Origin of the sequence: Butyrivibrio sp. MB2005, assembly GCF_000424285.1 — a bacterium.
Classification (GTDB): Bacteria; Bacillota; Clostridia; order Lachnospirales; family Lachnospiraceae; genus Butyrivibrio.
Genome location: NZ_AUJP01000015.1, coordinates 115,190 through 157,894 on the forward strand (window position 1 = coordinate 115,190; position 42,705 = coordinate 157,894).

The following is a 42,705-nucleotide window of genomic DNA, read 5'->3' on the forward strand; positions in this document are numbered from 1 at the left end:
TGAAATAGAGGCGTGAGACAAGGAGTGACTAGAGAGATTTGGCTGTTCAAGCAGAGGAAATCGGGAAAAAGTCTGAAATAGAGGCGTGAGACAAGGGGAGACCAGAGAATTGAAGCAGATCAAGCAGAGAAAATCTAGAAAATGGGTGAAATAGAGGCGTGAGACAAGGAGTGACTAGAGAGATTTGGCTGTTCAAGCAGAGGAAATCGGGAAAAAGTCTGAAATAGAGGCGTGAGACAAGGGGAGACCAGAGAATTGAAGCAGATCAAGCAGAGAAAATCTAGAAAATGGGTGAAATAGAGGCGTGAGACAAGGAGTGACTAGAGAGATTTGGCTGTTCAAGCAGAGGAAATCGGGAAAAAGTCTGAAATAGAGGCGTGAGACAAGGGGAGACCAGAGAATTGAAGCAGATCAAGCAGAGAAAATCTAGAAAATGGGTGAAATAGAGGCGTGAGACAAGGAGTGACTAGAGAGATTTGGCTGTTCAAGCAGAGGAAATCGGGAAAAAGTCTGAAATAGAGGCGTGAAACAAGGGGAGACCAGAGAATTGAAGCGATTCAAGCAGAGGAAATTGGGAAAAGGGCTGAAATAGAGGCGTGAGACAAGGAGTGACTAGAGAAATTTGACTGTTCAAGCAGAGGAAATTGAGAAAAAGGTCGAAATAGAGGCGTGGAACAGGGCGAGACCAGAGAATTGAAGCAGCTCAAGCAGAGAAAATCGGGAAAATGGCTGAAATAGAGGCGTAGAGAGCAGAGAAGCCTCAAAACAAAAGAACCTTGCGCAGAGAAAAAACCAAAAGCCCGCCCACAAACAAAGCCTGCCCACCAGTAAAGCCCTCTCGCTTACAACAAAATAGTCCCAAGATACCCCCCACCCACCCATCACCCCTTCCATGCTTGACAACACAAGGGTTTAAGCCGTAACATTAAACAGACTATCGATAATAAGTGAAAGTATGTCCCGGGGCGAAGCCGGAAAACAGAGAATATAGGCGCTTTGCAACTACAAAGGGACAATAATAAGCAAGGAGAAAATATCATGGCACAGGATGGAAAGAAGCTTGTATCCGAGATCACATCAATGGATGAGGATTTCACACAGTGGTACACAGACGTTGTCACAAAGGCAGGACTTATCAGCTACTCTAACATTAAGGGATTTATGGTGATTAAGCCTGCGGGATATGCTATATGGGAGCTTATTCAGAAGCACCTTGATGAGCGTTTTAAGAAGACAGGTGTAACAAACGCATATCTGCCAATGCTGATACCTGAGTCTCTTCTTCAGAAGGAGAAGGACCACGTTGAAGGCTTCGCACCTGAAGTTGCATGGGTAACACATGGCGGTACAGAGCCTCTTACAGAGAGATATTGTGTTCGTCCCACTTCAGAGACATTATTCTGTGATTACTATAAGGGAGAGATTCATTCTTATAAGGATCTTCCTCAGGTACTTAACCAGTGGTGTAGCGTTGTTCGTTGGGAGAAGGAGACAAGACCTTTCCTTAGATCAAGAGAATTCCTCTGGCAGGAAGGACACACAGCACACGCTACATTTGAAGAAGCAGAAGAGCGTACACAGCAGATGCTTAATGTATACGCTGATTTCCTTGCAGAAGATATGGCTATTCCCGTTATCAAGGGACAGAAGACTGAGAAGGAGAAGTTCGCAGGTGCAGAAGCTACTTATACAGTAGAGGCTCTTATGCACGACGGAAGAGCTCTTCAGTCTGCAACAAGCCACAACTTCGGTGATGGCTTTGCTAAAGCATTCGAGATTCAGTATGCAGGAAAAGATAATAAGCTTCATCACGTATTCCAGACATCATGGGGCGCAACCACAAGACTTATCGGAGCTATGATCATGGTTCACGGTGACAATTCAGGTCTTGTACTTCCTCCCAGAATTGCTCCTACTCAGGTTATGATCATTCCTATCCAGCAGAAGAAGGAAGGCGTACTTGAGACAGCAGGCAAGATGCTTGAGGCACTCAAGGACTTTAGAGCTAAGCTTGATGATTCCGACAGAAGTCCCGGATACAAGTTCTCTGATCAGGAGATGCGTGGTATTCCGCTTCGTATCGAGATCGGACCTAAGGACATCGAAGCCGGCAAGTGCGTAATCGTAAGAAGAGATACAAGAGAAAAGATCGAGTGTGCTATTGATGAAGTAGCAGCTAAGGTTGGCGAGATTCTCCCTAAGATCCAGAACGATATGTATGAGAGAGCTAAGAACCACCTCGATACACATACATTTGCAGCAACCAATAAAGAAGAGTTTGAGGAAGCCTTCAAGGATACAAAGGGCTTCGTAAAAGCTATGTGGTGCGGCGACAGAGCATGTGAAGACAAGATCAAGGAAGACTATTCCGTAACCAGCAGATGTATTCCTTTCGAGCAGGAGAATCTGTCAGGCACATGCGTATGCTGTGGTAAACCTGCTACAAAGATGGTTTACTGGGGCAGAGCATATTAATACAAATAAAGCCCAAAGTATTATAAAATTAGATAGAGGCTTCGCTATGGGAGCGAGGCATTAGATTGGAAAAAGCTAAGAGAGATTTGAATAAGGAAAATATAAAAATCAGCATACCGCCGGCGGCAAGAGAGATATTAGACAGACTCCACAGTGCAGGTTTTGAAGCCTACGTTGTGGGAGGCTGTGTAAGAGACAGCATTCTTGGCAGAGTGCCCGGGGACTTTGATATTACCACCAGCGCTAAACCTCAGGAAGTAAAGGAACTTTTTGACAGGACCATCGATACAGGTATTGAGCATGGTACCGTTACCGTTATGATTGGCAAAGAGGGTTTTGAAGTTACCACCTACAGAATTGATGGCGAGTATGAAGATAGCAGACATCCCAAAGAAGTCATTTTCACCGCAAGTCTTATAGAGGACCTTAAAAGGCGCGATTTCACTATAAATGCCATGGCATACAGTGATGAAGACGGACTTATAGATGAATTTGACGGACTTTCGGATATTGAAAACAAAATAATCCGCTGCGTGGGCGAGCCTAAGGAACGCTTTACAGAAGATGCTCTTCGAATGATGAGAGCAGTAAGATTTGCAGCTCAGCTTGGATATGACATCGAGGAAAAGACAAGGGAAGCCATAAAAGAGCTTTCACCCACCCTTTCAAAGATAAGCGCAGAGAGAGTTCAGGTGGAGCTTGTAAAGCTTATTACTTCCGATAACCCGGGCAGAATAAGAGATTTGTATGAAACCGGCATTACAGCTGTGATAATGCCCGAGTTTGACAGATGCATGGACACTCCGCAGGACAATATTCACCACGCCTATACTGTGGGTGAGCATATCATCAAAACCGTGGAAGCTGTTCGAGCAGACAGATATTTAAGACTTACAATGCTTTTCCACGACATAGAAAAGCCCTCCTGCAGAACCACTGATGAAGAGGGAGTTGATCACTTCTACGGTCATGCTGAGAAAGGCGCTGCCACAGCGGTAGCTATTTTAAGACGCCTTAAGTTCGACAAGGATACCATGAACATGGTTGAAAAGCTGATCAAGTATCATGATTACAGATATCCTGCCGAAAAAAAGAATGTAAGAAAAATGGCAAGCAAGGTGGGAAGAGATATATTCCCTCTTCTCTTAGAAGTCAGAGATGCAGATACTGCCGCTCAAAGCGACTATTTAAGGGATGCGAAAAACGAGTGGACAGACGAAGTCAGAAGGCTGTTTGCCGAAATATTAAAGGATGATGAGTGCCTTGCAATATCCGATCTTGCCGTAAACGGTAAGGATCTTATGGATGCAGGCATTAAGCCCGGAAAAGAGATGGGCCTCATATTAAAAGCGATGCTTGCGGATGTTTTGGAAGATCCTTCTCATAACAACGCAGAGTATCTTATGAAAAAAGAGAATCTTGATAAGATATTGAAAAGTATTTCAGAAAATACATGACAGACACTTATCGGATAACACAGCGGAAAGAGGCGCATAATGCGGCGCCTGTTTTCCGAAAAGCGGGGGAAAACAGATGAAAAGGATAGTGCGTTTGTTATTATCTATAATAATAGCGGCATCGATTTTTTCTGTGCAATCTTACGCGGTATTTGCGCAGTCGCAGACGGGGGATAGCCAGGTAAGGATTTCACTTCTTGGCAAATATGATTCTGCGGATACGGCATCTATAAAGCAGATAAATACTGTTTCCAAGACAATTCAATTCAGAAATCATGACATTGGGAAAAATTACACCCTTAAATACGACAACACCTCGCAGATAACCAACATTCACGGCGAGCCTATTTCTGCGGCTCTTTTGGAAGTGGGACAGGTTGTTGATATAACCTTTCTTAAGGGATCAAAGCATCTTAATTCCCTGACTGTGTCCAAAAAGGCATGGCTTGAGGAAAATGTCACAGACTTTAGCCTTGTAAGCGATGATGAGACAGCCAAAATAAATGGTACGGTTTTCCATATCACCAGAAAGACCCTCATCATATCTGACGGACAGGCGGTTAATCCCGAGGATATCTTAGCAACAGACACTTTAAGAGTAAGCGGAATAGATAAAGAGCTTTACAGCATAGTTGTTACAAGAGGACATGGCTATGTGAGCCTGTCTTCAGATAAGGTAAATAACAGAACCCTTGTGGGCGCATGGATAGAGCTTGATAAAGAGGTCATTAGGAAAATCACACCAAATATGCTTATAAGTGCCCCTGAGGGTAGCTATAACGTAAGCATAGCGGGCAACGGCACCAAGTTTTCATCAGAGATTGTCGTTAACAGAAATGAAGAGACAGTTATTGATACCAGCGTCGTTGAAATAGAGAAAATTCAGGAAGGCAATGTGACCTTCGTAGTTACTCCCAAGCAGGCAAGAGTCTTTGTGGACGGAGACGAGGTGGTTACAGAAGTTCCTCACAGCTTCACCTATGGAAAACACAAGGTCCACGTAATGGCTGATGAATATAAGTCTCAGGATCACTATCTTAAGGTTGGTGAGCCTGATGCCACAATTTTTATCGACCTTGAAAAAGCGGAATCTGAAAAGGACGACAGTAAGAGCACTTCTGAGGAAAGCAGTACCGAGGATGACAGCTCTGACAGCTCATCTGATTTAAGCGAGGACGCAGGAAGTTATTCCGCGTCTGATTACAGCAGCTATAATAGCAACGATAAGAGCACCAGCAGTGCTTCATCGAAGTCTTCTTCCAAGAACAGCTCTTCCAAGAAGTCTTCGACCACTTCTTCAAGCTCATCATCTGCTTCAGCTTCAGTGGACTCAGAGGCAGCTTCGACAGTAATTTCCGTTGAAGAGGAGGATGATTCATCTTCAAGTTCCACCAGCTCTGACTCATCAGCTGCTTCAACTACCAGCGACAGCTCATCCACAAGTTCATCAAAGGATGACTCCGGAAGTGGAGATACATCAACTGATGAAGAGGATAAAAATATCGTAAGCGGATACAAGGTAATGTTTGATGTGCCTGTTGGGGCAGAGGCATACCTTGACGGTAATTATCTTGGAATTATGCCTGTGACCTTTGCAAAAACAGCAGGCCAGCACATGGTAACACTTCAGAAGGATGGCTATGAGACCAAGAGCTATACCATTCAGATAGACAAAGAAAAGACCAATGTAACATATTCATTCCCGGATCTTGTGCCTGTTAAGAAGGATGATAGCGGAAGCTCATCTACAGATGACAGCTCAGGTGAAGGCGATACCAGTGATAGCGGCGATTCAGGCTCTGGCAAAACCGATGTAACACCGGAGGATGGCACAAACCCCGGAGGAGAGGGATCTGACAATCCGCCTGAAGAGCAGGATCCATCACAGACTCCAACAGATCAGGACCCTACAGGAACTGAGGATCCCGGAGAAGGCGGAGCTAAGGATGATGATAAAAAGCCCACTGAAGAGACACCGGAGGGCGGACTGTCTCCGGAACCTGCTACCACCACAAAAACAGAAGAAGGAAATGACTGACAATGAGATTAGATAAATATTTAAAGGTTACAAGACTCATCAAGCGCAGAACAGTAGCAAATGAAGCCTGTGATGCGGGAAGAGTAATGATAAACGACAGAGTTGCCAAGGCATCTGCAGACGTAAAAGCAGGAGATATCATCAGCATAAGCTTTGGTAATAAGGATGTTAAGGTAGAAGTCCTCGACGTGAGAGAGACAATTCACAAGGAGGATGTAACAACGCTTTATAAATATATCTAAAAAAACGTTCAAATGACTTCGTTTAATTGCAAAGTGCCCTGCTATGCGATAAAATAAAGTCAGGGGAGTATTTTATGGCAACAAGAGCAAGATATAAAGGAAACAGTATACATAACAGGTTAGGACTTGGGCTTGCCGGAATAGCAGTTATACTTTTGACTGTAGTTGTACTTATCAGAAGTATTACGCTATACCAGAAGCTTAGTCAGTACGAGTCCAGAATTGCCAGCCTCCAGACACAGATAGAGAGCGAAGAAGCTCGAAGCGAGGAGATAGCTGAGTTTGAAAAATATACCACCACGAGGAAGTATATTGAAGAGGTTGCAAAAGAGAAGTTAGGACTTGTATATCCCGGCGAGATCATTTTCAAGGATGAGAACGCAGGAAAATAATGATAATAATGGGGCTTCGGAAGTTATTCCGAAGCCTTTCTGACTTAATAGAATAAAAATGGACAAAACATTACTTAAGGTAATAAAATTCATAACTGATGAAGGGCTTATAAAAGGCGACGAGATCGTTCTTGCCGGGGTATCCGGCGGGGCTGATTCCGTATGCCTTTTTAATATGCTTTTAGAACTGTCAAAGGACCTTGGCTTTAAGCTTGCGGTTATTCACATTAACCACATGATAAGGCAGGAAGCGGGAGAAGATGCTGCCTTTGTGGAAAAGCTATGCGAGGATAACAAGGTTTCTTTTTTCAGAAAAGATATAGATATTCCGGCGCTTTCAAAGGCTTCGGATGCCTCGGAGGAAGAGCTTGCAAGGAATGAGAGATACAAAGCCTTTGAAGCGGCAGCAGAGATGCTCTCTGAGAAATTCGGTAAAAAGGTAGTCATAGCAACTGCCCATAATGCCAATGATCAGGCTGAGACAATGCTCCACAATCTTTTCAGGGGAAGCGGAATTAAGGGTCTGTCCGGTATTAAGGTACTTAGCTTTAGAGGTGATTTTGAACTGATTAGACCTCTTCTTGTTCTTGAAAGAGACGAGATTGAGGAGTATCTCACAGAAAAAGGCTTAAAATGGTGCACCGATAAGACCAATGAGACGGACGATTATACAAGGAACAGAATCCGTCATAATATCCTGCCTGTTGCAAAGGAGCAGATTAATAACGGAGCCATCAGGCACGCTGCAAAGGCAGCAGAATATATCTCAGAGGTTGATGATTATATCGACGAGCAGGCGGATGCGGTATTTTTTGATATTGCAGCCATGAGCCAGGGCGGAATAAGCATAAACTGCGAAAGATGCGCAATGGAGCACAAGGTCATAAGAAGCAGAATCCTCATGAAGGCCATAAAATTCATTGTTCCGCACATCAAGGATATTCAGGGCGTTCACATTTCTGAGCTTGATGAAATGCTGCAAAGAACTGAAGGCAGTGAGAGTTTGAGTCTTCCCTATGGCATAAACGCCACGAGAGAGTACGGCGTCCTGATACTGAACCTTGGCGACATCCCTTCAAATGAGCCTGAAGATACCAAAACAGAAAGCTTTTTAATAGGCAAAGATCTTCTGGAAGCAGGAGAAAACCTTACTTTTGATATTCCCGGACTTGGGAGAGTTAATTTTACGCTCTTTTTATATAAAAGTGATATGAAAATCCCTTCGCTGGAATATACGAAATGGTTTGATTATGATAAAATAAGTAATAGTATGCAATTCCGACGTAGAGAGACAGGAGATGTTATCGAAATCGGTGATGGCACTAAAACACTGAAGAAATTTATGATAGACGAGAAGATACCTGCTAAAAGCAGAGATGAGCTGTTTATTCTTTTCGAAGATAAGGATGTAATCTGGATCCCCGGATACAGAATAAGCAGTAAATTCAAAGTGGATAGCGATACAGCAAGAATTTTGGAAGTGAAATTGATATCTGATTGATTTAGGAGGAATTTATGGCAGAATCAGTAAGAGTACTTCTTTCAGAAGAGGAAGTTGACAAGAGAATTCAGGAGATAGGAGACCAGATCAGCAAGGATTACGCAGGCAAAACCGTACACCTTGTATGTGTTCTTAAGGGCGGAACATTTTTCATGTGTGAGCTTGCAAAGAGAATCACAGTTCCGGTAACCATGGACTTCATGTCTGCATCAAGCTATGGCTCATCCACAAAATCAAGCGGCGTAGTTAAGATCGTTAAGGACCTTGATGAACCACTTAAGGATAAGGACGTTCTTATTGTCGAGGATATCGTAGACTCAGGCAGAACCCTCAGCTATCTTATCAAGATGCTAGGCGACAGAGGCCCTGCAAGCATCAAGCTTTGCACACTTCTTGATAAGCCCGAGAGACGTGTAATGGATGTCAAGGTAGATTACACAGGCTTTGAGATTCCTGATGAATTCGTAGTAGGTTATGGTCTTGATTACGACCAGAGATACCGCAACCTGCCATACATCGGAGTCGTTGAATTTGACTAATAAATCCGAAGGGGAGTAACGACGTTGAAGAACAGAGGCTTTAACTTTTACTTTGGGCTGATAGTTGTTTTGTTATTGGCACTTGCTTTTTTGGAGTACGGAAGGGGCAGGATTCAGTCATCAGACACAGCCTACACAAGGGGACAGTTGGTAAAGGATCTTGAAAACAGCAAGGTCTACAGTGCTGTCATCATACCAAATGAAGAGACACCAACAGGTGTAATTGAGATCATTCTTACGGATCATTCAGAGAAAATCCTTTATGCTCCGGATGTTTCTGTAATTGAAGAGATTCTCATAAGCCACGGTATTGATCCGGTTGTACGGGATGTTCCCGGTGAGAATATTCTCATAAGCAGCATAATACCTATACTTGTCGGATTGTTTGTTATTACCTTCATAATCGTTATGATGAATAATTCCCAGGGTCAGTCATCGGGCAATAACCGGATGATGAACTTTGGAAAAAGCAGAGCCAGATTATCCACAGGCGAAGACAATAAGATAAAGCTTACTGATGTAGCAGGTCTTGTTGAGGAAAAAGAACAGCTGGCAGAGATCATTGAGTTCCTTAAGGATGCTGCCAAGTTTACAAGAGTCGGTGCGAGAATTCCAAAGGGTGTACTTTTAGAAGGTGCCCCCGGAACAGGTAAGACTCTTCTTGCAAGAGCTGTAGCAGGAGAAGCGGGAGTTCCCTTCTTTAGCATTTCAGGTTCCGACTTCGTTGAGATGTTCGTCGGTGTCGGTGCTTCCAGAGTAAGAGACCTTTTTGCAGACGCAAAAAAGAATTCACCCTGCATTATTTTCATTGATGAGATAGATGCGGTTGCACGCCGCAGAGGAACAGGTATGGGTGGTGGCCACGACGAGCGTGAGCAGACACTTAACCAGCTCCTTGTTGAGATGGATGGTTTTGGAGTAAACGAGGGTATCATAGTAATGGCGGCTACAAACCGTGTAGATATCCTTGATCCCGCAATCCTCCGTCCAGGACGTTTCGACAGAAAGATCACAGTTGCAAGACCTGATGTAAGAGGAAGAGAAGAGATCCTCAAGGTTCATGCGAGAAATAAGCCTCTTGGCGATGATGTTGATCTTAAGAGCATCGCTCAGACAACAGCAGGCTTTACAGGTGCCGATCTTGAGAACCTCCTGAACGAGTCAGCGATCAATGCAGCCATGGATAATCGCAGCTATATCAAGCAGCCCGATATCCAGAAGGCTTTCGTACAGGTTGGAATCGGAACAGAGAAGCACAGCCATATTATTTCAGATAAAGAGAAGAAGATTACAGCTTACCACGAAGCAGGACATGCGATTCTTTTCCATGTTCTTCCTGATGTGGGACCTGTATATACAGTATCCGTAATTCCTACAGGAATGGGTGCTGCAGGTTATACAATGCCGCTTCCTGAAAAGGATGAGATGTTCCATACCAAGGGCAAGATGCTCCAGGAGATTATGGTTTCCCTTGGCGGACGAATCGCAGAAGAGATCATTTTCGGCGATATCACAACAGGCGCATCCAGCGACATCCAGAAGGCTACAAGCGAAGCCAGGAAGATGGTTACCGTATACGGTATGTCAAAAGCCATCGGTATCATCAACTACAATGAGCAGGAAGAGGACGTATTTATCGGATATGATATCCAGCATAATAAGCGTAACTCAGAGCTCATGGCCGGCGAGATCGACAAACAGGTCAAGATTATTATTGATCTTTGCTATGCTAAGGCAAAGGATATCATCAGTTCCTACGAGGATGTTCTTCATAGCAGTGCGAAGCTTCTTATAGAAAAAGAAAAAATAGGGCGTGAGGAATTCGAGGCATTATTTGAAGCTCACGCGGCTGTCTCTTTTAGTGAGGATGTGGCAGCACTTGCTGACCAGATATAAGGCTTGTGCAAAATATACAAAAATGCGTCGAGGGTTTTAGTAATTTTGTGAAATCGTAGCATTTACCCGTCAGAGGGTTGGTGCTATTATAATCACGTAACCCCCAATACATTTAAAGTTTTTTGCTATACCCATAAGAAAGAAATACCTTCTCTAAAACGGACAGCATCCCTAGCTGTCCGTTTTTACGTTATACAGATTTATAGATAGGGGAAAGCAGATGATTAGACAGGGCAGATTGTTTCATGACATGACGCTTGATTATTTACGACCGATGGAGCCCAAATCCGGCAGCAAGGTTTATCTGTATTTTCGTTGTGGCACAAAAGAAGCAGATAAGATCTTTATTATCTGGGAAAGTACGGAAGAGACCAGAGAGATCGTAATGAGAAAATATGAGACTGAGGATCAGTTTGATTACTATCAGACATCTGTAAGGATTCCGAAGTCCGGGGGCATAATCTATTATTATTTCAGAATAGAATCAGGTGATGAGAGAGTTTATTATGACAGAACGGGTGCGACCTACGACGTGCCTTATGCCAACAGATTCAGACTGATACCTGATTTTTCAACTCCTGAATGGGCCAAGGGTGCAGTGATGTACCAGATTTTTGTGGACAGATTCAGGAATGGTGATCCCTCAAATGATGTTCTTACAAATGAATATTTTTATGTAAATGGAAAAAGTGTGCATGAAGACAACTGGCGGAAGGATCCTGACCCCAATGGCGCGGATATAAGAACCTTCCATGGCGGAGATCTTCAGGGCATTATTGATAAACTCGGCTATCTAAAGGGGCTTGGAGTAGAAGTAATCTACTTAAACCCGATATTTGTATCGCCTTCCAATCATAAATATGACACCCAGGATTATGATCATATTGATCCCCACTATGGGAAGATTGTTTTTGATATAGGCGAGCTTTTAACTGACAGTAATGATAATAAAAACGCCACCCGTTACATCAACCGTGTGACGAATTTAAGGAACCTGGAAGCCTCTGATGCGCTTTTTGCAAAGCTTGTGGAGGAAGCTCATAAGCTGGGCATAAGAGTTATTCTTGATGGCGTATTTAACCACTGCGGTTCCTTTAATAAGTGGATGGATAAAGAAGGCATCTATGAAGGCCGCGAGGGGTATGAAGAAGGTGCATATACCTCAAAAGCAAGTCCCTACAGGGATTTCTTTAGATTCAACAGTGACAACTGGCCAAATAACTCGGACTATGAGGGCTGGTGGGGATATAATACTCTGCCAAAGCTAAATTATGAAGGCAGCAAGAACCTGGAGGATTATATCCTTAGAATAGCTAAAAAGTGGGTTTCTGCGCCATATTATGCTGACGGCTGGAGACTTGATGTGGCAGCGGACGTGGGACACTCTGAAGAATATAACCACAGCTTTTGGAAAAAATTCAGAGAGACCGTTAAAGAAGCTAATCCAAACGCCCTTATACTTGCTGAGCACTATGGCAATGCAATGCCATGGCTCATGGGCGGCGAATGGGACACGGTAATGAATTACGACGGCTTCATGGATCCTGTGACCTATTTCTTTACGGGAATGGATAAGCACAGTGATGAGTACCATGAGGAGCTTATAGGTAACGTCGAAGCCTTTTGGCAGAACATGCAAAAGGCAGGAATTGAGGCCTTTTCGGAGAACTCATACTTTACCGCCATGAATGAGCTTTCCAATCACGATCATTCCAGATTTTTGTCAAGAACCAACGGCGTTGTGGGAAGAAGCTCAAGTATGGGCTGCAGAGCCGCCGACAATGGAGTAAATAAGGCGGTTATGAGGCAGGCGGTTATGCTTCAGATGACATGGCCGGGAGCGCCTACTATCTATTATGGGGATGAAGCCGGTGTATGCGGCTTTACGGATCCCGATAACAGAAGGACATATCCCTGGGGACTTGAGGACGTAGAGCTCATAGATTTCCATAAAAAGATGATAAATATCCGAAGGAGCAGCACTGAGCTAAGGACCGGCTCCCTTGTAAAGCTGGATGCCGCTGACAACGTTCTTGCCTTTGGCAGATTCAACCGCACCTGCGCCACCATGGTGGTTATCAACAGAAGCGAATACGAGACAGTGTGCGAGATAGATGTGGAGCCCCTTGGAATCCCAAGTGAAGCAAAGCTCCTTAAGGTTATGGAAAGTACTTCCAGGGGATTTAGAAGCGATCCGCTTAATTATAATGTTAAGAACGGCAAGCTTGTGAGGGTTTATGGCCCTCTTTCAGCAGTAGTACTGCAATATAACAGAATAACTGCGGTTAATGAAGAGGCCTTCTGGTCTACCAACTTCTTCCGCATGTAAGGGTTGTGTGTATGAAGAAAAAAATTGGACTGTTTATAAAAACAGCGATATTTCTGTGTCTTCTTGGTATATGCCTCTTTGGATGCAGCCTGATTATTCAGAGAAAATCAAGCTATATCAAAAATGAGATGTATATGCAGGAATCAGAGAAAAACAATATTGATGTTTTCATATTGGGGTCATCCCATGTGATAAACGGAATAAATCCCATACAGCTGTATGAGGATACCGGTATTACGGCATATAATCTGGGGGGATATGGAAGCGTGCTTTTATCAAGCTACTGGCAGTACCGCCTGGCCCTTGCCTACAATACGCCAAAGCTTGTGATTGTAGATGCATATATGCTTGAGAATGATATCAGGTACATAGATGATCCAAATGCCAATGTGAACAGCGAGGAACTTCATCTTAATATAGACAGATTTCCTCTTAGCAGGACTAAGCTTGCTGCCATGGATGACATGTTTGAGCATCAGGAAAAAAAGTACCCCTTCCTCTTTGATTTCATGGTCTATCACGACAGATGGAAAGAACTTGAAGCTGATGACTTTAAGAGAGTAACGGGAACAGCAGAGATTAATCATCTTATGGGAGCTGATATCAACTATGAGGTGCTCTCATCAGGACTTGCCTATACTGATTTTGGCGCCGGTACACTGGAGAATGAGACAGTTGGTACAACTTATCTTAGGAGAATCATAGAAGACTGCCAAAGCAGAGGCATAGATGTGGTTGTGGTTACGGTTCCTTTCCTTGCAATGTATGAAAACCAGGCAGCAGCCCATACAGCAGCAAATATCGCTGCAGAATACGGCGTTGCAAACATAAATATGCTGGAGATTCCCGGTATTGTGGACTATGATGTGGACTTCATGGATGCGGGACACATGAATATCATGGGTGCCACCAAGGTTACGGATTATCTTGGCAAATGGTTAAGCGAAAACAAAGACCTTCCGGATCACAGAAATGAAGCCGGTTACGAGAACTGGCAGAAGTTTTCTGAGGAATTTGAGGCGGGTATCCTGAATAACAGCGAGGGAAATGAGGACCTTTATTCTCAGCTTGTTTATCTCAATCTGACAGCTAAAGATAAGACCTTTGCAATAAGTATTAAGGGCGGTTCCAAGATATATGCGGATACAGCCCTGCTTAAGCTTTTAAAAGGAATTGGTGCGACGGAGCAGCTGGATATGGCTGCTGAAGGAAAACAGCCATACTTTATGATCTATGATCATGGAAATGTCAGCGAGGTTTGCGGCATCGGCGAAATGGCTGATTTTGATACTTCCCAGGGGCACATGCAGTATGAGCCTGCAAGCGATCTCTACAGAGTATTGTTTATAGGGGATGATACAGAGAATAATGTCCTTTATTCAGATGCTCATCCCTATGTAGATATGCAGCTACTATTTTTTGATGATGGCGACATATCATCGCACCAGTACTACACTCTTAACTACCTGGAATATGAGTATGCACAGGAATAATACTTTACAATCCGGAGGATTACAATGCAGTTCGTTTCACTTAAGTTTTTATGTTTTCTGTTTGCTGTAATAGCAGTAAACTTCATACTTCCAAAGAAAATAAGATACATCTGGCTTTTGGCAGCAAGCTTTACCTTCTATTTCATGGCAAGTGATAAGCTTCTTATTCTTCTTGTAGCTGTTACGCTTATTACCTATTTGTCGGGAAGACTTATAGAGAAGTACAAAGGGGAAAAGAAAGCCAAAACGGTACTTGTCTGTTCCATCGTTTTACTTGTGGGCATTCTTGGATATTTTAAGTACACAGGCTTTTTGCTTGATACCGTAAAGAGTATTCAGGGACTTTTAAAACTCCCCGAGTCAGAGCTTGTGTTTGATATTCTTCTTCCTGTTGGAATATCCTTCTATCTCTTCCAGGCTATCGGATATCTTGCGGATGTTTACATGGGCAGGATAGAAGCAGAGAAAAACTACTTTATGCTTGCTCTTTTCATATCATTCTTCCCGCAGATCACATCGGGACCTATTGAGAGAGCAGGAAATATGCTTCCCCAGTATAAAGCGCCTGCATCCTTTTCCTATGATGCCATGAGAGATGGACTTCTTCTCATGATGTGGGGATATTTCCAGAAGATGATCCTTGCTGACAGACTCTCAGTCCTTGTTAATACTGTTTATGCTTCACCCAAGTCCTTTGGCGGCACCACAGTTTTTCTTGCAACGGTGTTCTATACCTTTGAGATTTATTGCGACTTTGCGGGTTATTCCAATATCGCGGTAGGATCTGCAAGGATTATGGGAATTAAGCTTATTAACAACTTTGAGCATCCTTACCTTACAGGCAGTATCGCAGAGTTTTGGAGAAAATGGCACATATCCCTTTCCACATGGCTTAAGGACTATATCTATATTCCTCTTGGCGGAAACAGAAAGGGCTTTACCAGGAAGCTCATTAACATCATGATCGTATTTGCAGTCAGTGGACTGTGGCACGGCGCTGCATGGACCTTTGTTGTATGGGGACTTCTTCACGGTCTTTATCAGGTAATCGGAATCCTTCTTAAGCCTGTAAGAGACAAGGTGGTGGAGATTCTTCACGTAGACAGAGAAGGCTTTTCCCACAGACTCTTTAAGATTGTTGTGACATTCCTTCTTGTAAATCTTGGATGGGTATTCTTTAGAGCTGACACTTTTGCAAAAGCTATGCTGGTAATAAAGAAATCCTTTAGTCCTACTCCCTGGGTTCTTGTGGATGGCACCCTCTTTAACCTTGGCCTGTCAGAGCCCGATGTACGACTCTTGTTTATGGGACTTATACTTCTCATAGTAGTTGATATCTGCAATGCAAAGAACATTGTGGTTCGCGATGTTTTGACAAAGCAGAGCCTGCCCTTAAGATGGCTTGTCTATATCTGCGCTGTGGTTTTCATTGTTACATGCGGAATTTGGGGCCCCGGATATGATGCTGCGTCATTTATTTATTCAAGCTTTTAAAAATGGCCTGCAATTTATTAGTCAAATTCATGAAATGTGGCTGAAATATCAAAAAAGATTGTAATGTTTTTATTAATTGAGCTATAATATTTCTAGTTATTTTGTTAACAAATTATACGAAAGGTGGTACAAATTATGCCATTAGTTACAACGACTGATATGTTTAAAAAAGCATACGATGGTGGATATGCTGTTGGTGCATTCAATATCAACAACATGGAGTTCATTCAGGCTATCACAGAGGCTTGTGACGAGCTTAAGAGCCCCGTTATCCTTCAGTGCTCAGCAGGAGCTATCAAGTATGCAAAGTTCCCTTACCTTGTAAACATGGTTAAGGCTGCTGCAGAGTCTACATCTATTCCGATCGCTCTTCACCTTGATCATGGTGCAAACTTTGATATCTGTAAGGAGTGTATCGACAACGGATTCACATCTGTTATGATCGATGCTTCTTCTCTTCCTTACGAAGAGAACATTGAGCTCTCTAAGAAGGTTGCTGAATATGCACACGAGAAGGGCTGCACAGTAGAGGCTGAGCTTGGTACTCTTTCAGGTGTTGAGGATGATGTAAACGTTGCTGATGATGCAGCACAGTACACAAATCCTGATCAGGTTGAGGATTTCATGAAGCGTACAGGCGTTGATTCACTGGCTATCGCTATCGGAACAAGCCACGGTGCTTTCAAGTTTAAGCCCGGCCAGGATCCTAAGCTTCGTCTTGATATCCTTGAGGAAGTTGTTAAGAGACTTCCCGGATTCCCGATCGTTCTTCACGGTTCTTCAGCAGTTCCTCAGAAGTACGTTGGAATCATCAATGCTAACGGCGGCGCTATGAAGGATGCTATCGGTATTCCGGATGAGCAGCTTCGTGCAGCAGCCAAGAGTGCAGTCTGCAAGATCAACATCGACTCCGATCTTCGTCTTGGTATGACAGCAGGTATCCGTCAGCACTTCGCTGAGCATCCTGAGCACTTCGATCCTCGTCAGTATCTTGGCGACGGCCGTGCTTATGTTAAGGAAATCGTTCACGACAAGATCATCAACGTTCTTGGTTCAGACGGCAAGGCTTGATAAGTACATAAAACGATATTCAGGCTGCCACGGAGAAATCCGTGGCAGTTTTTCGTTTGTTACCAATAGTTTACGATTTCTTTATTTTATTTTTTACGGTATCTCGTGTAAAATTATTATATATGCGTAGAAGGAAGGTTTGTTTTAATGAATAATCAGCTTACTAGAAAAGACATTGAGGACATGGAGGCTGAAATAGAGCATAGAAAGGTCGTTGTCAGAAAAGAGCTTCTTGAAGACGTTAAGGAAGCAAGGGCTCAGGGAGACTTAAGCGAGAATTTCGAGTACTATGCAGCTAAAAAGGCCAAGAACCAGAATGAATCAAGAATCAGATTCCTCGAGAGAATGATAAAGACAGCAGAGATCATAGATGATGAGAGTGCTGAGGATGAGATAGGCCTTAATAAGACAGTAACAGTCAGAATAGAAGAGGATGGCACGGAAGAAGTCTACAAGATCGTTACAACTGTTCGCGGAGATGCACTAAACGGACTTATCAGTGTGGAATCCCCCCTTGGCAAACAGCTTATGGGACATAAGGTCGGAGATAAGATTAATATCGAGGTCAACAAGGATTACAGCTATGACCTGACCATTCTTAAGATTGAAAATACAGAACTTACCGATGATGACAAGATAAGAGATTTCTGATCGGTAATTCAAATAACGGTTCGGAGGAATGAACTATGGATGAAGATTTACACGTATTTCAACCGGTAGAACTAGATGATATTTTGGAAGGCCCTTTTAAATTCAATGATGATAACTGGGCTCTTTTGACTGCGCAAAAGGACGATACGGTTAACACGATGACCATATCATGGGGCGGTGTCACCTATATTTGGGGCAGGACCTGTGCTGTTTTGTATGTCAGAGAGAGCAGCTATACAAGGGAGCTGATTGACAGCAGTAAAAGACTTTCCCTGTCATTTTTGGATCGGGGCGAATTTGCGGGAGTAAGGGATTACCTTGGTTCTGCTACAGGTCGCACTGAGGATAAGATTGCTGGCTCAGGCTTACATGTAAATTATTTCGAGGACATTCCTTTTATTGATGAAGCAGGAAGTGTCATCATCTGCAGAGTTTTGTACAGGCAGAAGATGGTTGAGGACTGCTTCATGAATGGCCGCGTTCTTGCGGACCATTACAGAAATGAAGATTATCACTATACTTATATTGCAGAAATCAAGCGAGTTATGATCAGATGAGCATTGTCAACAAAGCATCTTTTGAAGATATAGGAAAATTTATTTTTTTAAATGAAGAGCCGCAGAAGGCGGATTTAATACTAATTCCGGGAGCTCCCATAAAAGAGCTTGCATATCACGGAGCAGATTTATATAACAGAGGCTTTGCACCTCTCATTCTTTCAACAGGAAAATATTATTTTAAATATAAAGACCTCTTCGAGGAGTTTGAGGTTTTCACAGGGAGCGGAGAGAATGCTCTGGGACAGGAGACAGAAGCAGAGTTTATTCAGAAGCTTATGATGGAAAACGGCGTTCCAAAGGACAGCATTATTTTGGAGAAAGAATCCATGAGCACCTTTGAAAACGCCAAGAACGCAAAAAAATGCATAGAAGAGGACTTAAAGGATAAGAACATAAAGCACATTATTCTTTGTTGCCAGGCTTTTCACGCCAGAAGAGCGCTTATGACCTTTCAATCGGAACTCAGGGACATAAAGATAACGGTTTGTCCTGTGGTTACAAGGAACATAAGCATAGACACCTGGATGGATACGGAGAAGGGTTACAATCTGGTACTTGGAGAGCTCAGTAAGTGCGGCGAGTACTTTAAAGGCAGCAGGATGTATGAGCTGAAGTGATTTAATATGGCGCTATTTATATGAGGGATATTTATATGCGCATACAACCTAAAAGACGATGGATAGTCGTTACCCTTTTTATCATTCTTTTTATTCTGCTGGCGTTCGTTGTAGATGGAATACAAAGAAGATTCATCTATAATGACAGAATGGTTCAGCTGACCACTTATTATGATCAGCTGGATTCAGTTATTACGCACAGATTTGCCAGATATCAGAAAATTCTAAGCAGCTGGATGTACCATCTACAGAACAAGAACGAGACAGGTATAGACAGCTTTCATGATTATGTTTCCTCTGAAAAATTAATATGGGAAGTCGAAGAGGTCTATCTTTTTGATGAAGCGGGAAATTACATTAATGATTTAGGAGACAGCGGAGATGCGAAGCTAAGCGAGGATGTTATTGAAAAGCTGACATGCAGAGGACTTCTTCAGGCTGTAAAGTATACCCCCGAAAGAGGAAAGAGACAGGATCTTTTCATTCTGGCAACAGAGCCCGGAGAGTACAACGGGTTTAATTACTGTGCCATAGGTATGGGATATAATCCTGAGCAGATGAAGGAAAGACTTACGATTATTTCAGGAGATCTGTCTGATTCTGAGAACTATCTGACGGACTGGCAGGGAAATCTCATAATGACATCAGTTCCTTCCCACATGGAGCACCCGAATATTCTGGATTATGTCACAGAGAATGCAGTGATAATAGGCAAATCAGCGGAAAAGCTAAGGAAGGAAATATACGATAGAAACACCGGCGTAGTAGAGGTTAAAATCTCAGGTGAAAATTATTATCTTACATACATGCCCTGTGATGCTGTAGATTCTATGCTAATTTGCCTTACTCCTGTCAGCAAAGCAGATTCTACCATCAATAGAATGAGGATTCTAAACAACATATTCCTTCTTTTGGCATTTGCTTTTGTTCTTGTGCTGGTGGTGGGAATTCTCAGATATACCAAGATGCAGGATGTTCTTGCCCTTGCAAAGTCCACAAACGATACTAAAAATAAGTTCCTTGCCAATATGTCCCATGACTTCAGAACTCCCATGCACGCAATGGCCGGTTACCTTGAACTTATGAAGGAAAATGCAAATGACCCTGAGAAGGTCATTGAATACGGACAAAAAGCAGAGCTTGCTCACAAGAACATGTTAAATATGATCAACAGCGTTCTTGATCTTAGCAAGATGGAAGAGGGCGGCGATGAAGTACAAAACACTAAGTTTTCTCTGGAAGCTGTCCTTGAAAATGTAAAGAATGACACTGCGGCTCTGATTAGCAGCAAGTCTCAGATTTTCAGAATAGACAGAAGTAACACAAGAGAAGAGGATTTCATCGGAGATGAGGAGAAATTATTACTCATATTAAAGAATCTTATCAGGAATTCCAGTACATATACCGGAGATAATGGCGAGATCGGTCTTGAGGTATATGAGGATAAGAGCATAGGCAATAACCAGGTAGAGCTTCGCTTTGAGGTTTCCGACAACGGTATCGGAATGAGTAAGGAATTCTTAGAGCATATCTTCGAGCCCTTTACAAGAGAGCACAGACAAAATGACAGCAGGGAGCTTGGTGCAGGACTTGGTCTAGCGGTAGTAAAGAACCTTGTTGATATCATGGGCGGAACCATAGAAGCAGATAGCATAATAAACGAAGGTACAGTCTTTACATTAAGACTTACCTTTGAGCTGCCTGAAAAAACAGAAGCAGAAGAAATGAAACAGATATCCCGAATAGTTGAAGAGGGCGAAGTTATATACAGCTCGGAAGATTTCGGGAATATTTTCACCGGAATGAGGTTCCTTGCGGCAGAGGATAATGAACTTAATGCAGAGATAATCTGCGAACTGATTAAGCTAAAGGGTGCAGAGTGCGATGTTGTGACAGACGGTGAAAAAGCTTTGGAGGCCTTTAAGAATTCAAAGCCCGGTTACTACGACATGATACTTATGGACATCCAGATGCCCAATATGGATGGTTATGAAGCTGCTAGCGCCATCAGAAATCTGATAATTGAGGGCAGAGAGGATGCTGCCACAATTCCGATCCTTGCAATGAGCGCCAATGCATTTAGAGATGATATAGAGAAAACCAGCGCATCCGGCATGGATGCTCATATTCCGAAGCCTATAGACATTAAGCTTTTTGAGAACACTGTTAAAGCACTTAAACTGAGGGGGCATACAGTTGGCTGATAATGGTAATAATAAAGGCAAAGAACCGGAATTTTCCATGGACTGGTTTTTTGACTATGTAACACAAAAGAATAGAAGTATCGCCGCTATTTTTGATGCCGAGACCTTTGAGGTGGATATAATCTCTGATAATACCGAGGAGATAATAGGTATTCCCAAGGAGGAGCTTCTTAAGGATATTTATCCCCTCTTTGAAAATGCCCAGGATGCCAGAACTGAGTTTACCCCTGATAAAGAGGCTTTTCTTAAGCTTGGCGTCGGCGAAGTGATGACCCTTGATGTAATTGATGCGGTAAACAGGATTACCGGTGAGCACATTTACTTTGAGGCATCCCTTGAGAGGCAGATCATTGGCGGAAAAGACAGATTCCTTCTGGTTTGGGTTGATAAAACGGCAGAAGTTATCCGCAATAAGCAGATGGAAAACATGATCGATGTGGCAAATGCCGCAAATGAGGCAAAGACTACCTTCCTTGCCAACATGTCCCATGATTTCAGGACGCCCATGAACGCCATCACCAATTTTAATCTTCTTATTGCCAAAAACTCTGACAATCCTCAGAGAGTAAGGGATTATACACATAAGATAGGACTTGCCTGTCAGAACCTTTTAAGACTCCTTAACGATGTCCTTGATATGAGTAAAATCGAGAGCGGCGCCACAAAGATAAGTCAGCAGGAATTTGCCCTTGGACTCCTTCTTGAAGAGGTAAATTCTGTAATAGCTTTTCAGGCAAAGGGCAAGGAGCAGGACTATCAGGTTCATGCAGGAGGCATGAGGCAGGATCTTTTCATCGGAGATAAGCAAAAGATAAATGAAGTTCTTGTAAATATCCTTGGAAATGCCGTTAAATACACACCTGTTGGCGGCAAGATTGATTTCTCTATCAGTGAGGAAAAGGTCACCACCGGCGACTACTGGGATGTGAAGTTTGAAGTAAAAGATAATGGCATCGGAATGAGTAAGGATTTCCAAAAGAATATTTTTGATGCCTTCACAAGAGAAGAGAAAAAGGAAGTCAGCGGCATACAGGGAACAGGTCTTGGAATGGCCATAACAAAGAGCCTTGTTCAGATGATGGGCGGAACCATTTCCGTTGAATCAGAGGAAGGCGCAGGATCAACCTTTGTAATAACCCTAAGACTTCCAAGCGTGAACCAGGATCAGGGCGATTTCTGGGAGAACCACGGAATCAGACGAATTCTTGTAATAGATGATGATATTCAGGAATGTGAAAAAATAAATACCGCCCTTGAAGACACCACAGTAGAGGTATTTTTCTCCACAAGCGGCTATAAGGCGCTGCACCTGATAGAAGTAAGCGATCAGGATGAAAGCGGCTTTGATGTGATACTTCTTGGAATGCAGATTAGGAGCATCAGCTGCTTTGAACTTGCTAAGAGGATAAGAGAGAAGGACCTGCGTCCGCAGCCCGTTCTTTTACTTTTGACAGAGGACTGGGAGGATGTGGCCCAGGAAGCAAGAGAATCGGGAATCTATGATTTCATTACCAAGCCCTTCTTCATGTCCACCTTCCAGCAGCTCATAGAGGATATTACCAGCAGACCGGGCTTAAATAATGAGAAGAAAAAGAGTAAGCCCTTGGAGGGCATAGAGATACTTGCAGCAGAGGACAACGAGATAAACGCAGACATTCTTGTGGAGCTTATGGAGATGGAGGGTGCATCCATAGTAAGAGTTCCTGACGGATCAAAGGCGGTTCAGGTCTTTGAAAAGTCTGAAAAGAACTTCTACGACGTGATTTTGATGGACGTACAGATGCCTGTCATGAATGGCTATGAGGCAGCAGGTAAAATAAGGGAACTTGACAGGGATGATGCCTCTACAATCCCGATTATAGCCATGACTGCGAATACTTATGCCGAAGATGTACAGAAATCACTGGATGCGGGCATGAATGCACATGTTTCAAAGCCCATAGACATTGAGGTTTTGAAGAATACCATCCTGGAAATTCTAGAAAAGATGCGGTCGACATAAGGATTTTTACATGTTAATATAATGTAGTTATTATCATATGATTATAAAATGGAGCAAACAATTAAAATGAAGAAAGCGTTAGTAATTGGAGCAGGTCCTGCAGGTCTTACTGCGGCCTATGAGTTACTTTCAAGATCAGATGAGATAGAGGTAGTTGTCTTCGAGGAGACAGAGAAATTCGGCGGTATCTCACGTACTGTAGAATATAAAGGAAACCGTATGGACATGGGCGGACACCGCTTTTTCTCCAAGGTTCCCGAAGTAAATGAGTGGTGGGACAACATGCTTCCCAAGCAGGGAAAGGCATCCTATGATGACATCGTGCTTAAGAGAAGCTCTACACTTACACCCGGTGGTCCCGATCCTGAGACAGAAGACAGGGTAATGCTCAGAAGAAATCGTATTTCCAGAATTTTCTTCAACAGCAAGTTTTTCGATTATCCCATCACACTTAAGGTAGAGACCTTCACCAACATGGGTCTTGCTACTACCATAGTTGCAGGATTTTCATACATCAAGGCGATGATCTTTAAGCGTAAAGAGAACTCCCTTGAGGATTTCTATGTAAACCGTTTCGGTAAAAAGCTTTATTCCATGTTCTTTGAGCACTATACAGAGAACCTTTGGGGAAGACATCCTTCACAGATCGATCCCAGTTGGGGCGCTCAGCGCGTTAAGGGTGTATCCATTATGGCGGTTCTTGCCAATGCCTTTAAGAAAAAGAGCGGCAAGAAGGGCGGCAAGGTAGAGACTTCGCTTATCGAGGAGTTCAGCTATCCTAAGCTCGGTCCCGGACAGCTCTGGGATGTAACCGCAGAAGAGATCAAGAAAAAGGGCGGTACCATCATTACAGGTGCCAAGGTCGTTAAGATCAATAAAGACGGCGATCATATCACAGGAGTTACCTATGAGAAGGATGGCCAGATGGTAACTGTAGAGGGTGATTATGTAATAAGCTCAATGCCTATCAAGGATCTTGTAGCCGGCATGAACGATGTGCCTGCAGATCCTGCAAGAATTGCAGCAGGTCTTCCTTACAGAGATTACATGACACTTGGTGTTCTTATTCCTCACCTTAATCTTGTGAATAAGACCAATGTTAAGACCATCGGCAATATCGTTCCCGATAACTGGGTTTATGTACATGACAGAAACGTAACTATGGGACGTTTCCAGATTTACAATAACTGGTCACCCTACCTTGTTAATGACATTGACCACACAGTATGGATGGGACTTGAGTACTTCTGCAATGAGGGCGACTCAATGTGGAGTATGACAGACGATGAATTTGCCAAGATGGCAATCGAAGAGATGGTTAAGATCAATCTCATCGGTGATGCTGATGAAGTAATCGATTATCACGTAGAGCGTGTTAAGAAGGCATATCCTGCTTACTTTGATACCTATGATGAGATGGACAAGCTGGTTGATTACCTCAACACCATCGACAATCTGTACTGCGTAGGTAGAAACGGACAGCATAGATACAACAATATCGACCACTCAATGTGCACATCCTTTGAGACAGTTAAAAATATTCTCGGAGGAGTACGTGACAGAAGCAATATCTGGAGTGTAAATACCGAGAAGGAATATCATGAGTCTTCTGAGACCAAGAATCCTGAGGACGAAGAAATCGAGATAGATTAAACAAAAATAGGCGCCAAATTCTTTTGGCGCCTTTTATACAACATTGCGCAGGTTAGCGCATATTTCTAAAATAGAAAATAAAAACAAAATAGGAGGGTAAGATAGTGATTAATTACAAGAAGATTACTGATGATACTTACTGGATCGGCGGAAGCGACAGGAGACTTTCAAGATTTGAGAACATTTTTCCTCTTGAGGACGGTGTTTCCTATAACAGCTATGTCATTTTGGATGAGAAGACTGCGCTTTTTGATACCGCGGATATTTCCATTTCAGATCAGTTCCTGGAGAATTTAAAGGGAATTCTTGCAGACAGGAAGCTGGATTATCTTGTCATAAATCACATGGAGCCGGATCACTGCTCTCAGATAGCAACGGTTGTTTACATGTATCCTGATGTAACTCTGGTAGGAAATGCCAAGACCTTTACTTTCCTTTCACAGTTTTTCCCTGAACTTGGTTCAATTAATAAGATCACAGTGGCTGAGGGCGACAGCTTAGAGCTTGGAAAGCATACCCTTAGCTTTGTAATGGCGCCTATGGTTCACTGGCCGGAAGCTATGTTCACATACGATGCTTCAACAGGCGTTCTTTTCTCTGCAGATGCATTCGGAACTTTCGGAGCAATCGATGCAGGCATTTTTGCAGACGAATATGACTTTGAGAAGAGATTCCTTGATGAAGCAAGAAGATACTATGCTAATATCGTAGGAAAATACGGCATGCAGGTGCAGGCTGTTCTTAAAAAGGCAGCAGGTATCGACATCAAGTTTATCTGCCCTCTTCACGGACCTATCTGGAGAGAGAATATCGCATGGTTTATTGATAAGTACCAGAAGTGGAGCACCTATACTCCTGAGGATGACGAGATAGTGGTTATCTACGGAAGTCTTTACGGACATACAGAGAGTGCTGCTCAGAAGGCTGCATCAATGCTCAGGGAAAAGAGCGGCAAACAGGTAAGAATCTATGATGTTTCTCAGACCCACGCTTCAGTCCTTATTTCTGAAGTATGGCGCTGTGGCAAGATTGTGCTGTTCTGCCCTACTTACAACAACGGTATCTATACACCTATGGAGAATTTCCTGTCTGACTGTGCAGCTCTTACAGTTCAGAACAGGACCTTTGCCCTTGCACAGAACGGAACCTGGGCACCTGCATCAGGAAAACTCATGAGAGAAAAATTAGAGGCTCTTAAGAACATCACTATCGTAGAGCCTGTGCTCACAATCAAGAGCGCACTGTCAGAGACGGACGAGCCTGAACTTAAGGCCTTTGTGGATGCTATAGCAGAGGCTTAAGAATATTAAACTTAATAACGGGAGAGTATTATGAAAGAGTTTTTGAAGAGAAAGAACATTGTCATTTCGGGGAAAAGATATGGCATTGATGCATTGTCAGCTATGGCACAGGGACTTTTTGCATCACTGCTTATCGGAACGATTCTTAACACCATCGGAACACAGGCAGGAATCGCATGGCTTTCTGAGGTAGGAAAATTTGCATCATCCATGAGCGGTGCAGCAATGGCTGTAGCTATCGGATATGCACTTCAGGCACCGCCACTTGTTCTTTTTTCACTTGTAACTGTTGGTTATGCAGCAAATGCACTTGGAAGCACAACTCTTTCAGGAGGCGCCGGCGCCGGCGGTCCGCTGGCAGTTCTTCTTATTGCCATTCTTGCAGCAGAGTGCGGTAAAGCTGTTGCAGGAGAGACAAAAGTAGACATTCTTGTAACACCTATTACCACCATACTTGTGGGCGTGGGACTGGCATATCTCATCGCACCTGCTATCGGAACAGCAGCTTCATCAGTTGGAAATGTAGTAATGTGGGCAACTGAGCAGCAGCCATTCCTTATGGGAATAATAGTTTCAGTGGTCGTAGGTATTGCACTTACACTTCCTATCTCATCTGCTGCTATCTGTGCAGCCCTTGGACTTACCGGTCTTGCCGGAGGCGCAGCTGTAGCTGGATGCTGTGCTCAGATGGTTGGCTTTGCGTTCATGTCCTTTAAGGAGAATAAGTGGGGCGGCCTCATCTCACAGGGTATCGGAACCTCCATGCTTCAGATGGGAAATATTGTAAAAAATCCCAAGATCTGGATAGCACCTATTCTTACTAGTGCCATCACAGGACCTATTGCAACCTGTGTTTTCCATCTTCAGATGAATGACCCTGCAAGTGCAGTGGCATCAGGTATGGGTACCTGCGGACTTGTTGGACAGATCGGTGTTTATGCAGGTTGGGTAAATGATGTAGCAACAGGAGCCAAAGCTGCTATCACAGCTTTTGACTGGATCGGACTTATACTTATCTGTTTCGTACTTCCTGCCGTGCTCACATGTGCATTTGGAGCAGCATTCAGGAAGCTTGGCTGGATCAAGGAAGGCGATCTGAAATTATCATAAATGAAACAAAGGGAGGTTTCTTATGCGTAATGTAACACTTGGTAAGACCGGAATAGTTGTCCCCCAGAACGGATTTGGCGCGCTTCCAATTCAGAGAGATGATATGAAGATGAGTGTCGAGATTCTTCGCAAGGCCTATGAAGGCGGAATGCGATATTTTGATACTGCAAGAGCCTACAGTGACAGTGAAGAGAAGCTTGGAAATGCCTTTGAAGGAATGAGAGATAAGATCTACATTGCTACAAAGACGACAGCCAAGACACCGGAGCAGTTCTGGAAGGATTTAGAGACTTCTCTTACTAATTTAAAAACAGATTATATTGATGTTTATCAGTTCCACATGGTTACTCAGTGCTACAGACCGGGCGATGGTACCGGCATGTATGAGTGCATGGTGGAAGCCAAAAAGCAGGGAAAGATAAAACATATCGGCGTTACATCCCACAGAATAGCAGTGGCGATGGAGTGCGTTGAATCAGGTCTCTATGAGACCATGCAGTTCCCCTTCAGCTATCTGGCTGATGAGAAGGACATCGCCCTTGTTAAAAAGTGTCAGGAGTTGGAGGTTGGTTTCATTGCAATGAAGGGTCTTGCAGGCGGTCTTATCACCAATTCCAAGGCTGCTATGGGATTTATGCTGGATTATCCAAATGTGGTTCCCATCTGGGGAATTCAGAGAATGAACGAACTGGATGAGTGGCTTGCATTTTTTGATGAAGAGCCGGTTATGACTGACGAGATCAGAGCTTTTATCGAGAATGAGCGAGGGGAATTATCAGGAGATTTCTGCAGAGGCTGCGGATACTGTCTTCCCTGCGCAGCGGGAATTGAGATAAATAACTGCGCAAGAATGTCTCTTATGATAAGAAGAGCACCAAGCGCAGGCTGGCTTTCACCCCAGTGGCAGGAAAAGATGGAAAAGATCGAGGACTGCATAAACTGCGGTGCATGTATGAGCAGATGTCCCTATGGACTTAAGACGCCTGAGCTTTTGAAGAAAAACCTTGCTGATTACAGAAGGGTTATTGCAGGAGAGATTACGGTTTAAGTATTACACTAAGAGAAAGGAGACGGGTATGAAGGAGTTTGCCGGTTTCTCACATGGAATTAACCTGGGTGGATGGCTGTCACAGTGCGACCACACCAAGGAAAGATACGATAATTTTATTGTGGAAAGTGATATCGAGAAGATTAAGAGCTGGGGACTTGATCATATCAGAGTTCCCGTTGATTACGATCTTGTGGAGGAAAAAGACGGAACCTATAAAGAAGACGGATTTGCCTACATTCAGAAGGTTATAGACTGGGCAGGTAAGTACGGCCTTAATATGGTACTTGATCTCCATAAGACCTTTGGATACAGCTTTGATGGCGGAGAGCAGGAGTTTGGATTCTTCGAGAACGAAGCATACCAGGAGCGCTTCTATAAGTTATGGGAGCAGTTTGCAAAACGTTTTGGCAAATATGAGGACAGACTTGCTTTTGAGCTTTTGAACGAAGTAACCAAGAAGGAATACAAGGATATCTGGAACAGAGTTTCAACAGAATGTATTAAGAGAGTAAGAGTCTATGCTCCTACTATAAAGATTCTTGTTGGCGGATATTATAACAACAGTATCGTTGCTCTTAAGGATATCTGCGATCCCTATGATGAGAATGTGGTTTATAACTTCCATTGCTATGAGCCTCTTGTTTTCACACATCAGGGCGCTGCGTGGATTGATACCATGGATACCTCATTCCGCATGCCTTTTGATTCCACATACAAACAGTACGAGGATAATGCCTTTGCACAGCTTGGAAACAGGCCTGAGGAGCTTAAGGTTGATGATCCTGATAAGAAGCTTGGCATAGAGTATTTTGAGCAGTATATGGAAGAGGCTGTTAGAGTAGCTAATGAGAGAAATGTTGCTCTTTACTGCGGGGAGTATGGTGTTATCAACCTTGCTACTCCGGAGGATACCCTTAAATGGTATCAGGCAATAGGAAGCTGCTTTAACAAATACAACATCGGCAGAGCTGCATGGAGCTATAGAGAGATGGATTTCGGACTTGTGGATGCCCATATGGACAGCGTAAGAGATGAGATTCTTAAGCTGATGTAATCTAACTAAATAGTTATCAGGAAATAGTCGGCAAAGGCTTGCCGGCTATTTTTTTACCTTTTTGCAAACGGTTCCATGATCTTTATAGGCTTGCAAAAATTGAAGTAGATATAATATATAAATCTGTGAAATCGTATATTTAATGAGATATATGGTTGTATCATAGAGAAGTAGAAAAACTTTTAAATTCAATTGGATATTGTTACATAAGGAGGTTATTTCAATGAGTATTTGGAAAGCTACCAAGGTAGCAGAGATGTCAGCCAGAGAAAAGGCTCACATGGAGAAGGTTCGTAAATTTGCTGCTGAAGGTATGGTTCTTTTAGAAAATGACGGAACTCTTCCGCTTGCTGCTGATACCAAGAAGATCGCACTTTTTGGTAACGGTGCAAGACACATGATCAAGGGTGGTAAAGGATCAGGTGACGTTAACAGCAGAAGCGTAGTTGGAGTTGAGCAGGGAATTATTGAAGCAGGCTGCGAAGTAGTTTCAGGCAGCTGGCTTGATGCATATGACAAGATCTGCACAGATGCTAAGGGAGCATATGATGCAAGAGTTAAGGACTTAATCGAGAACTCAGGCAATCCCATGGCAGGCTTCATGGAGATTTTCAACAATCCTTATCATGATCCTGATGTACAGGAAATCGGAGATGCTGACCTGGCAGATGCTGACGCAGCTGTATATGTAATTGCAAGAGATTCCGGCGAAGGTCGTGACAGAAAGCCTGTAGCAGGTGATTATGAACTTACAGATAATGAGAAGAAAAACATCGAGAAGCTGGCAGCACGCTATGATAAATTCGTAGTTGCTCTTAATGTCGGCGGAGTTATTGATACAAAGGCACTTAGAAACACAAAGGGCGTTGGCGCAGTACTTCTTATGAGCCAGGCAGGAAATGTTATCGGTACAGTTTTTGCTGATGCACTTCTTGGAAAATCCATTCCCACAGGTCATCTTGCTATGACATGGGCTGAGAATTACTCAGATTATCCGGCATTTGATACATTCAGTTCACAGAACGGAGATGTGGATGATGAATATTACAACGAGGGAATTTTCGTTGGATACCGCTATTTTGACAGCTTTGGTAAAAAGCCCGCATATCCTTTCGGATATGGACTTTCATATACAAGCTTTGATGTTTCTGTTAAGGATGTAAGCCTTACAGGTGAAGAGCTCACAGCTAAGGTAGCTGTTAAGAATACAGGTGATAAGTTTGCAGGTAAGCAGCTTGTTCAGCTCTATGTATCAGCTCCTGATGGAAACGTTGAGAAGCCTGTTAAGGAACTTAAGGGCTTTGCAAAGACAAAAGAACTTAAGCCCGGTGAAAGCGATGAGCTTACAATCAAGGTAAAGGTTTCTGATTTTGCTTCCTATGATGAATCAAAGGCATCTTATGTACTTGAGCCCGGTAAGTATTTCATCAGAATCGGTGAGAATGCATGCAGCACACATATCGCTGCAGCTGTAAAAGTTGCAGAAGAAATCGTTACTCAGAAGCTTGCAAACAAGATGAAGGTTGATACAGAGCTTAATGAGATCTCAGCTAAGAATGCTACTCCTCTTACATACGATGGTGAAGAGTCCGAGAAGGCAGCAGCTAAAGTACTTACACTTGATGCAGCTGCAATTAAGACTATTGTAGCTGAGTATGAGGGAGCTCCCGCAGAATACAATTGTGATAAGGCAGAAAAGATCACTCTCGAGGACGTTAAGTCAGGTAAGGCTACAATGGAGGATCTCCTTGGACAGCTTACAAGAGAAGAGATGGCAGATCTCTGCGTAGGTACAGCAAGAGGCGGCTTTGGAGGAACAAGCGTAATCGGTACTGCATCAGCAGTAGTTCCCGGAGCAGCAGGTGACACAAGCTCCAAGATGGCAGCTGACAGAGGTGTTCATAACCTTGTACTTGCTGACGGACCTGCAGGTCTTCGTCTTACACCTTACTTTGCTGTTGATGAAGAAAATCAGTATATTCCTGAGATGAGTGCTATGGCATTTGATTTTGCAGGCACATTTGAGCAGCCCACAACAGACATTAAGGGTGAAGTTACAAAGTATTATCAGTACTGCACAGCTATTCCGATTGCTACCATGCTTGCTCAGACCTGGAATATGGATGTTATCGAAGAAGCCGGCGACATTGTTGGTACAGAGATGGAAGAGCTTGGTGTTAACCTCTGGCTTGCACCCGGTATGAACATCCAGAAGAATCCTCTTTGCGGAAGAAACTTCGAATACTATTCAGAGGATCCGCTTCTTGCAGGTATGTGCGCAGCAGCTGATACAAAGGGTGTTCAGAAGCATAAGGGATGCGGAACAACCATCAAACACTTTGCATGTAACAACCAGGAAGATAACAGAATGCATACCAACGCTCATGTAAGTGAGAGAGCACTTCGTGAGATTTATCTTAAGGGCTTTGAGGTAGCTGTAAGACAGTCACAGCCTCTGTCAATCATGACAAGCTACAACCTCATAAACGGCATCCACGCAGCAAATAACTACGATCTGCTTACAGCTATATGCAGAAACGAATGGGGATTCGAAGGTGTAGTTATGACTGACTGGGGAACAACAGGCGGCATTGAGATGGAGCAGAGAACATTTAAGTATGGTTGCTCAAATGCTGCTGACTGCGTAAGAAGCGGTAACGATCTTACAATGCCCGGTTCTGATGAAGATGTTAAGAACATCCTTGATAATGGTGTTACAAGAGCTGAGTTGCAGGCTTGTACACGTCGTATCCTTGACTGTGTACTTAAGTGCAGATACTAATTAGGGGTAAGCTTTGGGGAAAGCTTAATAGAAGGTTTTAGAGAAGGTTTAAAAAGAAAGTATTAGAGAAGGTTTAAGAAGGAGCTGTCGCACGGGGGTGCGGCAGCTTTTTCGTACTAAAGGATGAAAAAGTACTTCTTAATGATTCGCAGATAATAGATATTTTAACGAAATTACATAGAAGTTTTAGAAAGTGGGCGGATTCTCTATGTATAATATTAGTGTAGCCTTGTGGTGTTATGCGAAAAAACAGATGCGCAAATATACAGGAGGATATGGTTATTATGAAAAGGAAACTAGTAAGCCTATTAACTGTTGCCGCTCTTATGATAGCTATGCTTACAGGATGTTCGTCCAAAAATGAAGTTGGAGCTGAGCAGCTTGCCGACAAGAAAGTTGGGATTTGTATTTATCAGTTTAATGATAATTTCATGACACTTTTTAGAAATGAGCTGTTAAGTTACCTTGTGTCCAGGGGATTCTCTGAGGACAACATCACAATTGTTGATGGTGCCAATAATCAGGATACCCAGACTGCACAGATTAAGGAACTTATTGATAATAATGTGGATGTTCTCATTGTGAATCTGGTTAACTCTTCTTCTGCGGGAACCATTACAGACCTTGTGGCAGGAGCAGGAATCCCTCTTGTTTATATTAACCGCGAGCCGGGCCCCGCAGAAGAGCAGAGATGGGCAGATAAAAACATGAACGTCTGCTATGTAGGCTGCGATGCCCGCCAGTCAGGAACATATCAGGGAGAGATCATTTCAGACCTTGGAAAAAACAAAGTCGACATCAATAAGGACGGCAAGGTTCAGTACATAATGATCGAGGGCGACCCTGAAAACATCGATGCCCAGTATCGTACAAAATATTCAATCAAGGCTCTTCAGGATGCGGGAATTAATGTACAGTGTCTTGATGACCAGATTGGAAACTGGGATATGGATGCAGCAAAGCAGCTGGTGGCAGAGTCTCTTGCTGCACATCCTCAGACAGAGGTCGTTTTCTGTAATAATGATGCCATGGCTCTTGGTGCTCTTGAGTCCATTCAGGCAGCAGGAAGAACCGTTGGCACAGATATCTACCTTGTAGGCTGTGATGCCCTTGCAGAGGCAGTTGATGACGTTATCGCAGGAACAATGACAGGTACTGTTTTCAATGATCATATTACACAGTCCCACAGCGCAGGCGATGCTGCAATTAACTATGTTGCAGGAATCGGAAATGACCACTATATCGGCTGTAACTACGTTAAGGTTACAAAAGATAATGCGAAGAAAATCCTTGATTCAGTTAAATAACTGAAGCTACATACAATAAGAAATGCTTTGATGAAAGCCCGGTATATTTGTACCGGGCTTTTGTCCGCGCAAATAAGGTAAAGAATAATTATAATTATTCTCTCCATTTAAATACTGCAAGAGCGCTGATATTATGAAAAATGTAAAAGCGCTTTGAACAGACAACATGAATTACATTAAAGAGAGGGTATGAAAATGAACAGAGATATTTTTATAAGAAACCTGACTAAGGAAAAAATAGAGATGAGTCCCAAGGGCAGAAGCGCAAATGAGCTTTCACCTGAGGAATTTGAAAAATGCTATGAGAGCTTTTTTGATATGATCTTTGAGATTGCAGACACAGATGTATCAGAAATTGAGGGCTACGGCGAATTTGATGAGAATAATAAGGCGCCCTTTGAAAGTCTTGAAGCTTTTATAAAGGATGACATGCTGGGCGATCCCACAGAAGGCTACTGGAAAAACTGGAAGGAGATGTTTGGAACCACATTCCTTAAGGAAGACTACTACAATGAAATAGCTTCCAAGGCACTTCACTACGCACCTTTCTGTGAAGATAAGAGATTCCTTGCAAACAACAACACGTTCTTTTGCAACATGATAGTGGGTGAAGATGGAAAGACCTACTGTACTGACTGGGGAAGAGCAGGTATCATGGATTATATGATGGATTTTGCAATCCTTGATCTCAATAAGCCATATCTTCTTGTTCCTGAGAAGCTCTTTGAATATGCAAAAAAGAGAAATATTGAAATTTCTGATTTTAAGGAGCGTTTCCTGTGCATGGCTTACTATAAGGGAATTGTTACTCTTAGATGGCACGCATCAATTGACGATTTAGAGTCCTGCGAGTCCATCGTAAAGTCCATAAATGCACTTGAAGAGCGTATGAACAGGCTTTGATCAAAAAATATTGGGCGGGAGGAAATTACTTAAAATGAAATACGAAAATGCCGGGGACATTCTTCCTGCTAAGCTTTTGGAGGAAGTGCAAAAATATGCTGCGGGGAAGCTTATCTACATCCCAAAGAAAGAGAAAACCAAGGGATGGGGCGAAGCATCAGGCTACAGAGATAAACTGAATAAGCGAAATGCAGCTATCTGCAGCCGTTATTCCTCCGGTTGTTCGATCATGGAGATAGCAGAGGAGTTTTTCCTGTCTCCTGAAACCATAAAGAAGCTGGTTTATGGAAAGAAGGTGAATCTGCCAATGTTTTCCAAAACAATTACATCTGCAAAGCAATATGCAAATGCAGGTATGGGTGAAGAGTGGGTAAGGATATACTTAAACTCTCTTGGGCAGGAAATGCCTGACAGTGCAGACTTTTTCATGACAGAGCTTGTAAGGATTCCGCTGAGATTGATTGAAAATGATTCCAGTGAGAACTGTGATGATGCTGGCGATGCAGCCTTTGATGTGCCATTGATAGTTCTGTTTGATAATAAGAAATTCGTTACACCTTATCAGCCGGGATATCTGCAGAGTCTTAAGGAAGAAAAGCGCAACGCCCAATATGCTTTTGTCTTTGCTAATACTGACGAATATGGATATTTCTGGAATAATTTTGGGAAGAATTTTCAGAGATAAGAGAGTTTTTGACCAGTGCGGATGCGTTTTGAGGGGGTTGTGAATCTTAGAGAATAAGAATTATTTACCGGCAGTCTTAGGGCTGCCGGTTTATTTTGCGCCAAAAAGAAACCTGAAGTTTCGAAAGAAGAAACCCACTGCTTATGGCATTGGTGGGACTTGTACTGTACAATGATAGTGCATCTATAAAGTCCAGATAGTGCCAACTGATCTATGAAAAACTGATCAATCATCAACTGCTTTTTTGCGGGTGTGCTTTGGCTTTCTTACGGGGATAAAATGGTAAAACACTATTTATCACTGTAGGATTAGCAGGTGATAGTCGTCAGATTACGTGGATGGAGCAGAGAAACGTTATTTGGCCCCGTAAGAAAGGCGGGAAATAATGGCTGGATTACGGGGGCGGAGCAGGGAAACGCTATTTGGCCCCGTAAGAAAGGCGGGAAATAGTTGCTGGATTACGGGGACGGAGCAGGGAAACGCTATTTGGCCCCGTAAGAAAGGCGGGAAATAGTTGCTGGATTACGGGGACGGAGTAGAGAATCCATATTTTACCCCGTAAGATAGACAGCGAAAGTCTATGTGAGGATATTATTATGGGATTTGGAGAAGAGTTAAAGAAGGCCAGAAAAGATAAACACATTTCTCAGGAAGAACTTGCGGAGATAAAGTATGAAACTTGTTGAACTTAACACATCAGAGGTTGAGAGTATCTATAAAGAGCGGCTCGTCTTTGATTTTCCAAGAGACGAACAAAAGCCTCTGGATGTAATATTGAAGGCTATGGATAAAGGGATATACGAATGCCTCGGACTCTGGGATGAGGACGAGGTAATCGGCTATGCTTTTCTTGTAAAAAAGGATAAGGATTATCTCATAGATTATCTTGCTATATCGCCCGAAAAGAGAAATCAAGGTGTTGGCGGTACAGCGCTTCAATTACTATCAGAATACTTTGCAGATGTTGACACCGTGATATTAGAGATAGAAGATCCGGACAGAACGGATGATGCAGCAGAAAAAGAGCTTCAGCTAAGGCGGCGAGCTTTTTATCTAAGAAACAACTGCAAAGATACCGGTGTTAGAGCATTTTGTTTTCAGGTGCCGTTCCAGATATTGGTCCTTGGACAGAACAAAACCGAGGACTTGGAAAAGCTGAAGGAGCTGTATCAATCATTTTACAGAATGGTATTACCTAAAGAAGTTTTTGATGAAAATATTGGGGATTTTTATTAAAAATACAGAATGCAAAATAGTGCAATAATAAACTAAAATTCGATTGAGCGAGAAGAGAGAAATCATGAATGTTGTTGTAAAGGCGTTGGAATCGGATGATGAGAAAAAAGGCAAAGCCTTTGTCCATTGGAAGTCATGGCACGAAGCCTATGAAAAGCTTGTGAGCGTGGCATATCTTGATAAGCTTACGCTTGAAAAGTGTGAGGAGTGGGCTTTTCAGTGGCCGGAAATTACTTAAAGAGCCTCGAAGATACTGAGATCCGGATGATCAAAGAATAAAACTACAGGAGAATTACTAGAGAATGTTACTTACAAAAAATATTGAGACACCAAGACTTATAATACAGTCCTGGAGAAAAACTGACACTGATTTTACGCTGGCACTTTGGGGAGATGCAGAGAATGGAAAGTATATGTCTGATCCTTCCTCAGAGAATCAGGATGAAGGCTACCGCCAGGCCGTAGCTGAGATGGAGGATAGTCCTGATGGATATTATCTGATAGCTATTTTGAAAGAAGATGGCAGCCGCGTTGGCACCTGCTGTGCTTTTCCCGAAAATGAGAATTATGACATCGGTTATTGCATTTCTAAAGATCACTGGAAAGAGGGACTTGGAACAGAAATGATAGGTGCGCTGATAGAATGGATTAGGGCAGCAGGTGGCAAGTCTGTTACCGGTGAAGTGGCAGATTTAAATCTTGCCTCTGTCGCACTTCTTCGTAAACTTGGTTTTTCAGAAGATAAGAAAACACGATACAAAAAGTATGGAGAAGAGACATACTTTGATGCTCATTACTATAAGCTGGATTTAGAGTGAGCTTGCGGTTAAGAAATATCCGTGCATAAACTCACTTAATAAGTGAAACGAGTGGTATAGCGTGCTCCAATATGTAATATATAGTCAGGTAAAGGAGGCTATGAAAATGAACAAGTTTATTGCATATTGTGGTTTAGATTGTGAAGCCTGTGAGGCTCGTATTGCTACTGTTAACAATGATGATGATCTGCGAGCAAAAGTTGCAAAGGAGTGGACAGAACTGAATCAGGTTGAGATTACTCCTGAGATGATTAATTGCGTGGGCTGTCGCATTGATGGTGTGAAGACTCCGTTCTGTGATTCGCTTTGCCAGATCAGACAATGCGGTATGAAGAATGGATTCGAAACCTGTGGGGATTGTCAGAACGTGAAGAGCTGCGATAAAGTTGCAGCAATCATCGGAAATAACGAAGAAGCTCGTAGCAATTTGAATGCTTAGCGACTATAATTAATTAAATATTTGAAGGGAGGCATGACTATGAAAGTACTGATCATTAACGGAAGTCCCAGAGTGGGTGGCAACACATCTATTGCAATTAACGAGATGGTGAAGGTATTTGATTCTGAGGGCGTTGAAACAGAAGTTGTACAGGTCGGCAACAAAGATATCAGAGGCTGCATAGCATGTTCTTCATGTAAGACGAGCGGAAAATGTGTCTTTGATGACATCGTTAATGAACTCGCACCTAAGTTTGAGGCAGCAGACGGACTTGTAGTGGCATCTCCTGTATATTATGCCGCTGCAAATGGCACACTTGTATCCTGTCTCGACAGATTGTTTTACAGCACCGGCTTTGACAGAACCATGAAAGTCGGCGCAAGCATAGCTGTTGCCCGCAGGGGTGGATGTTCTGCTACATTTGACCAGCTGAATAAGTATTTTATGAACTGCGGAATGGCTGTTGCAACAAGCCAATACTGGAATAGTGTTCATGGAAGAGATAAGGGCGAAGCAGAGCAGGATCTTGAAGGTCTTCAGACCATGCGTACTCTTGCAAGGAATATGACTTTCCTTATGAAGAGCATTGCTCTTGGAAAAGAGAAGTATGGACTTCCTGAGACAGAAGAACGCCAGTGGACGCATTTTATTGGATAAGTGAGCGATTAGGTTATAATCTGATACTTTGTCATGTTTTCCTTCACATCACAGTACTCAGCATAAAGAGCTCTCTTCCTTAATTGTCTATCAGCCCTTGAATGTATTAAACCAAGCTCTCTCTTCAAACACTTTTTTCTTTGGCGCCACGGGTTCGCTTTCAGCCACTCCTACCGGTAATATACATACTACTTCATAATCCTTCGGCACCAAGAGAATATCCGCTATTTTGTCACATATTCTATCTTCATCTGTAATATGTCCTTCATACCAACAACTCTGATATCCAAGCTCCACAATCGTAAGTAACATGTTCTCAATTGCAGCAGAGTAATCCTGCACAGCAAAGCATCTATCCCGATATGCATTTATCCTTTGCGTCAACACCACAATTATCGCCGGTGCTGTTTCGCATACCGGAGGATTGATTACTTCCTTAATCTTCTTTAAAATACCCGAGTCATCAACTGCTATAAAACTGGTTGTTTGCTTATTACATCCCGATGGAGCAGCCATTCCTGCTTCCAGTATTTTTACTAAATCCTCTTTAGGAACCTGTTTTGAAAGATACTTTCCTCTATAGCTGTGCCTTTTATTTATTATTTCTATTGTATTCACCCGGGTAATCCTCCACTGATTTTCTATATAGCTTGGCATCGTAAATTATTCTGCAAGTTATTTCTTTTTCTTCGGTGCCGGTAGTTCATCATACATAGCCTCAAGCAAAGTCCTAAGGAACTCCCTGTTGTCGATATCATCTATCAACAGCATTTCCTTTGCCCCCTCATACGAGAGTTCCAAGTCTGCTTCTGGCATTAAAGTTTTTGCTGACTGTGTATGCTTGACGCCATTATCTTCACCGCCTTTAGTACGTTATGTTCAAAGAGAAATCTTTTATACGTTTACGCCGGTTTCTTCGTCAGATACAGCACATATGTATCCCTAAACTCGACTTTATCTCCACCCGAAAGCGCCGCACTCCGAAGTTCTTCGAAAAACTTCGTTTTATATGGCTCCGGGATTAAAATGTGATCGCTGTGCGTCCCACAATACATCACATATTCATCCGCAGAAAAAACGCGTTTCCCGTAGAAATCATGGCGAGTCAGATCTACATAGCCATAGTCGGTCGCATGAAGATAGTCAAATGGCTCCTTCATGTTCTTGTATTCCGTCACTGGCTTATAATATAAGTCGTAAACCTTCTGGATATTGCTGTACAGCTCCTCATTTGGTGTCTTATAATCCCCGATCAGAAACATCATCGCCAACGTTCCACCTGGCTTTAACAGTTCAAACGTCTTGGAAAAAGCGACTTTCTCCGGAATCCACTGGATCGTCGCAGCAGAATATATCACATCAAACCGCTGTCCCTCGAAATCGTGCGTAATAAAGTCATCGTTTACGATATGGAAATTCGGTCTTGTGCCGTATTTTTCTTTCATCTTCTCATAGAGATGCTCTCCGAGCTCGATAGCATTATAATCGCAGCCTGTACCCAGAATGGGATCCGTCGCCTGGCCGGTTCCCGGGCCGATTTCCAACACCTTCGTTTGAGCTACGATGCCGGCTTCCTTGATGAAATATTCAAAAAGTTCTGGGCTATAACGAGGTCTGAACTTATCAAACTGCTCCGGAATTGTGTCAAACACCTTACGATATTCCATTGGCTTCTTCCTCATCGCGCTATATTTTTCATCCTGTCCCCAAATTGTATATCCTTAACCATTTATCTCGCAAGATATTGCTATGTTTGTACATTAAGTATAGATTGTTGAGACCATGAATGATTCAGAAAGATAAAATTACAATCAAAATCTTACACCAGTTTCTTACAAAAACCAATTAGTATCTAACTTATAGATATGCGGATTGTATAGTCAATAAAAGGAGCAACCACGGTGATTGCTCCCTTGCTAATGGTCTTAAGGGACTGGGTTAGTGGTCAATTTTCATGATGGTCCTTAGGACGGACAATCAAGTGAAAAACAGGTCTTTATCAGATTTGAAGTCCCTTTTTTCTCATAGTAATGAATTCTTTTTCTTATATCTTCTGTTACTAGTTGAACCAATTATTTCTATTTCGTCAGCCATCTTTGATAGAATCGCTCTTGTTCTTGATTGGCTAAGTCCAATAGCTTCAGCAATCTCAGCTGATGAAGCATCATTAACTGTCTCCAAGAATTCCTTTATCTTATCCCGGGTTTCGCTTGTTTTGTTTCTAGTTTGACTATTCACTTGATTATCCGCTTGTTCGCTTGTTCGCTTGTTCGCTTGTTTGACTGTCCGCTTGTTCGCTTGTTCGACTGCTTCCGCTGTATTCAATCTATAAACGGTAACCTTAATTCCATCACCGAATTCTTCAAAAACAGGCTCTTGCAAACCATACTGCTTACATGACTTGATTATTCTGGGAATGCCGGTTCCCCATGCTTCAACTATGTGCATGTATTGGAACATATCAGCGATTGCCTGGTTCCTGCATTTGGATCTTCCGGTTTTCATGGTTGCAATATCCATTCCGCCATAGAGCATTCCTGGTGATACAACCTCGATTCTGTCATCGAAAATGGAAATCTGAATCTTGGATTCGACTAAATAGCTTCGATGAATAACAGCATTGGCTACCATTTCTCTTATTGACTTTATTGGAAGCTCATATACGTCTTTACTGTAGAGGCCATCAACTTTAGCGCCGATGTTAATATGCTTTAGGATAAACTGGAATGCATCAGACAACTGCTCATAAATAGGACCTTCAAACTCTTTTTTGTCTATAAAAAGATCTCTATCATTTCCTTTAAACAGGGCACACTGTATCTTGGCAAAACGAGAGTGATTATCTGTCATCAAAGAAAATGCGTGTGTGGGTGCTAAATCCCGTCCACTCCGACAGAGAAATCCCATGTCCTCGAGCTTGCCAATGGTCATGTCTTTGACAGCTAATTTTTCATCCTCTGTTTCACAATTTGAAAGCGCAATCTCTTTTACCACGCGGCATAACTCGAGAGCCTTATTCTCATCATAATCAACGCCAATTTCCTGCATTGAGTCATATGACAAGCTAGCCCCTTCAATCTCAAGTTCTTTTAACGTAACAGGATCTGCCGGTCTGCTGGTTCCGTTAACCCTTACATATGAAGTATCTTCTTTTGTTTTGTTAGCCAGATAGTATGGCCTATGTTTCCCCGGAAAGACCTCAACAACAAGAACTGTCTTACCTTCCACTGTTTGGGGATAAATGTCAGTCTCAATAAGCGGTGTACACGAATCTGAAATCATCGATGAAATTGAATCAGAGAGCTTAAACGGGCTCTGGTCCCCAATACCTACAACCTCTTTTGACTCATCGACAATTCCGATTATGCTCTTTCCGCCACTTGTATTAGCAAAAGCGATAATATCCTTTAAAAACTTCTCATGTTTTGAAGGGATTTCTTGCTTGAATTCTATTTTTTTATCTTCTCCAAAGTACTCTTTAGATACCATAGATAAATCTCCTCTGTTCCAGTCATATCATCCAGCATGAATTCTCCAACAAGTTGTTGGAGAAATACAACTCTATAGATTTCTGAAGCAAGTTGCTTCAGTTTTTACTTTTCTCCATTGCTTCCCATTCTGCCTTCATCAGTTCCAGCATCCGCTTCCTCTGCTCGTCTTCCGGAATATCAGAATGATCAACCTTAGTAATAGGGATATCGCGCATAGTCTCGATAAAGTATTGCTTCTCACGCTCATAGCTTTCCTGTGATCGCTCAAATCTGCGCAATTCACTTGTAAGCTTATAAGCCTTTTCTATAGCTGCGCATAAATCCTGATTCAAAGTCGCCTTCGGATCATGGAAAACTTCGTTGTGATAGACTTTTAATTCGATCCAATTTCGGTTCTCATCATCAGTAGCATCTTTCTCCTCTATGTCTACACGATCATGGACTGTGGTCTTTATTGAGAATTCTTCTGTTTCATACAGCTCCAGGAAACATGACAAAACATCGCCTACGCTGCCCAGATGGAAAGTCTCGTCCCGTCCGCATAGCCAATCCATTGAAATACCGCACTTATCAGCAATATTTATGATTGCATCAACAGTAGGCTTAATCTTTCCGCTTTCGTAGGATGACAATGTAGGCTGGGGAATGCCTAATTCAACGGCAAAATCCTTTTGCGATTTATTTCCCTGCAAAGAACGTAACGTTTTGAGACGTTCACCAAATAGATTATCTTTATCAGCCATGGTCGTGCTCCTTTCTTAATACAAGATATATTTTATCATATTTCATGAAAGAAACATATTATTTATATAAATATAGCATATGCTAATACTAACACATTAAGATATAAAGTGAGAGGACAAACGCAAACACATAGTATTTGAAAATGAAAACGGAGATAAGGTCCGTGACAGCAAGATTGAAAAGGGGCTGTGAAAAAATGAGATAATCATTTTTTCCAGCTCCCTTTTTATATCATTTTTTTGTGAGGCATGCTGTTTTTGGCAAAAACAGAGTATAATACCCCTTTCCCCAAGAACTACAAACTTTTTAAACTCAGGCAGCTTCTTGGAGATGCATCTTTTTATTGTGATATTTATATAAGTTATGACCTATTGAAACCAAAAGAACCTCAAGTTTTACGGATTCTATTCCTTTTCGGACTATTCTTTTATACCAACGATCATTTTTTATGATTCCGAAAGTACCTTCCGCTTGAATGGATCTGTTCATTCTAAGGAGTGCTCCCTGGATGCT

General features: G+C 42.7%; 36 protein-coding genes and 1 pseudogene. 31 read left to right on the forward strand and 6 right to left on the reverse strand.

The features are described from left to right. The first annotated feature begins 1,038 nt into the window (after positions 1-1,038). The 31 genes from proS (at position 1,039) to G610_RS0109365 (ending at position 37,957) form a co-directional block, all read left to right on the forward strand. A complete protein-coding gene (proS, locus tag G610_RS0109205) occupies positions 1,039-2,475 on the forward strand; it encodes a proline--tRNA ligase (protein WP_026524547.1) in 1,437 nt (478 codons plus the stop codon). Positions 2,476-2,576: 101 nt separating this feature from the next. Continuing rightward, positions 2,577-3,932: a CCA tRNA nucleotidyltransferase gene (locus G610_RS20355; RefSeq protein ID WP_035797318.1), complete on the forward strand. Its 1,356-nt coding sequence runs from the start codon at positions 2,577-2,579 to the stop codon at positions 3,930-3,932. A gap of 76 nt (positions 3,933-4,008) precedes the next feature. Next, positions 4,009-5,970, forward strand: a complete 1,962-nt coding sequence (locus tag G610_RS0109215; protein ID WP_026524548.1) for a PEGA domain-containing protein — start codon at positions 4,009-4,011, stop codon at positions 5,968-5,970. 2 nt (positions 5,971-5,972) lie between these two features. Next, complete coding sequence (locus tag G610_RS0109220) at positions 5,973-6,212, forward strand: RNA-binding S4 domain-containing protein (protein ID WP_026524549.1); 240 nt, start codon at positions 5,973-5,975, stop codon at positions 6,210-6,212. Positions 6,213-6,286: 74 nt separating this feature from the next. Continuing rightward, complete coding sequence (locus G610_RS0109225) at positions 6,287-6,604, forward strand: FtsB family cell division protein (RefSeq protein WP_026524550.1); 318 nt, start codon at positions 6,287-6,289, stop codon at positions 6,602-6,604. Between the two features lie 58 nt (positions 6,605-6,662). After that, positions 6,663-8,105, forward strand: coding sequence for a tRNA lysidine(34) synthetase TilS (gene tilS, locus G610_RS0109230; RefSeq protein ID WP_026524551.1), 1,443 nt, complete (start codon positions 6,663-6,665; stop codon positions 8,103-8,105). 14 nt (positions 8,106-8,119) lie between these two features. Then, positions 8,120-8,644, forward strand: coding sequence for a hypoxanthine phosphoribosyltransferase (gene hpt / locus G610_RS0109235; protein ID WP_026495499.1), 525 nt, complete (start codon positions 8,120-8,122; stop codon positions 8,642-8,644). 24 nt (positions 8,645-8,668) lie between these two features. Further along, complete coding sequence (gene ftsH, locus G610_RS20360) at positions 8,669-10,540, forward strand: ATP-dependent zinc metalloprotease FtsH (protein WP_155830996.1); 1,872 nt, start codon at positions 8,669-8,671, stop codon at positions 10,538-10,540. A gap of 220 nt (positions 10,541-10,760) precedes the next feature. Beyond that, positions 10,761-12,869: a glycoside hydrolase family 13 protein gene (locus G610_RS20365; RefSeq protein ID WP_051197899.1), complete on the forward strand. Its 2,109-nt coding sequence runs from the start codon at positions 10,761-10,763 to the stop codon at positions 12,867-12,869. Positions 12,870-12,880: 11 nt separating this feature from the next. Continuing rightward, the gene (locus tag G610_RS0109250; protein ID WP_026524552.1) at positions 12,881-14,362 is read left to right on the forward strand and encodes a hypothetical protein; all 1,482 of its coding nucleotides are present in this window, start codon (positions 12,881-12,883) and stop codon (positions 14,360-14,362) included. A gap of 24 nt (positions 14,363-14,386) precedes the next feature. Next, positions 14,387-15,856: an MBOAT family O-acyltransferase gene (locus tag G610_RS0109255; protein ID WP_026524553.1), complete on the forward strand. Its 1,470-nt coding sequence runs from the start codon at positions 14,387-14,389 to the stop codon at positions 15,854-15,856. A gap of 135 nt (positions 15,857-15,991) precedes the next feature. Then, the gene (fba, locus tag G610_RS0109260; protein WP_026524554.1) at positions 15,992-16,927 is read left to right on the forward strand and encodes a class II fructose-1,6-bisphosphate aldolase; all 936 of its coding nucleotides are present in this window, start codon (positions 15,992-15,994) and stop codon (positions 16,925-16,927) included. Positions 16,928-17,074: 147 nt separating this feature from the next. After that, positions 17,075-17,578 (forward strand): transcription elongation factor GreA, encoded by a 504-nt coding sequence (gene greA / locus G610_RS0109265; protein ID WP_026524555.1) that lies wholly within the window; start codon positions 17,075-17,077, stop codon positions 17,576-17,578. 35 nt (positions 17,579-17,613) lie between these two features. Continuing rightward, complete coding sequence (locus tag G610_RS0109270) at positions 17,614-18,135, forward strand: flavin reductase (protein ID WP_051197900.1); 522 nt, start codon at positions 17,614-17,616, stop codon at positions 18,133-18,135. Next, a complete protein-coding gene (locus G610_RS0109275; protein ID WP_026524557.1) occupies positions 18,132-18,755 on the forward strand; it encodes a YdcF family protein in 624 nt (207 codons plus the stop codon). The genes G610_RS0109270 and G610_RS0109275 overlap by 4 nt, the downstream gene beginning before the upstream one ends. 35 nt (positions 18,756-18,790) lie before the next feature. Beyond that, the gene (locus G610_RS0109280; protein ID WP_026524558.1) at positions 18,791-20,959 is read left to right on the forward strand and encodes an ATP-binding protein; all 2,169 of its coding nucleotides are present in this window, start codon (positions 18,791-18,793) and stop codon (positions 20,957-20,959) included. After that, positions 20,952-22,961, forward strand: a complete 2,010-nt coding sequence (locus G610_RS20370) for a response regulator (RefSeq protein WP_051197901.1) — start codon at positions 20,952-20,954, stop codon at positions 22,959-22,961. The genes G610_RS0109280 and G610_RS20370 overlap by 8 nt, the downstream gene beginning before the upstream one ends. A gap of 66 nt (positions 22,962-23,027) precedes the next feature. Beyond that, positions 23,028-24,614, forward strand: coding sequence for an NAD(P)/FAD-dependent oxidoreductase (locus G610_RS0109290; protein WP_026524559.1), 1,587 nt, complete (start codon positions 23,028-23,030; stop codon positions 24,612-24,614). Between the two features lie 104 nt (positions 24,615-24,718). Further along, positions 24,719-25,915 carry an FprA family A-type flavoprotein gene (locus G610_RS0109295; protein ID WP_026524560.1) on the forward strand — a complete coding sequence of 399 codons (1,197 nt, stop codon included), beginning with the start codon at positions 24,719-24,721 and terminating at the stop codon, positions 25,913-25,915. A gap of 30 nt (positions 25,916-25,945) precedes the next feature. Continuing rightward, the gene (locus G610_RS0109300) at positions 25,946-27,025 is read left to right on the forward strand and encodes a PTS transporter subunit IIC (RefSeq protein ID WP_026524561.1); all 1,080 of its coding nucleotides are present in this window, start codon (positions 25,946-25,948) and stop codon (positions 27,023-27,025) included. Positions 27,026-27,047: 22 nt separating this feature from the next. Further along, entirely contained in the window at positions 27,048-28,073 is a 1,026-nt protein-coding gene (locus tag G610_RS0109305) for an aldo/keto reductase (RefSeq protein WP_026524562.1), read from the forward strand. Between the two features lie 28 nt (positions 28,074-28,101). Then, positions 28,102-29,130, forward strand: a complete 1,029-nt coding sequence (locus G610_RS0109310) for a glycoside hydrolase family 5 protein (RefSeq protein WP_026524563.1) — start codon at positions 28,102-28,104, stop codon at positions 29,128-29,130. A 223-nt stretch (positions 29,131-29,353) separates the two neighbouring features. Beyond that, positions 29,354-31,912, forward strand: coding sequence for a beta-glucosidase (locus G610_RS0109315; RefSeq protein WP_026524564.1), 2,559 nt, complete (start codon positions 29,354-29,356; stop codon positions 31,910-31,912). A gap of 326 nt (positions 31,913-32,238) precedes the next feature. After that, positions 32,239-33,219 carry a substrate-binding domain-containing protein gene (locus tag G610_RS0109320; RefSeq protein WP_442855665.1) on the forward strand — a complete coding sequence of 327 codons (981 nt, stop codon included), beginning with the start codon at positions 32,239-32,241 and terminating at the stop codon, positions 33,217-33,219. A gap of 195 nt (positions 33,220-33,414) precedes the next feature. Continuing rightward, positions 33,415-34,122, forward strand: a complete 708-nt coding sequence (locus tag G610_RS0109325) for a hypothetical protein (RefSeq protein ID WP_026524566.1) — start codon at positions 33,415-33,417, stop codon at positions 34,120-34,122. A gap of 34 nt (positions 34,123-34,156) precedes the next feature. Continuing rightward, positions 34,157-34,807, forward strand: coding sequence for a CD3324 family protein (locus G610_RS23800; protein WP_330368111.1), 651 nt, complete (start codon positions 34,157-34,159; stop codon positions 34,805-34,807). Between the two features lie 672 nt (positions 34,808-35,479). Next, positions 35,480-36,043 carry a GNAT family N-acetyltransferase gene (locus G610_RS0109345; protein ID WP_026524567.1) on the forward strand — a complete coding sequence of 188 codons (564 nt, stop codon included), beginning with the start codon at positions 35,480-35,482 and terminating at the stop codon, positions 36,041-36,043. Between the two features lie 64 nt (positions 36,044-36,107). Then, positions 36,108-36,281: a hypothetical protein gene (locus tag G610_RS23050; protein ID WP_155830997.1), complete on the forward strand. Its 174-nt coding sequence runs from the start codon at positions 36,108-36,110 to the stop codon at positions 36,279-36,281. A gap of 64 nt (positions 36,282-36,345) precedes the next feature. Then, the gene (locus G610_RS0109355; RefSeq protein ID WP_026495521.1) at positions 36,346-36,861 is read left to right on the forward strand and encodes a GNAT family N-acetyltransferase; all 516 of its coding nucleotides are present in this window, start codon (positions 36,346-36,348) and stop codon (positions 36,859-36,861) included. 106 nt (positions 36,862-36,967) lie between these two features. Continuing rightward, the gene (locus G610_RS0109360) at positions 36,968-37,300 is read left to right on the forward strand and encodes a DUF3795 domain-containing protein (RefSeq protein WP_026524568.1); all 333 of its coding nucleotides are present in this window, start codon (positions 36,968-36,970) and stop codon (positions 37,298-37,300) included. A gap of 39 nt (positions 37,301-37,339) precedes the next feature. After that, positions 37,340-37,957: a flavodoxin family protein gene (locus tag G610_RS0109365; RefSeq protein ID WP_026495523.1), complete on the forward strand. Its 618-nt coding sequence runs from the start codon at positions 37,340-37,342 to the stop codon at positions 37,955-37,957. A 90-nt stretch (positions 37,958-38,047) separates the two neighbouring features. Here G610_RS0109365 and G610_RS0109370 read toward each other — a convergent pair whose 3' ends face one another. The 6 genes and pseudogenes from G610_RS0109370 to G610_RS22665 form a co-directional block, all read right to left on the reverse strand. Continuing rightward, entirely contained in the window at positions 38,048-38,575 is a 528-nt protein-coding gene (locus G610_RS0109370) for a nitroreductase family protein (protein ID WP_026524569.1), read from the reverse strand. 57 nt (positions 38,576-38,632) lie between these two features. Further along, a pseudogene (locus G610_RS20380) lies at positions 38,633-38,803 on the reverse strand (TfoX/Sxy family protein); the annotation flags it as partial. A gap of 56 nt (positions 38,804-38,859) precedes the next feature. Beyond that, complete coding sequence (locus G610_RS0109380; protein WP_026524570.1) at positions 38,860-39,624, reverse strand: class I SAM-dependent methyltransferase; 765 nt, start codon at positions 39,622-39,624, stop codon at positions 38,860-38,862. Positions 39,625-39,979: 355 nt separating this feature from the next. Next, on the reverse strand, positions 39,980-41,446 hold the full coding sequence (locus G610_RS0109385) for an ATP-binding protein (RefSeq protein WP_026524571.1): 1,467 nt from the start codon (positions 41,444-41,446) through the stop codon (positions 39,980-39,982). Between the two features lie 97 nt (positions 41,447-41,543). Beyond that, positions 41,544-42,191: a helix-turn-helix domain-containing protein gene (locus tag G610_RS20385; protein ID WP_051197902.1), complete on the reverse strand. Its 648-nt coding sequence runs from the start codon at positions 42,189-42,191 to the stop codon at positions 41,544-41,546. Positions 42,192-42,504: 313 nt separating this feature from the next. Next, a partial coding sequence (locus tag G610_RS22665) for a transposase (protein ID WP_051198106.1) occupies positions 42,505-42,705 on the reverse strand: 201 nt, incomplete at its 5' end.

What these genes read in the sequence shown, in the direction of transcription:
- proS (WP_026524547.1), top strand. Translation starts at nt 1,039, where the DNA reads ATGGCACAGGATGGAAAGAAGCTTGTATCCGAGATCACATCAATGGAT.
- hpt (WP_026495499.1), top strand. Translation starts at nt 8,120, where the DNA reads ATGGCAGAATCAGTAAGAGTACTTCTTTCAGAAGAGGAAGTTGACAAG.
- G610_RS0109385 (WP_026524571.1), bottom strand. Translation starts at nt 41,446, where the DNA reads ATGGTATCTAAAGAGTACTTTGGAGAAGATAAAAAAATAGAATTCAAG.
- G610_RS0109250 (WP_026524552.1), top strand. Translation starts at nt 12,881, where the DNA reads ATGAAGAAAAAAATTGGACTGTTTATAAAAACAGCGATATTTCTGTGT.
- G610_RS0109360 (WP_026524568.1), top strand. Translation starts at nt 36,968, where the DNA reads ATGAACAAGTTTATTGCATATTGTGGTTTAGATTGTGAAGCCTGTGAG.
- G610_RS0109270 (WP_051197900.1), top strand. Translation starts at nt 17,614, where the DNA reads ATGGATGAAGATTTACACGTATTTCAACCGGTAGAACTAGATGATATT.
- G610_RS0109225 (WP_026524550.1), top strand. Translation starts at nt 6,287, where the DNA reads ATGGCAACAAGAGCAAGATATAAAGGAAACAGTATACATAACAGGTTA.
- fba (WP_026524554.1), top strand. Translation starts at nt 15,992, where the DNA reads ATGCCATTAGTTACAACGACTGATATGTTTAAAAAAGCATACGATGGT.
- G610_RS0109320 (WP_442855665.1), top strand. Translation starts at nt 32,239, where the DNA reads ATGATAGCTATGCTTACAGGATGTTCGTCCAAAAATGAAGTTGGAGCT.
- greA (WP_026524555.1), top strand. Translation starts at nt 17,075, where the DNA reads ATGAATAATCAGCTTACTAGAAAAGACATTGAGGACATGGAGGCTGAA.
- G610_RS0109215 (WP_026524548.1), top strand. Translation starts at nt 4,009, where the DNA reads ATGAAAAGGATAGTGCGTTTGTTATTATCTATAATAATAGCGGCATCG.
- G610_RS0109345 (WP_026524567.1), top strand. Translation starts at nt 35,480, where the DNA reads ATGAAACTTGTTGAACTTAACACATCAGAGGTTGAGAGTATCTATAAA.
- G610_RS23800 (WP_330368111.1), top strand. Translation starts at nt 34,157, where the DNA reads ATGAAATACGAAAATGCCGGGGACATTCTTCCTGCTAAGCTTTTGGAG.
- G610_RS0109355 (WP_026495521.1), top strand. Translation starts at nt 36,346, where the DNA reads ATGTTACTTACAAAAAATATTGAGACACCAAGACTTATAATACAGTCC.
- tilS (WP_026524551.1), top strand. Translation starts at nt 6,663, where the DNA reads ATGGACAAAACATTACTTAAGGTAATAAAATTCATAACTGATGAAGGG.
- G610_RS0109310 (WP_026524563.1), top strand. Translation starts at nt 28,102, where the DNA reads ATGAAGGAGTTTGCCGGTTTCTCACATGGAATTAACCTGGGTGGATGG.
- G610_RS20365 (WP_051197899.1), top strand. Translation starts at nt 10,761, where the DNA reads ATGATTAGACAGGGCAGATTGTTTCATGACATGACGCTTGATTATTTA.
- G610_RS0109255 (WP_026524553.1), top strand. Translation starts at nt 14,387, where the DNA reads ATGCAGTTCGTTTCACTTAAGTTTTTATGTTTTCTGTTTGCTGTAATA.
- G610_RS0109300 (WP_026524561.1), top strand. Translation starts at nt 25,946, where the DNA reads ATGAAAGAGTTTTTGAAGAGAAAGAACATTGTCATTTCGGGGAAAAGA.
- G610_RS0109305 (WP_026524562.1), top strand. Translation starts at nt 27,048, where the DNA reads ATGCGTAATGTAACACTTGGTAAGACCGGAATAGTTGTCCCCCAGAAC.
- G610_RS0109290 (WP_026524559.1), top strand. Translation starts at nt 23,028, where the DNA reads ATGAAGAAAGCGTTAGTAATTGGAGCAGGTCCTGCAGGTCTTACTGCG.
- G610_RS0109275 (WP_026524557.1), top strand. Translation starts at nt 18,132, where the DNA reads ATGAGCATTGTCAACAAAGCATCTTTTGAAGATATAGGAAAATTTATT.
- G610_RS0109280 (WP_026524558.1), top strand. Translation starts at nt 18,791, where the DNA reads ATGCGCATACAACCTAAAAGACGATGGATAGTCGTTACCCTTTTTATC.
- G610_RS0109220 (WP_026524549.1), top strand. Translation starts at nt 5,973, where the DNA reads ATGAGATTAGATAAATATTTAAAGGTTACAAGACTCATCAAGCGCAGA.
- G610_RS0109380 (WP_026524570.1), bottom strand. Translation starts at nt 39,624, where the DNA reads ATGGAATATCGTAAGGTGTTTGACACAATTCCGGAGCAGTTTGATAAG.
- G610_RS23050 (WP_155830997.1), top strand. Translation starts at nt 36,108, where the DNA reads ATGAATGTTGTTGTAAAGGCGTTGGAATCGGATGATGAGAAAAAAGGC.
- G610_RS0109365 (WP_026495523.1), top strand. Translation starts at nt 37,340, where the DNA reads ATGAAAGTACTGATCATTAACGGAAGTCCCAGAGTGGGTGGCAACACA.
- G610_RS20385 (WP_051197902.1), bottom strand. Translation starts at nt 42,191, where the DNA reads ATGGCTGATAAAGATAATCTATTTGGTGAACGTCTCAAAACGTTACGT.
- G610_RS0109325 (WP_026524566.1), top strand. Translation starts at nt 33,415, where the DNA reads ATGAACAGAGATATTTTTATAAGAAACCTGACTAAGGAAAAAATAGAG.
- G610_RS0109315 (WP_026524564.1), top strand. Translation starts at nt 29,354, where the DNA reads ATGAGTATTTGGAAAGCTACCAAGGTAGCAGAGATGTCAGCCAGAGAA.